Source organism: Janthinobacterium sp. P210005, from assembly GCF_036231865.1.
Classification (GTDB): domain Bacteria; phylum Pseudomonadota; class Gammaproteobacteria; order Burkholderiales; family Burkholderiaceae_D; genus Janthinobacterium; species Janthinobacterium kumbetense.
The window spans coordinates 230,687-288,357 of sequence record NZ_JAZARC010000005.1; the positions used below are offsets into that span (position 1 = coordinate 230,687).

Annotated in this window: 47 protein-coding genes and 2 tRNA genes (2 of these 49 running past the window's edge); 14 read left to right on the forward strand and 35 right to left on the reverse strand. The window is 62.6% G+C overall.

Translation table 11 applies throughout. From position 1 onward, the window contains the following. The 7 genes from VPH40_RS20270 to xsc (VPH40_RS20300) form a co-directional block, all read right to left on the reverse strand. Nucleotides 1-812 carry the 5' portion of an amino acid permease gene (locus VPH40_RS20270; RefSeq protein ID WP_099664790.1) on the reverse strand. The gene continues 622 nt to the left of window position 1, outside the view, so 812 of the gene's 1,434 nt are visible here — the first part of the coding sequence; its start codon is at nt 810-812; its stop codon lies beyond the left edge, outside the window. A 280-nt stretch (nt 813-1,092) separates the two neighbouring features. Next, nucleotides 1,093-1,887: an ABC transporter permease subunit gene (locus VPH40_RS20275; protein ID WP_058049276.1), complete on the reverse strand. Its 795-nt coding sequence runs from the start codon at nt 1,885-1,887 to the stop codon at nt 1,093-1,095. Between the two features lie 79 nt (nt 1,888-1,966). Beyond that, nucleotides 1,967-2,782 (reverse strand): taurine ABC transporter ATP-binding protein, encoded by an 816-nt coding sequence (locus VPH40_RS20280; protein ID WP_071324509.1) that lies wholly within the window; start codon nt 2,780-2,782, stop codon nt 1,967-1,969. A gap of 84 nt (nt 2,783-2,866) precedes the next feature. Next, nucleotides 2,867-3,919, reverse strand: a complete 1,053-nt coding sequence (gene tauA, locus VPH40_RS20285; protein WP_442906669.1) for a taurine ABC transporter substrate-binding protein — start codon at nt 3,917-3,919, stop codon at nt 2,867-2,869. A 121-nt stretch (nt 3,920-4,040) separates the two neighbouring features. Next, nucleotides 4,041-5,480 carry an NAD(P)/FAD-dependent oxidoreductase gene (locus tag VPH40_RS20290; protein WP_251352006.1) on the reverse strand — a complete coding sequence of 480 codons (1,440 nt, stop codon included), beginning with the start codon at nt 5,478-5,480 and terminating at the stop codon, nt 4,041-4,043. A gap of 25 nt (nt 5,481-5,505) precedes the next feature. Then, nucleotides 5,506-5,913, reverse strand: coding sequence for a nuclear transport factor 2 family protein (locus tag VPH40_RS20295; protein ID WP_034788413.1), 408 nt, complete (start codon nt 5,911-5,913; stop codon nt 5,506-5,508). A gap of 198 nt (nt 5,914-6,111) precedes the next feature. After that, nucleotides 6,112-7,920 (reverse strand): sulfoacetaldehyde acetyltransferase, encoded by a 1,809-nt coding sequence (xsc, locus tag VPH40_RS20300; protein ID WP_328574490.1) that lies wholly within the window; start codon nt 7,918-7,920, stop codon nt 6,112-6,114. A 224-nt stretch (nt 7,921-8,144) separates the two neighbouring features. Here xsc (VPH40_RS20300) and VPH40_RS20305 point away from each other — a divergent pair, with 224 nt between their 5' ends. From VPH40_RS20305 to VPH40_RS20315, 3 genes are read left to right on the forward strand one after another with little or no spacing between them, the layout of a single operon-like run. Next, nucleotides 8,145-8,981, forward strand: coding sequence for an IclR family transcriptional regulator (locus VPH40_RS20305; protein WP_369811606.1), 837 nt, complete (start codon nt 8,145-8,147; stop codon nt 8,979-8,981). Between the two features lie 39 nt (nt 8,982-9,020). Then, the gene (locus VPH40_RS20310) at nt 9,021-9,995 is read left to right on the forward strand and encodes an AAA family ATPase (protein ID WP_328574343.1); all 975 of its coding nucleotides are present in this window, start codon (nt 9,021-9,023) and stop codon (nt 9,993-9,995) included. Beyond that, nucleotides 9,992-11,734: a cobaltochelatase CobT-related protein gene (locus VPH40_RS20315; protein WP_328574344.1), complete on the forward strand. Its 1,743-nt coding sequence runs from the start codon at nt 9,992-9,994 to the stop codon at nt 11,732-11,734. The genes VPH40_RS20310 and VPH40_RS20315 overlap by 4 nt, the downstream gene beginning before the upstream one ends. On the opposite strand, the gene VPH40_RS20320 is transcribed toward VPH40_RS20315, so the two are convergent. Next, a complete protein-coding gene (locus VPH40_RS20320) occupies nt 11,727-12,866 on the reverse strand; it encodes an AAA family ATPase (RefSeq protein ID WP_328574345.1) in 1,140 nt (379 codons plus the stop codon). The genes VPH40_RS20315 and VPH40_RS20320 overlap by 8 nt on opposite strands. Continuing rightward, nucleotides 12,863-13,750 carry an RNA ligase family protein gene (locus VPH40_RS20325; protein ID WP_305061349.1) on the reverse strand — a complete coding sequence of 296 codons (888 nt, stop codon included), beginning with the start codon at nt 13,748-13,750 and terminating at the stop codon, nt 12,863-12,865. Before VPH40_RS20325 ends, VPH40_RS20320 begins: the two co-directional genes overlap by 4 nt. A 446-nt stretch (nt 13,751-14,196) precedes the next feature. On the opposite strand from VPH40_RS20325, the gene VPH40_RS20330 reads away from it, so the two are divergent. After that, nucleotides 14,197-15,594 carry an RtcB family protein gene (locus VPH40_RS20330; RefSeq protein WP_328574346.1) on the forward strand — a complete coding sequence of 466 codons (1,398 nt, stop codon included), beginning with the start codon at nt 14,197-14,199 and terminating at the stop codon, nt 15,592-15,594. On the opposite strand, the gene VPH40_RS20335 is transcribed toward VPH40_RS20330, so the two are convergent. The 10 genes from VPH40_RS20335 to hisC form a co-directional block, all read right to left on the reverse strand. Then, entirely contained in the window at nt 15,584-16,348 is a 765-nt protein-coding gene (locus tag VPH40_RS20335; protein ID WP_289899185.1) for a sulfite exporter TauE/SafE family protein, read from the reverse strand. The genes VPH40_RS20330 and VPH40_RS20335 overlap by 11 nt on opposite strands. Nucleotide 16,349: 1 nt before the next feature. Continuing rightward, nucleotides 16,350-17,351 (reverse strand): phosphate acetyltransferase, encoded by a 1,002-nt coding sequence (gene pta, locus VPH40_RS20340; protein ID WP_099664801.1) that lies wholly within the window; start codon nt 17,349-17,351, stop codon nt 16,350-16,352. Between the two features lie 125 nt (nt 17,352-17,476). Beyond that, a complete protein-coding gene (gene xsc / locus VPH40_RS20345; RefSeq protein ID WP_328574347.1) occupies nt 17,477-19,294 on the reverse strand; it encodes a sulfoacetaldehyde acetyltransferase in 1,818 nt (605 codons plus the stop codon). Between the two features lie 225 nt (nt 19,295-19,519). Next, a complete protein-coding gene (locus tag VPH40_RS20350; protein ID WP_328574348.1) occupies nt 19,520-20,530 on the reverse strand; it encodes a porin in 1,011 nt (336 codons plus the stop codon). An 82-nt stretch (nt 20,531-20,612) separates the two neighbouring features. After that, complete coding sequence (locus VPH40_RS20355; protein ID WP_099664803.1) at nt 20,613-21,428, reverse strand: thiazole synthase; 816 nt, start codon at nt 21,426-21,428, stop codon at nt 20,613-20,615. Next, nucleotides 21,425-22,729 (reverse strand): D-amino acid dehydrogenase, encoded by a 1,305-nt coding sequence (locus VPH40_RS20360; protein WP_328574349.1) that lies wholly within the window; start codon nt 22,727-22,729, stop codon nt 21,425-21,427. The genes VPH40_RS20355 and VPH40_RS20360 overlap by 4 nt, the downstream gene beginning before the upstream one ends. Nucleotides 22,730-22,745: 16 nt before the next feature. Next, the gene (locus VPH40_RS20365; protein ID WP_251352042.1) at nt 22,746-23,810 is read right to left on the reverse strand and encodes a YeiH family protein; all 1,065 of its coding nucleotides are present in this window, start codon (nt 23,808-23,810) and stop codon (nt 22,746-22,748) included. A 206-nt stretch (nt 23,811-24,016) separates the two neighbouring features. Continuing rightward, nucleotides 24,017-24,886 carry an NAD(P)-dependent oxidoreductase gene (locus VPH40_RS20370; RefSeq protein WP_099664806.1) on the reverse strand — a complete coding sequence of 290 codons (870 nt, stop codon included), beginning with the start codon at nt 24,884-24,886 and terminating at the stop codon, nt 24,017-24,019. A gap of 63 nt (nt 24,887-24,949) precedes the next feature. Then, complete coding sequence (locus VPH40_RS20375) at nt 24,950-25,387, reverse strand: GNAT family N-acetyltransferase (RefSeq protein WP_328574350.1); 438 nt, start codon at nt 25,385-25,387, stop codon at nt 24,950-24,952. A 4-nt stretch (nt 25,388-25,391) separates the two neighbouring features. After that, nucleotides 25,392-26,447, reverse strand: coding sequence for a histidinol-phosphate transaminase (gene hisC / locus VPH40_RS20380; RefSeq protein ID WP_328574351.1), 1,056 nt, complete (start codon nt 26,445-26,447; stop codon nt 25,392-25,394). A 125-nt stretch (nt 26,448-26,572) separates the two neighbouring features. Between hisC and VPH40_RS20385 the strand changes: the two genes are divergently transcribed. Continuing rightward, a complete protein-coding gene (locus tag VPH40_RS20385; protein WP_305053439.1) occupies nt 26,573-27,235 on the forward strand; it encodes a hypothetical protein in 663 nt (220 codons plus the stop codon). A 163-nt stretch (nt 27,236-27,398) separates the two neighbouring features. Here the strand turns inward: VPH40_RS20385 and VPH40_RS20390 are convergent. From VPH40_RS20390 to VPH40_RS20410, 5 genes are all read right to left on the reverse strand, one after another. Beyond that, nucleotides 27,399-27,488 (reverse strand) — tRNA-Ser (locus tag VPH40_RS20390). 347 nt (nt 27,489-27,835) lie between these two features. Beyond that, nucleotides 27,836-27,925 (reverse strand) — tRNA-Ser (locus VPH40_RS20395). Nucleotides 27,926-28,034: 109 nt separating this feature from the next. Then, the gene (gene serS / locus VPH40_RS20400) at nt 28,035-29,324 is read right to left on the reverse strand and encodes a serine--tRNA ligase (protein ID WP_328574352.1); all 1,290 of its coding nucleotides are present in this window, start codon (nt 29,322-29,324) and stop codon (nt 28,035-28,037) included. A 146-nt stretch (nt 29,325-29,470) separates the two neighbouring features. After that, nucleotides 29,471-29,668, reverse strand: coding sequence for a hypothetical protein (locus tag VPH40_RS20405; protein ID WP_328574353.1), 198 nt, complete (start codon nt 29,666-29,668; stop codon nt 29,471-29,473). Nucleotides 29,669-29,944: 276 nt separating this feature from the next. Beyond that, the gene (locus tag VPH40_RS20410) at nt 29,945-31,366 is read right to left on the reverse strand and encodes an aminotransferase-like domain-containing protein (RefSeq protein ID WP_099664812.1); all 1,422 of its coding nucleotides are present in this window, start codon (nt 31,364-31,366) and stop codon (nt 29,945-29,947) included. Nucleotides 31,367-31,546: 180 nt separating this feature from the next. Here VPH40_RS20410 and VPH40_RS20415 point away from each other — a divergent pair, with 180 nt between their 5' ends. Next, complete coding sequence (locus VPH40_RS20415) at nt 31,547-31,837, forward strand: DUF2917 domain-containing protein (protein WP_328574354.1); 291 nt, start codon at nt 31,547-31,549, stop codon at nt 31,835-31,837. Then, nucleotides 31,834-32,574 (forward strand): NAD-dependent epimerase/dehydratase family protein, encoded by a 741-nt coding sequence (locus VPH40_RS20420; protein WP_328574355.1) that lies wholly within the window; start codon nt 31,834-31,836, stop codon nt 32,572-32,574. Before VPH40_RS20415 ends, VPH40_RS20420 begins: the two co-directional genes overlap by 4 nt. Before the next feature lie 3 nt (nt 32,575-32,577). On the opposite strand, the gene VPH40_RS20425 is transcribed toward VPH40_RS20420, so the two are convergent. The 3 genes from VPH40_RS20425 to VPH40_RS20435 all read right to left on the reverse strand — a co-directional run bounded on the left by VPH40_RS20425 (nt 32,578) and on the right by VPH40_RS20435 (nt 36,979). Next, on the reverse strand, nt 32,578-33,885 hold the full coding sequence (locus tag VPH40_RS20425; protein WP_328574356.1) for a replication-associated recombination protein A: 1,308 nt from the start codon (nt 33,883-33,885) through the stop codon (nt 32,578-32,580). Between the two features lie 73 nt (nt 33,886-33,958). Continuing rightward, nucleotides 33,959-34,615, reverse strand: a complete 657-nt coding sequence (gene lolA / locus VPH40_RS20430) for an outer membrane lipoprotein chaperone LolA (RefSeq protein WP_133992709.1) — start codon at nt 34,613-34,615, stop codon at nt 33,959-33,961. A 3-nt stretch (nt 34,616-34,618) separates the two neighbouring features. Then, nucleotides 34,619-36,979 (reverse strand): DNA translocase FtsK, encoded by a 2,361-nt coding sequence (locus VPH40_RS20435; protein WP_099664816.1) that lies wholly within the window; start codon nt 36,977-36,979, stop codon nt 34,619-34,621. Between the two features lie 216 nt (nt 36,980-37,195). On the opposite strand from VPH40_RS20435, the gene trxB reads away from it, so the two are divergent. The 3 genes from trxB to VPH40_RS20450 all read left to right on the forward strand — a co-directional run bounded on the left by trxB (nt 37,196) and on the right by VPH40_RS20450 (nt 39,584). Next, entirely contained in the window at nt 37,196-38,149 is a 954-nt protein-coding gene (gene trxB / locus VPH40_RS20440) for a thioredoxin-disulfide reductase (RefSeq protein ID WP_034786153.1), read from the forward strand. A 7-nt stretch (nt 38,150-38,156) separates the two neighbouring features. Beyond that, nucleotides 38,157-38,831, forward strand: a complete 675-nt coding sequence (locus VPH40_RS20445) for a Smr/MutS family protein (protein WP_328574357.1) — start codon at nt 38,157-38,159, stop codon at nt 38,829-38,831. A 123-nt stretch (nt 38,832-38,954) separates the two neighbouring features. Then, nucleotides 38,955-39,584, forward strand: coding sequence for a trimeric intracellular cation channel family protein (locus VPH40_RS20450; RefSeq protein WP_034786156.1), 630 nt, complete (start codon nt 38,955-38,957; stop codon nt 39,582-39,584). Nucleotides 39,585-39,610: 26 nt separating this feature from the next. Here VPH40_RS20450 and VPH40_RS20455 read toward each other — a convergent pair whose 3' ends face one another. Together VPH40_RS20455 and VPH40_RS20460 are read right to left on the reverse strand one after the other, a co-directional pair. After that, a complete protein-coding gene (locus tag VPH40_RS20455; RefSeq protein WP_034758685.1) occupies nt 39,611-39,949 on the reverse strand; it encodes a P-II family nitrogen regulator in 339 nt (112 codons plus the stop codon). Between the two features lie 41 nt (nt 39,950-39,990). Then, nucleotides 39,991-41,607, reverse strand: a complete 1,617-nt coding sequence (locus tag VPH40_RS20460) for an NAD+ synthase (protein WP_328574358.1) — start codon at nt 41,605-41,607, stop codon at nt 39,991-39,993. A 90-nt stretch (nt 41,608-41,697) separates the two neighbouring features. On the opposite strand from VPH40_RS20460, the gene VPH40_RS20465 reads away from it, so the two are divergent. Beyond that, nucleotides 41,698-42,831, forward strand: coding sequence for a GNAT family N-acetyltransferase (locus tag VPH40_RS20465; RefSeq protein ID WP_328574491.1), 1,134 nt, complete (start codon nt 41,698-41,700; stop codon nt 42,829-42,831). A 52-nt stretch (nt 42,832-42,883) separates the two neighbouring features. Here VPH40_RS20465 and ppa read toward each other — a convergent pair whose 3' ends face one another. Further along, nucleotides 42,884-43,426 carry an inorganic diphosphatase gene (gene ppa, locus VPH40_RS20470; RefSeq protein WP_034786159.1) on the reverse strand — a complete coding sequence of 181 codons (543 nt, stop codon included), beginning with the start codon at nt 43,424-43,426 and terminating at the stop codon, nt 42,884-42,886. 624 nt (nt 43,427-44,050) lie between these two features. On the opposite strand from ppa, the gene VPH40_RS20475 reads away from it, so the two are divergent. Further along, nucleotides 44,051-46,480 carry a membrane-bound PQQ-dependent dehydrogenase, glucose/quinate/shikimate family gene (locus VPH40_RS20475; RefSeq protein ID WP_328574359.1) on the forward strand — a complete coding sequence of 810 codons (2,430 nt, stop codon included), beginning with the start codon at nt 44,051-44,053 and terminating at the stop codon, nt 46,478-46,480. 108 nt (nt 46,481-46,588) lie between these two features. Here the strand turns inward: VPH40_RS20475 and VPH40_RS20480 are convergent, their stop codons facing one another. From VPH40_RS20480 to hemC, 4 genes are read right to left on the reverse strand one after another with little or no spacing between them, the layout of a single operon-like run. Beyond that, complete coding sequence (locus tag VPH40_RS20480) at nt 46,589-47,785, reverse strand: heme biosynthesis protein HemY (protein WP_071653290.1); 1,197 nt, start codon at nt 47,783-47,785, stop codon at nt 46,589-46,591. A 4-nt stretch (nt 47,786-47,789) separates the two neighbouring features. Beyond that, nucleotides 47,790-48,938, reverse strand: coding sequence for a uroporphyrinogen-III C-methyltransferase (locus VPH40_RS20485; RefSeq protein WP_077401782.1), 1,149 nt, complete (start codon nt 48,936-48,938; stop codon nt 47,790-47,792). Continuing rightward, the gene (locus tag VPH40_RS20490; RefSeq protein ID WP_251351840.1) at nt 48,935-49,717 is read right to left on the reverse strand and encodes a uroporphyrinogen-III synthase; all 783 of its coding nucleotides are present in this window, start codon (nt 49,715-49,717) and stop codon (nt 48,935-48,937) included. The genes VPH40_RS20485 and VPH40_RS20490 overlap by 4 nt, the downstream gene beginning before the upstream one ends. After that, on the reverse strand, nt 49,710-50,714 hold the full coding sequence (gene hemC / locus VPH40_RS20495) for a hydroxymethylbilane synthase (RefSeq protein WP_328574360.1): 1,005 nt from the start codon (nt 50,712-50,714) through the stop codon (nt 49,710-49,712). Before hemC ends, VPH40_RS20490 begins: the two co-directional genes overlap by 8 nt. A 243-nt stretch (nt 50,715-50,957) precedes the next feature. On the opposite strand from hemC, the gene ppc reads away from it, so the two are divergent. Continuing rightward, nucleotides 50,958-53,798, forward strand: coding sequence for a phosphoenolpyruvate carboxylase (ppc, locus tag VPH40_RS20500; RefSeq protein WP_328574361.1), 2,841 nt, complete (start codon nt 50,958-50,960; stop codon nt 53,796-53,798). A gap of 176 nt (nt 53,799-53,974) precedes the next feature. Then, the gene (locus VPH40_RS20505; protein ID WP_328574362.1) at nt 53,975-55,732 is read left to right on the forward strand and encodes a PAS domain-containing sensor histidine kinase; all 1,758 of its coding nucleotides are present in this window, start codon (nt 53,975-53,977) and stop codon (nt 55,730-55,732) included. A 59-nt stretch (nt 55,733-55,791) separates the two neighbouring features. Here the strand turns inward: VPH40_RS20505 and rpoD are convergent, their stop codons facing one another. After that, on the reverse strand, nt 55,792-57,671 hold the 3' portion of the coding sequence (rpoD, locus tag VPH40_RS20510) for an RNA polymerase sigma factor RpoD (RefSeq protein ID WP_328574363.1). The gene runs 667 nt beyond the window's last position; 1,880 of the gene's 2,547 nt are visible here — the last part of the coding sequence; the start codon falls outside the window, past its right edge — the gene reads right to left on this strand; it ends in the stop codon at nt 55,792-55,794.

Genomic DNA, 57,671 nt, shown 5'->3' on the forward strand with positions numbered 1-57,671 from the left:
GGCGAATCCCAGGGCACGATGCAAACGACGACAAACATGGAACCCACATAGAACATCAGCACGCGCGTGATGACGGAATTGGTGGCGCGGGCGATGGCCTTGGCCGGGTCCGACGTTTCGGCGGCGGCGATGGTGACGATTTCGGCGCCCGAATAAAAGGCCGTGGCGGCGACGGCGCCGCTGAGCACGGGGCCCCAGCCATGCGGCATGAAGCCGCCGTTGCTGGTTAAAAAGCCCAGGGTCGGGATGCTGTTAGGCAAGCTTCCCGTGATGAACAAGGCGCCGACGAACAGGAAGACGATGATGGCGACCACCTTGATCGAGGCGAACCAGAACTCGAATTCGCCAAACGCCTTCACGGAGAACAGGTTCAGGATGGTCATCGACACGAGCAGCACCAGGCTGATCGACCACGACGGCACGTCGGGCAGCCAGAAGTTGACCAATTTCGCACCGGCAATGGCTTCCAGGGCCACGACGACGACCCAGAAATACCAGTACATCCAGCCGCTCATGAAGCCGAGGAATTTCGACACTTTCGGCTTGTCGTCGAAAGCCAGGCGCGCATATTCGTAAAAGGAGCCGACCACGGGCAGGGACGAGGCCAGCTCGCCCAGCATGCGCATGATCAGGACGACGAGGCCGCCCGTGAGCAGGAAGGAAAGGATGGCGGCCGGGCCGGCAGCCTTGGCGATGACGCCGCTGCCGACAAAGAGGCCGGCGCCGATCACGCCGCCGATGGCGATCATGCTCATGTGGCGTTGCTTGAGCGAGTGCTGCAAGCCGGTACTGTTATGCGATTCGCTAATCATGTTTTGTCTCCTGAAAATCTCTGAAGCTCGGTGCGCCCTGCCTGCTGCGGCTTGTTCTTGCCGCGCGGCTTTGTTTTATTTAGGCAACACCGTCAAGCAGCATCGATACATCGTGTGAATCAGTCTGGTTGGCCGCATTCCATAAGTCAATCTGGAAATGCAGCGGCCCGGCGCGGCGCCCGAGGGGCAAGCGCGCTGGAGGGTAAGTACGGCTTATTGCGGATTAAAAAAAGGGAGCGGCGGCAACACTTGTGGCGTGCGCGCCACTCCCGGGAACGTCTTACACCTTGCCCTTCCATGGCACGAGGGTACGTTCGAGGTAACGCATCATCAAATCAAACAGGAAAGCGAAGAAGCCGATCACGATAATGCCCATGATCACCACGTCGCTGGCCAGGAACTCGGAAGCGCTGAGCACCATGTAGCCGAGGCCGCGCGTGGCCGCCACCATTTCGCCCGCCACCAGGGTGGTCCAGCCCACGCCGATGCCGATGCGCATGCCGGTGAGGATTTCCGGTATCGCCGCGCGCAAAATCACGTGCACGATCACCTGGAAACGGGTAGCGCCCATCGAGTAAGCCGCATGGATTTGCTCCAGTGAAACAGAGCTGACGCCGGCGCGGGCCGCGATCGCCATCGGCGCGAAGATGGCCAGGAAGATCAGGTAGACCTTCGAGAATTCGCCGATGCCGAACCAGATGATGACCAGTGGCAAGTAAGCAAGCGGCGGCAATGGACGGTAGAACTCGATCAAGGGATCGAAAATGCCGCGCGCCACGCGGTTGACGCCCATCATCACGCCGACGGGAATGGCAAACAGGCAAGCCAGGCCAAAGGCGCCGAACACGCGCACCAGGCTGGCGACCGTGTGTTCCCACAGGGTGGCGCCGCCGAAACCGGTGGTGGCCGCCATGATGAATTTTTCATACACGGCTTGCGGCGAAGGTAAAAACAAGGGTTTCACCATGCCGCTGGCCGTCACGCCAAACCACAGCAAGAGCACGGCGATGACGGTGACGGTGGCGATGCGGCTGGAATTGCCCTGCCCCGGCGCGCCGAACGCTTCGCCGGGCATGGCGCAGCGGGGGGCGAACAGGCGGCCAAAAAAACCGGCGCGCTTGGCGGTGGTGGGAGGAAATCCCACGACGGATGGGCTATGCATGGGACACCTCCAGCTCTTTATTGACGGCGCGCTCGTCGCCATAAATGATGTTGAGCACCGTTTCGCGCATCTTGATGAAGTCAGGGCTCGATTTCACGGCACGCGCATCGCGGCACTCGAGGAAGCGCTTGTTGAAATCGAGTTCATACGTGTGCGTGATGCGGCCCGGACGGGGCGACATGACGATCAGCCGGTTCGCCAGGAACAGCGCCTCGTCGACGCTGTGGGTAATGAAGAAGAACATGGTGCTGGATTTGGCCCAGATATCGAGCAGCAACTCCTGGATGGTTTCGCGCGTGAGCGCATCGAGCGCCGCCATCGGTTCATCCATCAGCAGCATGGCGGGATTGCTGGTCAGGGCGCGGGCGATGCCCACCCTTTGCTGCATGCCGCCCGACAATTGATAAATCATATTGTCGTGAAAGTCCTTCAAGCCGACGAGCGCCAGGTTTTTTGCCGCCTGTTCGCGCCGCACGGCTTTCGGCACGCCTTGCAGCTTCAAGCCGAATTCCACGTTTTCCATCACGTTCAGCCACGGCAGCAAGGCATGTTTCTGGAATACGACGCCACGGTCGGCGCCCGGCCCTTCCACCTTGTTGCTGCCCAACATGATCTCTCCCTTGGACGGAGCGATAAAGCCCGCCATCAGGCTCAGCAAAGTGGTCTTGCCGCAGCCCGAGGCGCCTAGCGCGACGACGAAGTCGCCGCTATTGATGGTGAGATTGATATTATTTAAGGCATGTACGCGTTCACCGGCCGTCTTGCCCGGATAAATCACGCTGACATCCTTGACGTAGAGATTTTCCATCGTGTGCCCCGCATAGGTGTAGTCACTTCAGTTCAACGCATTCTGTTCAGTCAGCGCGCCCGCAAGCGCGCCATCGCACAACGTTTACTTCAGCAGGCCGGCGGCCTGTGCATACTTGGGTGTCACATATTTGGCGTAATCGCTTGCCAGGGTGTCGATCTTGCCTTCGCCCTTCAAAAATTGCGCCGTGGCCAGCAAGGCTTGCGCCACGCCGCCCTTCGCGCCGCCACCGAGCCAGGTGGGCGACGCCTGTTCCTGCAGCGATGGGTAGGCGTACAGGGCCACGGAAGCGGCCACGTCCTTGGCGGCCGCGCCCGAATGCTTGACGTTGGCCTTTACTTGCGGGGAATCGATGGTCCACGCCTTCGGATTGGCGCGGTAGTCGGCGTCGGCAGCGGCCATCACCTTGACGAACTTGGCCATGAAGTCCGCGTTCGCTTCGCCCCAGGCGCGCTCGACGGCCATGCCGTCAAACGTGGCCTTGCCCTTCTTGCTCAGTTCGCCGGAGGTGACGAGCACCTTGCCGTTTTGCTTGAGTTTGCTCAAGGCCGGGTCCCACACGAAGGCCGCGTCGATGTCGCCCCGCTCCCAGGCGGCGGCGATCTGGTTCGGCTGCATGTTCAGCAATTTCACTTCCGTGGGCTTGATGCCCCACGTTTCCAGCGCGAACATGGTGTGGAAGTGCGTGGTGGAAACAAATGGCACGGCAATCTTCTTGCCGCGCAAATCCGTGGGCTTGCTGATGCCGGCGCCGTTGCGCGCCACCATCGCTTCGGCTTCGTTGATGTCGTCGATGATCCAGAACAGCTGCAAGTCGACGCCGCGGCTGACGGCCGCCGTCAATGGGCTGGAACCGATGACGCCGATCTGCACGTCGCCGGACGCCATGCCGGTGGCCACCTTGGCGCCCGAATCGAATTTACGCCAGTTGATTTTATAGCCGGTGGTTTTTTCCACTTCGCCGCTGGCGATGGCCACCAGGAAGGGACCGTTGATTTCCTGGTAGGCAATCGTCACTTCCTTGCCTTGCGCGAAGGCCGTGCCGCTGGAGGCGGCCACGACACCCAGCACCAGTGTGCCGAGGACGGCGCGGCGCATCGCTGAAAATACCGTGTTTTTGCTCGTGTATGTGTTCATGTCTCACTCCAAGTTATTGTTATGTGTGAACGTGCGGGCAATCTCATCCCTTGCGGGAGGCGCCGTTGGTTGCTCTATGTCAACTCATACGGCGGCTTAGTACGGCTACTGCCATTACTATTTAAAACACTTCATCCTTCAAGTGATACCAGCGGTACAGGAAGCGCTGGCCCAGGCGGCGGAACGGGGCGAACGCTTGCGATTCGACCAGTTCCATCATGTTCGGATACGGCAATTTCGAATTGAAGATCGGCAAGCCCGTGTCGCTGGCCTTGCCGGCGATGCGCTCGGCCATGCGCCGGCCAGCCTGCGCCGAGTACATGACGCCGTTGCCGCCGTAACCGAGCGAATAGAAGATCGATTGCTTCGGGTCCGGCTGCACGATGCGCGGCATCATGTCGTGGCTGACGTCGACCCAGCCCCACCACGAGTAATCGATGCCGATACCCGTCAGCGCGGGGAACTTGCGGTGCAGATCGTTGATCAAAAACTGTTTGTATTTGTCGTCCGGCGCGTCGGCGCCCGTGATGGCGCTGCGGCTGCCGATCTGCACGCGGTTGTCCGGCATCAAGCGGTAGTAGTGGCGCAAGATGCGCGTATCCGTGATCACCTGATGGGTGCGGAAGTTGCACGCCTCGATTTCCGCCGGGGTCAACGGGCGCGTGACGAGCGAGTTCGACAGAATCGGCAGCAGACGGTTCTTCACTTGCGGATGCAGGTGGGGCGAGGTGTAGCCGCCCGTGGCCACGGCCACGGAACGGGCACGCACCACGCCGCCCGGCGTTTGCAGATAATGCACGCCATTGCGCGTTTCCCAGCCCATTACGGGGCTGGACGGATGCACCTTGGCGCCCAGCGCGCGCGCCTTGCGCAGGTAGCCGAAGGCCAGCTTGCCCGCATGGATGCCGATGCCTTCCGGCTCGTGCAGCGCGCCGGCCGCTTCCTTGTCGTCGACGTACTCGCGCTTGACGGTGTCGGCGTCGAGGATGCGGGCGTCGTACTTGAAGATCTCGCGCATCACCTTGGCTTCTTTTTCCAGCGCGGGCATGGCTTTCGCCTTGTGGGCGATGTACAGGTGGCCGCCCGGCTGCGGGTCGCAATCGATGTCGGCCGTGATCTTCTTGAACGTTTCCATCGCGTCGCACACTTCCGCGTGCAGTTTCAGGGCCGTGTCCAGCCCATAACGGTCTATCCACTGCGAGCGCTTCAGGCGGCCCGTCGTGCACTGGGCCTGGCCGCCATTGCGCGTGCTGCAGCCCCAGCTGACCCGGTTCGCTTCCAGCACGGTGGCCTTGATGCCATGTTCCTGGGCCAAAAAGATGGCGCAGGACAGGCCCGTAAAACCCGAGCCGATGATGGCCACGTCGACGTCGATGTCATGCGTGATGGGGCCGTCGTCGGCGGGCGGCTCGCCGGCCGTGCCGATCCAGTAAGTGGGCGCGTAGGCATTGCCGTGGCCGGGGCGCTGGGCCACCAGCGGATCGAAGGCGGGATCGTAGGGCGTGCGGGCGGCGGTGCTGTTGCCCATTACGCCAGGCGGGGTGTCGACAGGTTTGTTCATGGTCATTCCTGGTGAACGTGCTGGCTCAGACTGTGACGACGGGTGGGCGATCCTTGCGGAAAGCATTCTTGACTGCGATCTTGCCGTCGCGGAAGGTGAAGATATCGACCATGCGCGCTTCGATGCGCGTGCCGTCCGCCTTGGTGCCGGCAAAGGTCGACTCCGTCACGCCGCGTTCGCCGCTGACGAAATGCACGGGGTTGAGCCAGGCGGCATCAGGGAAGGTTTGCCAGGCCAGCTCGAAGCCGGCGCGCACGGCGTCGCGGCCGATGAAGCTCTTGCCCAGAAGTTCCGGACCGGCGACGGCGTGGAATTCGCAATCGTCGGCCATGGCGGCCATCAGGGCCTCGATATCGTGGCGGTTCCAGGCATCGCCGAACGCTTGCAGGAAGTCCGTGGTGACGGCGTCAGTGTGCGGTACAGGGTGGTTCATGGTTGTCTCCGTAAATCGTTTTTGATACGCTACGTTCCGTTTTTTGTCTTTTATTGAATTTAAGCCTTAAGCATGGCCTTGTCAAATCAAATAATTCAAAAAACGGGACGCCTTGTATTCTTTAATGAAATTATGATGTTTTCGTGACAATCTGTGAGAATTTGGTCACAGCCCATTCCCACAGGCTGGCTCACTTAATTAAACATAGTCCTTGTACTTGTCCAGGTGGCGGATCGGCTTGCTCAGCGCATCGCGGCGGAACGGGTCGCCCAGCTCGCGTGTGCACATGATTTCGATGATGGTCGTCTTGCCCTCATTCATCTGCATGTCGATGGCCTTTTTCAGGGCCGGGCCCACGTCTTCCAGCTTGTCGACCGTGATGCCTTCGGCGCCCATGGCCCGCGCAATTTCCGCAAAGCTCTGGTTGTCGAGTTCCCCGGCGACGAAGCGGCGGTTGTAGAAATCCACCTGGTTTTTCTTTTCCGCGCCCCATTGGCGGTTGTGGAACACCACGGCCGTCACGGGAATGTTGTGGCGCACGCACGTCATCGTTTCCATCAAGCTCATGCCCCAGGCGCCGTCGCCCGCATACGACACGGCCGGGCGGTGCGGTGCAGCCACTTTCGCGCCGATGATGGTCGGGAAGGCATAGCCGCAATTGCCAAAGCTCATCGCCGCAAAGAAGCTGCGCGGCTTTTCGAAGCGCAAGTAACTATTGGCCACCGAGTTGATGTTGCCGATGTCGGTCGACACCATCACGTCTTCCGGCATGGCTTTTTCCAGCTCGCGCAAGACCTGGCGCGGGTGCAGATAATTGCCCGGCTCCTTCTTCTGTTCCTCGATCATGTCCAGGCTGTACGCATCCTTTTCATGGGTCCAGTTCGTCAATTCCTCTTCCCACGCGGCCTTTTCCGCTTGCACGGTGGCATAGCGTGCGTCGCGCGTGGCGTCGCAATCGAGCGTCTTGCCATCCAGGCGGGCAATAATCGCCTTGGCGGCCGCCTTGGCGTCGCCGCAGATGCCCACCGAGATTTTCTTGACCAGCCCCAGCATCTTGTTGTCCGCGTCGATCTGGATGATCTTGGCGTTTTTCGGCCAGTAATCCATGCCGTGCTGCGGCAAGGTGCCGAACGGTCCCAGGCGCGAACCGAGGGCCACGACAACGTCGGCCTGGGCGATCAGTTTCATGGCCGCCTTGGAACCCTGGTAGCCGAGCGGGCCGCACCACAGCGGATGGCTGGCGGGGAAGGAATCGTTGTGCAGGTAACTGTTGACGACGGGCGCGCCCAGGCGCTCGGCCAGGGCCTTGCACTCTTCGATGGCTTCGCCCATGACGACGCCGCCGCCCGAGATGATCACGGGGAACTTGGCCTTCGCCAGCAATGCGGCCGCATCGTTCAGGCTTTGCTCGCCGCCGGCGCCACGGTCCAGGCGGTTCGGTTTCGGGATTTCCGCCTTGATTTCGCCATAGAAATAGTCGCGTGGGATATTCAATTGCGTCGGGCCCATTTCCGACATGGCGCGGTCAAAGCAGCGGCCCGTGAATTCCGCCATGCGGGCGGGATTGGTGACGTGGCCTTGATATTTCGTAAATTCCTCGAACATCGGCAACTGGTTCGCTTCCTGGAAGCCGCCCAGGCCCATGCTCATGGTGCCCGTCTCCGGCGTGATGATCACGACGGGCGTGTGCGCCCAGTAGGCGGCGGCGATGGCGGTCACGCAATTGCTGATGCCGGGGCCGTTCTGGCCGATGACCACGCCATGGCGGCCCGAAACGCGCGCATAGCCGTCGGCCATGTGGCCGGCGCCCTGCTCGTGCACGACGGGGATCAGGCGGATGCCGGCGGGCGCGAAGATATCCATCGGGTCCATGAAGGCCGAGCCCATGATGCCGAACATGTCGGTCACGCCATTGGCGGCCAGGGTTTCCACGAACGCTTCGGAAGGCGTCATCTTTTGCGGGCCGGTGGGGATGGCCGCTGCGGCGGCGGCTTTTTGCTCGGTCATGTCATTCATGGGTGTCTCCTGGTCTGTGGTGATGAAGTGCAGCGAATTATCAATTAATTTATCAAAAATCGGTATATTTTGTTCCGAAATTTGATATACAATTCAATTTAAGCGTTCGGCAATCAAAAGTCAAACAGATTTTCAAGGAAACGGTACAATTTGAGTTCGAAAATGAAATAAGCTGACGTCACACTCAGAGCTACCCAACCGAGGCCACCATGGACATGATTTCATCCCCAAAACTTGAGCCGGAAAAACTGGAAGGCGACACGCCCACGATGCGTTTGTTTGCCTTGCTGGAAGTGATTGCCGAAAAAGACCAGTTGCTGTCGCTGCAAGCGCTGGTGGAAGAAACGGGCTTGCCGAAGCCCACCCTGCACCGCATGCTGCAACAGCTGGAAAGCGTGGGCGTGCTGCAGCGCGAAAGCGATGGCCGCCACTACAGCACGGGCGTGCGCCTGCGCCGCCTCGCATCGAACCTACTGATTAACAACACTTTCCATGGCGCCCGCCGCATGGTCTTGCGCCAGCTGGTCGAGGAGGTGGGCGAAAGCTGCAACCTGACGGCCTTCAGCGGCAGCGAAGTCGTGTACCTGGACCGGGTGGAAACGGCGGCCCCGCTGCGCTTCTACCTGCATCCCGGTTCGCGGGTGCCGGCCCACTGCTCGTCCAGCGGCAAGCTGTTCCTGGCGCAAATGACGCCCGTGCAACGGCGCCGCCTGCTGGGCCACATGGAATTGACGCGCTTTACGGACAAGACGGAAACGGACCCCGTCAAGCTGGAACGCGAACTGGAACTGGTGCGCCGCAACGGCTATGCGCTGGACGACGAGGAATTCCTGCCCGGCCTGCTGTGCGTGGCCGTGCTGGTGCCGAACCCGAACGGCCGCTCGAACTTGGCCGTGGCCATCCAGGCGCCCATCATCCGTTTGACGCACGACAAGGCTTTACATTTCTTGCCAGCATTGCAACGCGCGGCGCAAGCCCTGGCCGCCATCGAATCGGAAACCATGCCGACGACGGGCGGGGACGACGACGCATTGCAGGCAGGTAATTCTTAACCCCGTAGCGCCCCCGCTGCGGTTTCACAGGAGAACAAGGTGCCAGATTCACGCCAACATCCCCCCGCCGCAGCGGCGCAAACCTTGCAGTCCGTGCGCAGCCTGTTCCATATCGACAGCGACCTGCTCGTGCCCGTCTTCACGGAACGCGACCCGCACGTGCCCGACATCGACCCCGCCTACCGCTTCAACAAGGATGTCACCCTGGCGATCCTGGCCGGCTTCACCCACAACCGCCGCGTGATGGTGCAAGGCTTGCACGGCACAGGCAAGTCCACGCATATCGAACAAGTGGCGGCGCGCCTGAACTGGCCTTGCGTGCGCGTCAACCTCGACGGCCACATCAGCCGCCTGGACCTGGTCGGCAAGGACGCCATCGTGCTGCGCGAACAGCAGCAAGTGACGGAATTCCAGGAAGGCATCGTGCCCTGGTCGCTGCAGCGCCCCGTGGCCCTGATCTTCGACGAGTACGACGCGGGCCGTCCCGACGTGATGTTCGTCATCCAGCGCATCCTCGAGCGCGACGGCAAGTTCACCCTGCTCGATCAGAACCGGGTCATCACGCCGCATCCCCACTTCCGCCTGTTCGCCACGTCGAATACGGTGGGCCTCGGCAACTTGAACGGCATGTACCACGGCACGCAAGTGCTGAATCACGCGCAGATCGACCGCTGGAACATCGTTGCCACCCTGAACTATTTGCCGCAGGCGGAAGAAGCGGCAATTGTGCTGGCCAGGGTCCCTTCCATGAACGACGAGGCGGGCCGCCGGCTGGCAGCCGCCATGGTGGCCGTGGCCAGCCTGACGCGCCACGGTTATGCGGCGGGCGACCTGGCGTGCCTGATGTCGCCGCGCACGGTGATTACCTGGGCGGAAAATTGCCAGATCTTCCGCGACCCGGCGCTGGCCTTCCGCCTGTCCTTCCTCAACAAATGCGACGAGGCCGAGCGCCCCATGGTGGCCGAGTATTACCAGCGCTGTTTCAATGAGGAATTGCTGGCGAGCCAGGCATGAGTACGGAAGCGACCGCGCCTGCCGCCTACACGCGCGAGCAGCAGGAAACGGACGAGTTGTGCGCGGGCGCCATCCGCGCGCTGAGCGGCGTTGCCTCCATCCGCTACCGGGGCCGGCGCCTGCACGACGGCCACCGCCCGCTGCCCATCCACTCCGCCCATCTGCAGCCCAATGCCGCGCTGCAGGATTTGCCCTCGCTGCGCGGCGCGGCCGACAGCGTGGCCCTGCGCCTGCTGCACACGGATGCCGCCTTGCACAAGTCCTTGTGTCCGGTGGAACCCGTGGCGCGCCTCGTCTTCGAATTGCTGGAACAGCTCAGGGTGGAAACGCTTGCGCCAGATCAACATGCGGGCGTGGCGCACAACCTGCGCCACCGTTTCACGGCCTGGTCGCATGCGTTCTACGATTCCGGCCTGGCCGAAGGCGCGTCGGGCTTGCTGTTGTACACGGTGTTCCAGATGTGCTGGTCGCGCCTGACGGCCAGGCCCGTGCTGGAAAAGACGGAAGATTTCATCGAGGCCACGCGCTGGTCCGTGTCTTCGCAACTGAGCGGCGACCTGGCGGGCTTGCGCCGCCACCGAACGGACCAGGCGGCCTTTGCGCGCCACGCTCAGGCCATCGCCCACGCCGTCGACGCCATGCTGCAAGAGGCACAGGCGAAGCGCGAAGGCGACCAGGACGAGGCGGGCGACGCCAGGGCGCAGGCGGCCTTCAAGCTGCTGCTCGATTTCGACAGCGACAACGACCACGTGCCCGATGCCGCGCCGCTGGGCGACAGCCGCACCTTCAGCGATGGCCAAGGCGCCTACAAGGCGTACTCCACGGCATATGACCGCGAAGAAAAAGCGGGCGAACTGGTGCGCCGCGCCCTGCTGCTCGAGTACCGCGAACGCATGGATGCGCGCATCGCCAGCCTGGGCATCAACACGGCCCGCCTGGCGCGGCGTTTCACGCAACTGCTGGCCGTGCCGCAACGCGACGGCTGGTCGTTCGGCGAGGAAGAGGGTTATATCGACGGGCGCCGCCTGGCTCAGCTGATCAGTTCCCCGTCCGAACGCCGGCTGTTCCGCAAGGAACAATTCCTGCCGCAAGCCGATTGCCTCGTCACCTTCCTCGTCGATTGCTCCGGCTCCATGAAGACGCATGCGGAATCCGTGGCCGTGCTGCTCGACATTCTGCTGCGCGCGCTGGACCAGGCGGGCATCGCCACGGAGTTGCTGGGTTTTACGACGGGCGCGTGGAACGGGGGACGTGTCAAGCGCGACTGGATGCGCGCCCGCTCGCCCGCCCAGCCGGGCCGCTTGAACGAACTGGTGCACATGGTTTTCAAGGATGGCGACACGAGCTGGCGCCGCGCGCGGCCCGACATCGCGGCCCTGCTGAAAGCGGACCTGTACCGCGAAGGCGTCGATGGCGAAGCCGTGGATTGGGCGTGCACGCGCATGCTGGCGCGCCCGGAACGGCGGCGCATCTTGCTCGTCGTATCCGACGGTTGCCCGATGGATACAGCCACCAACCTGGCCAACGACGAGTTTTATCTGGCGCAACATTTAAAGCAAGTGGTGGCGCGCCGCGAAGCGCAGGGCGCCGTGGAAATCTGCGGATTGGGACTGGGGCTGGAATTGGGCGCCTACTACAGCCGCAGCCTGGCCACCACCCTGCCCGCCTCGCTGAACAATGAGCTGTTCAGCGAGATCGCGCAGTTGCTCGGTGGATGCAAACGCCAATCACTCAAGTAACTTCGTAACGCACGGCATGCGCTTCCATCGGCAGCGGGATTTCCCAGTTCCACAGCATCGACTGCAACTTCTTGTTGCTGAGCGACGTGTCGCGCTGGCCGTTGCGCCGCAGTAATTCCTTGCGCGGCTGCTCCAGGTACACGAGTTCCACCTGCGCATGGTATTTGTACAGCAGGTTGAGCGTCTTTTCGCGCATCAGTTTGGACAGATGCGTGGCGTTCCACACGAACGGTTCGCCCTTGCGCAGCAGCTCGCGCGCCCGCTCTTCCGCATAGTCGCCCACCTGCCCTTCGTTCTTGCCGTGCTTCAATCCCAGGGCGATGCGCGCATCGTCGAAGGAGACGACGGGCAGGCGCGGATGGTGCTTCTCCACCCACGTATTCTTGCCCGACGCGGGCAAGCCCGACATGACGATCACGCGCGAGCCCGGCTCCTGGAACAGGGAGTAATCGGGGTGCGCCTCGGCGCCACGAAAGTATTTGACGCGCGTGTGATCGTCGACAAACACCCGGCGCTGGCCATAGCAGCCTTCCTCGCGCGCCAGTTCGCGGAACAGCTCGATGGCATCTAAAATGCGCTGCGGATCGGGACAGATCCTGCCGCGGATATCGGCCTCGGCCAGCATGGCCAGCAAATGGATATCGACTTGCCACGACAGTTCGCGCACGGTGAACTCGGGCGTCACGCCGCGCCGCGAGGTTTCCAGCGCGAAAAACGGCACTTGATGTACATTAATCAGGCGGCAGATTTCCTCGCGCACGGCAAACGGCACGTCCACGTCCCACAGGGCGATGCGCGCATCGAGGGCGCCCTTGCGCGAGTGGCCGGGCTGGCCGATGGCGCCCGTGACGGGGTCGATCACGGTGGTGCTGCACTTGGCCACGTCGTGCAGCAAGGCGGCCAGGAACACGATTTCCTGCTGTGCCCGCGTGGCTTGCTGGTAATCGGGCATGGCCAGCAGGGATTCCACCACCATCATCGTATGCGTCCACACATCGCCTTCCGCGTGGTACACGGGGTTTTGCGGCGTCGTCTTCGCCAGTTCCAGCTGCGGGAAGGCGGCCAGGCAGGCGTTGAAATCGGGCGACTGGCCCGCCGACGGCACCAGTTGTTGTAACTGTTTCCAGTTCATCTAGTACTCCTTGAAAATATTGCCAGTTCGTCCAGCGACTGGCAAGTGTGCAAGCCCAGGCTCTCCCACGTGACGAGCGGCTGCGGCGCGTACAGGTCCACGCCCTCGGCCAGCAGATTCGGAATCAATGGACGCGTGCTGTGGTGCGAGCCGCTGTCGAGGATGGTTTGCGTAAAGTCATGCCGCACCAGCTTGTAGCGGGCCAGCACCTGCTCGTCGTCTTCCACTTTCAGGTACAGCCCTTCCGCGTGGTCGGACTTGTCCGTCTGCTTCCAGCACAGGTCCAGCGGCAGGCGTTCGCGCGCCACCACGCCTTCGAAAGCGTCGCGCCACAGGCGGGACTTGGCCAGCGAATGGCGCAGCAGCTGCCACAGCTGTTTCGGCGAAGTCGGCATCAATCCCGCATACAGCACGGGCACGGACAGCACGGGCGAGCCGGCCAGCATGGCGTGGCGGCGCGCCGTCGACAAAAACATCTGCGTGCGGCGGCAATACACGTCGAACTCGTTGAAATAATGGGGCAGCCGGTCGTAAAACACGGAATGCTTGCTGTAAGACCATTCGCCAAACAGCACAAATTGATCTTCCAGCAAGTGCAGCAAGGCGTGTTCATGCGCATGCGCCCACGGTTTGAGCAGGTTGAACTGGCGTTCGCTGCCGCCGCCCGCCAGGTAGTGGCCGCGCGACTGCAGCAGCACCTCGCCCGCGTCGCTGAACGACACGGCGGAGTTCGCGCCATCGATTTTTTCCTCGATGACGACATACTGGCCGGCCAGCTTTTTCAGGGGCATCTGGTCGGAACCGTCATCGCCATCCTGCAGGCGCGAGCCTTCCAGGTGCGGCGTGCGCGGGTATTTGAATAAGGGCAAAGATTGTAAAAACATAGCGTCCCACGCCGCGTTCACCGGGGCGTGTCCATACAGGGTCAGGGGTGCTGACGACGTGTTCGGGCGTGGACGATCAGGACGGTGGTCCTGGATACGTGTGCGGAGGGAGCAAAAACAGTGCCGCAGCAATCGGGGGCGTCAACGCGCCGAACGATGCTGCAGAGAGCATTTCGTCAGCGTTAGCAGGTGATGGCGAAGAAGCGAGGCACTTTTGGCTCCAATAAAGAAGAGGTTCGAGAAAGAACCGCGAATATAAAGGCTGTTTGATTATTTTGCAAGTGGCGCTGCGTATCGTGCGCCCTCTTGTGCGCACTGCCGGGGCCGGCGGCTTTGCAATCCGCACAAAGTTTGCTAAGCTGGCGGCACTTCCTGTCGCTGCTGCGTGGAAAACAAACATGGCCCTTGCAAAAAGGCCGTGCATTCGTTATTTCCGGAGCAGAATCGTGTTTCCCCTATCCAGATTACAAAAAGCCCTGCGCCGCCAGGGCATCGCTGTCGCCTATGCCGACGGCATTTATACACTCAGCAATCCGCACGCCCAGGCGTCCGTGCTGCTGCCCCACAACTTTCCCCTCGAGGAAAAAGCCGTGCGCCAGCTGATGGAGTTTGCCGCCGTCGCCGTGCCGGGTCAGGATGGCCATGTCTGCAAGGCCTGCGCCACGCCCGACTTCCACCCGGGCAGCATCGCGCCCGTGGGCAGCATCGTTGCCACCAGTCCCGACATGGTGATTCCCGCCATCCCCGGCACGGACATCGCCTGCGGCATGCGCCTGATCACGACGGGCTTGAGCCTGGCGCAGTTCGAGGCGCGCAAGCCGCAGCTGCTCGCCAAGCTCAAACATGTGCTGCTGGAAGACGGCCGCAACGTGCCGCTGCGCTCGAAAGCGTTTGCCGCCCTGTTCGACGTGGGGCCGGAAGCGTTCATCGACAGCCTGCACAATGATGGCTTGTGGCCACGCGTCGACAAGCAGCGCTTGCTGCGCGAGCTCGACGATTGCATCGCCTTGCGCGAACTGGGCGGCGGCTTGCGCCATGCGCCCGAAGCGCTGGTGGGCACGCGCGAAGTGATACGCGACCCCAGCCTGGGCACCACGGGATCGGGCAACCACTTCGTGGAAATCCAGCTGGTCGATGCCGTCATGGACCGCCATGCCGCGTACCGGCACGGACTGGTGCCCGGCGAAGTGGTCGTCATGATCCACAGCGGCAGCCGCGACGTGGGCTTTTTTGTCGGTAGCCGCTGGATGGACCGCGCCAAAGAGGCGTGGCCGGCAGGCGTGCGCCATCCGAAGTCCGGCCTGTACGGCTTGACGGGCGAACTGGCCGGCGAATACATGGACGCCATGGGCGTGGCGTCGCGCTATGCCTGGGTCAACCGCATGGTATTGGCCGAGCTGGTGCGCGACAGCCTGGCGCAGGTGTTTGCGCAGGATCAATCCCGCCTTGTGGTGGACGTGCCGCACAATGTCATCCTGCGCGAGCACGGCATGAACATCCACCGCAAGGGCGCCACGCCCGCGCGCGAAGGCGACCTGGCGCTGATCCCCGGTTCCATGGGCGATTATTCCTATGTGGCAACGGGGACGGGCAATCCCGACTGGCTGTGGTCGTGCTCGCACGGCGCGGGGCGCAGCATCCGCCGCCAGGCCATGCGCGCCATGCGGCCCACGGTGGGCGGCGACGAAATGGCGTTCCAGTGCGTGACTTTGCGCGAAGAGCGCCGCGTCGAAGAAGCGCCGATGGCGTATAAAAAGATCGGTCCCGTCATCGCCGCGCAGGAGGAAGCGGGCTTGCTGCAATCGGTGGCCCGCCTGAAACCTTTACTGACGTTCAAGGCCTGAGCAATTGCGGCACGGCCGCCGCCATCAGCGAAATGCCGATGGCGGTCAGCACGGCAAACGCGATGCGGCGCATGCCGCGCTGGGCGATCGGCGGCGGATAGCGCTTGCCGGCCATCGTGGCCAGCACGCCGACGGGCAAGGCCAGCGTGCACAGCAGCAATACTTTCGCATCGAGCTGGCCCTGGCTGCCCGCCATCAGCGAGCGCCCGCCCGCGCTGATGGCGAACAGGAAGATCAGACTGTAGCGGATGGTGGTCAGACTCATTTCCTGGCGATAAAACTGGTACACGAGCGGCGGTCCCGCCAGCGAAAACAGGCCCGAAAACAGGCCGCCGCACACGCCGCTGATGAAGAAGCTGCGCTTGTCGGCCGCGCCCGGTCCCGGCGGCGCCTGCAGCAGGATGCTGACGCCGCCATACACGATGGCCGCGCCCAGCAAGAGTCTCAGGATGGGCGCATACGCCTGGTCCAGGTATCCCAATAGCAAGACACCGGCCGCCATGGCCGGCAGCAAGCCGATGCTGGCGGCGCGGATGGCGCGCCAGTCCAGGTGGTGCAAGGCGCCCGGCAAGGCCACGAGGCAATTGGCCAGGGACAACAAACTGACGAGGGCCGCCAGCGCGGGCACGGACGCCAGGCCCAGGCCGCTGGCCACGCCCATGACGATCATGCCCAGTCCGAAACCCGTGACGGTCTGGAAATACGTGCCCGCCGCCACCACGCCCAGCAGCGCCAGCACGGGCAAGCTGAACAACTCAGCGCCCACCCTGGGCCTGCACGGACGTGACGGCAATCACGTTATACACGTCGTCGGCGCAGCAACCGCGCGACAGATCGTTGGCCGGTTTGTTCAAGCCTTGCAGCAAGGGGCCGATGGCGACGGCGCCGCCCATGCGTTCGGCCAATTTATAGCCGATATTGCCCGCGTCCAGGTTGGGAAACACCAGCACGTTCGCGCGGCCGTTGACGACGGAATCCTTGACTTTTCTTTGCGAAATCTCGGCCACGATGGCCGCATCGAGCTGCACGTCGCCATCGATGGCCAGCAGCGGACGCTGGGCCTTAACCCGGTCCGTGGCCGCATGCACCTTGTCGACGGCCGCGTGGTGGGCGCTGCCGCTGGTGGAAAACGACAGCATGGCCACGCGCGGCTCTTCCATCAGCAGGGCTTGCGCGCTGTCGGCGGCGGCCATGGCGATGTCGGCCAATTCCTCCGCCTTCGGGTCGACGACGAGGGCGCAGTCGGAAAAGATGAAACCGCCCTTCAGGCTGTGAAACGGCTCGCACAGCATCATCAGGAAAAAGCTCGACACGAGCTTGAAGGCCGGGTCGACGCCGATGATCTGGATGGCGCTGCGCACCACGTCGGCCGTCGTGTGCACGGCGCCCGCCACGCAACCGTCCGCGTCGCCCAGGCGCACCATCAGGTTGGCATAGCACAAGGGGTCTTGCACGGCGATCCTCGCCTGCTCCACCGTCATGCCCTTGGCTTGACGCAGCACAAACAATTGCTGGGCATAGTGTTCCGACTCGTCGGACGTTTCCGGGTCGACCAGGCGCACGGCATCCAGGTCCAGCGCCTGTTCGCGCGCCAGGGCCAGGATGGCGGCCGGCTTGCCCACGATGGTGATGTGCGCCAGGCCGTCGCTGGCCGCACGCGCGGCCGCCTGCAGCACGCGCACGTCGCCGCCCTCGCACAAGACGATGTTTTTCGGCACGGCGCGGGCTTGCGCGATGATGCGGTGCAGGGCTTTCATGGCGACTCCAATTCGGTAAAAAAATGCCGGAACCACGCAAGCATGAAGCATGAGACATGAAACATGATTCCGGCACATAAAACCCGGCGCGATTGCCGGGGTCATACAAGGATCGGGCAGACTGATTACACGTAGTCTTTGTACTTGTCCAGGTGGCGGATCGGCTTGCTCAGCGCATCGCGGCGGAACGGGTCGCCCAGCTCGCGCGTGCACATGATTTCGATGATGGTGGTCTTGCCTTCATTCATCTGCATGTCGATGGCCTTCTTCAGGGCCGGGCCCACGTCTTCCAGCTTGTCGACCGTGATGCCTTCGGCGCCCATGGCGCGCGCAATCTCGGCAAAGCTCTGGTTGTCCAGCTCACCGGCGACGAAGCGGCGGTTGTAGAAATCCACCTGGTTTTTCTTTTCCGCGCCCCACTGGCGGTTGTGGAACACCACGGCCGTCACGGGAATGTTGTGGCGCACGCACGTCATCGTTTCCATCAAGCTCATGCCCCAGGCGCCGTCGCCCGCATACGACACGGCCGGACGGTGCGGCGCGGCAACCTTGGCGCCGATGATGGTCGGGAAGGCATAACCGCAATTGCCAAAGCTCATCGCCGCAAAGAAGCTGCGCGGCTTTTCGAAGCGCAGGTAACTATTGGCCACCGAGTTGATGTTGCCGATGTCGGTCGACACCATCACGTCTTCCGGCATGGCTTTTTCCAGCTCGCGCAAGACCTGGCGCGGGTGCAGATAATTGCCCGGCTCCTTCTTCTGTTCCTCGATCATGTCCAGGCTGTACGCATCCTTTTCATGGGTCCAGTTCGTCAATTCCTCTTCCCACGCGGCCTTTTCCGCTTGCACGGTGGCATAGCGTGCGTCGCGCGTGGCGTCGCAATCGAGCTTCTTGCCATCCAGGCGGGCAATAATCGCCTTGGCGGCCGCCTTGGCGTCGCCGCAGATGCCCACCGAAATCTTTTTCACCAAACCGAGCATCTTGTTGTCCGCGTCGATCTGGATGATCTTGGCGTTTTTCGGCCAGTAATCCATGCCGTGCTGCGGCAAGGTGCCGAACGGTCCCAGGCGCGAACCGAGGGCCACGACAACGTCGGCCTGGGCGATCAGTTTCATGGCCGCCTTGGAACCCTGGTAGCCGAGCGGGCCGCACCACAGCGGATGGCTGGCGGGGAAGGAATCGTTGTGCAGGTAACTGTTGACGACGGGCGCGCCCAGGCGCTCGGCCAGGGCCTTGCACTCTTCGATGGCTTCGCCCATGACGACGCCGCCGCCCGAGATGATCACGGGGAACTTGGCCTTCGCCAGCAATGCGGCCGCATCGTTCAGGCTTTGCTCGCCGCCGGCGCCACGGTCCAGGCGGTTCGGTTTCGGGATTTCCGCCTTGATTTCGCCATAGAAATAGTCACGGGGAATATTCAATTGCGTCGGACCCATTTCCGACATGGCGCGGTCAAAGCAGCGGCCCGTGAATTCCGCCATGCGGGCGGGATTCGTCACGTGGCCCTGGTATTTCGTAAATTCCTCGAACATCGGCAACTGGTTCGCTTCCTGGAAGCCGCCCAGGCCCATGCTCATCGTGCCCGTCTCGGGAGTAATGATGACCACCGGCGTGTGCGCCCAGTAGGCGGCGGCGATGGCGGTCACGCAATTGCTGATGCCGGGGCCGTTCTGGCCGATGACGACGCCATGGCGGCCCGAGACGCGGGCATAGCCGTCGGCCATGTGGCCGGCGCCTTGCTCGTGCACGACGGGGATCAGGCGGATGCCGGCGGGGGCGAAAATATCCATCGGATCCATGAAGGCCGAGCCCATGATGCCGAACATGTCGGTCACGCCATTGGCGGCCAGGGTTTCCACGAACGCTTCGGAAGGCGTCATCTTTTGCGGGCCGGTGGGGATGGCCGCTGCGGCGGCGGCTTTTTGGTCGGACAGATCGGTCATGGCTCAGTCTCCTTACGGTTTTATGAAAAATCGGTATATTTTGTTCCGATATTTGAAATGCGTATTCAATTTAACGGTTGCGAAATGCGCTGTCAATGAAATTTCATGAAAAATCGGACTGTTTCATTCCTGAATCCGGAATCCGTGACTTTGCCCCACTCCTGAAACAACAATGGCGGCTTATCCGCAACAGACAAGCCGCCATCCCTCGCCGCGCCGTCGCGCTTAGAACTTCAGGCGCATGCCGGCCGTAAAGGCGCTCGAGTTATGCCCTGGCAAGGGCACGCTGCCGCCGCTCGATGCATCGCCGACGAAATTGGTACCCGCGCCATCGTTGCTGATGCGGCCGTACGAGGTGTACAGATTCGTGCGCTTGGACAAGGCATACGTGTAGCCGATGGCCAGCTGGCGCCCGCCGCGGCGCGCATTCGTGCGGTCATCCTTGCGGATGTACGAAGCCATCACGCTGCCCGCCGCGCCCACGGGGGCCGATGCGCCCAGCATGTAGTTGCGGAAATCCATGCCCGCATCGTCCTTGTCCGTCTCATACGCGGCGTGCAGCTTGGCGGGGCCGAAGTCGTAGGTGCCGCCCAGCAAGGTGACTTTCGCCGTGTTCAGCGGCGTATCCTTGCGGTTGTCGTGGGCCAGGGTCAGCACCAGCGGGCCGTTGGCGTAGTCGATGGAAAAATCGATGGTGCGGCCCAGGGTGTTGCTGTCCGGCTTTTCGCCCAAGCCATACATGATGGCGGCCGACAAGCCGTTCACCTTCGGCGTTTCATACATGATGGAATTTTTCGTGCGCAGGCTGGCCACGCTCATCAGGTTGATCGAAGCGCCCGTCATGCCCGTCTCGAAGGGGTCGATATTGTCCAGCGCGGTAAACAGCGGGTTGTGCTGCAAACCCAGGTTCACGGCGCCGAAGCCGCCCGACAGGCCCACGTAAGCCTTGCGCCCGAACAAGGCGCCCTGGCGGTTGGCGCCCGTATCCACGTCGAGGCCGTTTTCCAGCAAGAAGTTGGCCTTTAAATTATTGCCCAGGTCTTCCGTGCCTTTGAAGCCGATGCGGCTGCCCGACTGCACGCCGGTGGCCAGTTTGGTGACGGAACCGTCCGCGCCGCCGTGTTCGGACGTCAGGCCCGCGTCGAGCAAGCCGTACACGGTGACGGACGATTGGGCGCTGGCGTTGCCGGCAAGAAAGGAAGCCAGGATGGCTGCCGCTACGAGTGTGTGTTTCATGTCATCTCCAGGTATTGTGGTTTTTATAAACGCTTGAAACGATAATCGACTACGGTGCTGCAAATGCTGCAAATGCGGCCGCTCAGGCGATCAGCCCGGCCATCGGCGACGAGGGCGAAGCGCTCATGGCGTCCGCTCTCCGGGGCATGCGTCCGGCCAGGTAAGCCTCGCGTCCGCCCTGCACTGCCAGTTTCATGGCGCGCGCCATGCGTATCGGTTCGCGCGCCGCCGCGATGGCGGTATTCATCAGGATGCCGTCGCAACCGAGTTCCATGGCGATGGCCGCGTCCGACGCCGTGCCCACGCCCGCGTCGACCAGCACGGGCACGCGGGCTTGCTCGATGATCAGCGACAAGTTCCACGGATTCAAAATGCCCATGCCCGAGCCGATCAGGGAGGCCAGCGGCATGACGGCGATGCAGCCGAGGTCTTCCAGCATGCGCGCCTGGATGGGGTCGTCGCTGCAATACACCATCACCTGGAAGCCGTCGCGCACCAGCTCCCCGGCCGCCTTGAGGGTTTCCGGCATGTTCGGGAACAAGGTCTTTTCATCGCCCAGCACTTCCAGCTTGCACAGCGGGTGGCCGCCCAGCAACTCGCGCGCCAGTTGCAAGGTGTAGACGGCGTCGCGCGCGTTGTAGCAGCCGCCCGTGTTAGGCAGAATCGTGTATTTCGATGGCGGAATGAAGTCGAGCAAGTTCGGCTCGCCCTTTTCCTGGCCGATATTCACGCGGCGTATCGTCACCGTGACGATGTCGGCGCCGCTCTCTTCGATGGCCAGGCGCGTTTCCTCGAAATCCTTGTATTTACCTGTACCCACCAGCAGGCGCGACTGGTAGGTAGTGCCGGCCAGGGTCAGGCCGCCGGGTGGCTGGCTGGGGGTGGCGTCGTCTCTCATCGTGGTGCTCTCCTTAGTTGAACCAAAGCGGTCTCTTGCCGGGGCGGCTCGCCGCAAAACGCAAAATCGACTTCCGGCCGGCGTCCCGACACGAGGTCGGCCAACGCCCTGCCCGCGCCGCAGCCCATGGTCCAGCCCAGAGTGCCGTGGCCCGTGTTGAGGAACAGCTGGCGGTAGCGCGTGGCGCCGATGTAGGGCACGTTCGACGGCGTCAGGGGGCGCAAGCCGGCCCAGTAGACGGGATCGCTGTAATCGCAGGCGTGGGGAAACAGCGCCTGCACGCGGCGCGTGATGGCGGCGCAGCGCACGGGATTGAGTTCCCGCGTGTAGCCGTTCAACTCGCACGTGCCCGCCACGCGCAGGCGTTCGCCCAGGCGCGAAAACACCAATTTGTGGCCGTCGTCCGTCAGCGAGACGGTCGGCGCGGCGGACGGGTCAAGGATCGGATAGGTGGCGGAGTAACCCTTGCCCGGATACAGCATCAAGCGCATGCCCAGCGGCTGCAGCAGGGGCGCGGAAAAGCTGCCCATGGCCACCACCACGGCGTCCGCGTATTCCAGGCGGTGGCGCCCGTGCGCATCGATGCATTCCACGCCCGCGATACGTTCGCCATCGGCCAGCAGGCGCGTCACGGCGGTGCCGTACTGGAAATCCACGCCGGCAGCGGCGGCGCGCGCGGCCAGCGCCGTGGTAAACAGATGCACGTCGCCCGACTCGTCGCTGGCCGTGAAATCGCCGCCGACGATGTGCCGGCGGGCGTGGGCCAGGGCCGGTTCCAGCCGGATTACCTCGTCCGCGCTGACGGTGTTGCGCGGGCAGCCCAGTTCGCGCAACAGCGCGGCGCCCGCTTGCGATTTGTCAAACTCCTGCTGGTCCGTATAAAAATGCAGGATGCCCCGCTCCAGGTGGTCATACGCGATGCCCGTCTCGCGCCGCAAGGCTTGCAGGCTCTGCCGGCTGTACTCGGCCAGGGCAACGATCTGGCGCATGTTGCGCGCCACCCGCGACGGCAAACATTCGCGCAGGTAGTGCAAGGCCCACTGCCATTGCAGCGCATCCAGGCGGGGACGGAACAGCAGCGGCGCGTCGTCCTTGCCCAACCAGCGCACGACCTTGCGCAGGGTGGCGGGATTCGCCCACGGTTCCGCATGCGAGACGGAAATCTGTCCGCCGTTGCCGAAGCTGGTTTCCTGCGCGGCGCCCGCCTGGCGCTCGAGCACGCGTACGTCGTGGCCCGCCTGGCGCAAATACCAGGCCGATGCCGTGCCGACCACGCCGGCGCCGAGGACGAGGATCTTCATGGCGGGCCCGCTTCGCTCAGCGCGTCAGCAGGACGGCGATGGCGACGAAGGCGGCGATCCACACCGTTTCCATCACCAGCATGATCACGGGACGCCAGCCCAGCGAGGCCAGCGACTGGAACGACGTTTTCACGCCCAGCGCGGCGATGGCGATGACGAGACAGGCACGCGAGGCATTGTTGATCCAGCCATTCACTTCCTGCGGAATCAGGCCCAGGCTGTTCGTGATGACGAGCCAGACAAAGCCGATCAGGAAGAACGGCACGAGCGGCGGCGCATCGACTTCGCTCTTGCCATCCTTGCGCTTGAACATGATCGACAGGCCCAGCACGACGGGCACGAGGCACGCGACGCGCGTCAGTTTCACGAAGGTGGCCACGTCGCCCGTGTGGTTGCTGACCAGGTAGCCGGCGCCCACCACTTGCGCTACATCATGGATGGTGCCGCCGATGAATACGCCCGCCTCCGTCGGGTCAAAGCCCAGCAGCTTGACCAGCAGCGGGTAGACGATCATGGCCAGGGTGGACAGCGACGTCACGCCCACCACCGTCAGCAGCGTAAATTTTTCGTTTTCCTTGGTTTGCGGCAGCACGGCCGAGATGGCCAGCGCGGCCGAGGCGCCGCAGATGGCCACGGAACCACCGGACAGGATGCCTTCCGTGATGGGACGCTTCAGCCACCTGGCCAGCATATAGCCGAAACCCAGGGTGGCCACCAGCCCGCCGACGACGATCAACAACGGCGTCACGCCCACGGAAGCGATCTGGTTGAAGGTGATGCGCGCGCCCAGCAGGGCCACGCCCGTGCGCAGCAGCACCTTGCTGCAAAACTCGATGCCGGGCTTGCAGGTGGGGTCGGATGCGAGGAAGTGGAAGGCCAGGCCGAAGAACAGCGCGTACAGCAGCTGGGGGCCGCCGTAATTGCTGGAAATAAAGGTGGCCGACAGGGCGATCACCAGCGCGATGGCCACGCCGGGCCAGCTGCGCAGCACGGCGCGGGGGCGCCAGATGGCGACGGCGGAAGACAGGTAGGGAATGTTCTTGTCGACAACGCGTGTTATCGCTGAGGAGTTGGTTTTCATGCGGGTCCGCTCATAATGTTTTAAAAATTGGGACATTTCATCTCGTTTTTTAATAATACACGATGAGCTAGCGAAGTCCATGCTTTTCCATGAAAATCGAAACCGGATGTTCCGGAAACTGACGTTTCAAGGTTAATGCTGGCGTAAACGACAAGCGGCGCGGCCCTTTGCAGGGACGCGCCGCTCTCTACCGAGGAGTTAAAAACTTACTTTTTGTTCAGGCGGGTAATCAGGCTGGACGTATCGTAGCGGTTGCCGCCCGCCTGCTGCACTTCGCCATAGAACTGGTCCGTCAAGGTCGTCACGGGCAAGTCGCTGCCGTTGCGCTTGGCTTCGGCGAGGCAGATGCCCAGGTCCTTGCGCATCAGGTCGACGGCGAAGCCGAAGTCGAACTTACGTTCGATCATGGTCTTGCCCCGGTTTTCCAGCTGCCACGACTGCGCCGCGCCCTTGGAAATCACGTCGACGACGAGGGCCGCGTCCAGGCCCGCGTTTTCCGCAAAGGCGATGCCTTCGCTCAAGGCTTGCACGAGGCCCGCGATGCAGATCTGGTTGACCATTTTTGTGAGCTGGCCGGAACCGGAAGCACCCATGTAGGTGACGGCGCGCGAGAACAGCGCGATGACGGGCTCGGCCCTTGCATACGCTTCCGCATCGCCGCCCACCATCACCGTCAGCTTGCCGTTTTCCGCGCCCGCCTGGCCGCCGGACACGGGCGCGTCGAGGAAGAACACGCCCTGCTCTTTCGCCGCAGCATGGATGGTGCGCGCCGCTTCGGCGGAAGCCGTTGTATGGTCGATCAGGATGCTGCCCGGCGCCATGGCGGACAGCAAGCCGCCCTCTTCCAGGATGACTTGATACAGATCATTATCGTTGCCGATGCATGTAAACACGAACTCGGCGCCTGCAGCGGCGGCGGCCGGCGTGGCGGCGCTGCTGCCCTTGTGCTGTTCCAGCCAGGCGGCCGCGCGGGCCGGGTTGCGGTTGTACACGGTGACGTCGTGCCCGCCCGCCGCCAGGTGACCTGCCATGGGGAAACCCATGACGCCCAAACCGATGAATGCCACTTTTGCCATATTGTCCGTCCTGTCGATGAATGAATCCGATTATTGTTGCACAAACAGTCGCCGCCGGCAGCCTCAAGGCGCGGGGGCGCGCCGATAATACAGGTCGAACTCTTCCTCGCCATCGGGCACGAAGCCGTGACGCACATAGAAGCGGTTCGCCTCGCTGTCGCGCAAGGCGCCCACACGCACGCTCTGGCGGGCCGCATCGGCCTCGGCAAACACGCGCGCCAGCACGGCCGCGCCCATCCCTTGCCGCTGGTAGCCGGGTGCCAGGTAGAGGTGGTCGAGCAACAGATAGTCCGCTTGCGGCCGCAACACATAGAAGCCGGCCAGCGTGTCGTCATGGCGCAACTGCCAGGTACGGGCTGGATCAAAAGTGGCCAGGAAACGATCGCGCGCCCGCTGCGGATCATAGCGGCCGATGCGCTCCAGGCTTGCGCGCATGGCAGCCACGCGCAGGCTGGCCAGCGCCTCGCCATCGGCCAGGCTGGCAGGCAAGAAGGTCAGCATGGCGTCACAGCAGGTCGCGCAGCGCCGCCACCAGGGCTGCGCATTCGGCTGGGTTGCCGATGCTGATGCGCAAATACTGGCTGATGCGCGGCGCGTTGAAATGGCGCACGATCACGGAGCGGGCGCGCAAGCCGGCGGCCAGTTGCGCCGCGTCATGCTGCGGGTGGCGGGCAAAGACGAAATTGGCCACCGAGGGCAGCACCTCGAAGCCCAGCGCCGCCAGGTCCGCCGTCAGCTGTTCGCGGCTGGCGATCACGGCCTGGCGCGTCTGCTGGAAATACGCTTCGTCGTGCAGCGACGCGACGGCACCGGCCAGCGCCAGCCGGTCCAGCGGATACGAATTGAAACTGTTCTTCACTCTTTCCAGCGCCTCGATCAGGTCAGGATGCCCGAAGGCACTGCCCACGCGCAAGCCGGCCAAGGAGCGCGACTTCGAGAATGTCTGCACCACCAGCAAGTTCGGATAACGCTCGACCAGGGACACGGCGCTCTCGCCGCCAAAATCCACATACGCTTCATCGACCACCACGACGGCGTCGGGATGGTCGCGCAGCATGGTTTCCACGCCGGCCAGCGGCAAGTCCACGCCTGTCGGCGCGTTGGGATTGGGAAAGATGATGGCGCCGCACGGCCCCTGGTAATCTTGCGGACGGATGCGCATGGCATCGTCGAGCGCTACCGTGCGGTAGTCGATGCCGTACAGCTTGCAATACACGGGGTAGAAGCTGTAGCTGATATCCGGGAACAGCAGCGGCGCATCGTGCTTGAGCAAGGCCATGAAGGCCAGCGCCAGCACTTCGTCGGAACCGTTGCCGACGAACACTTGCGCGCTGCTCAGGCCGTGGTAGTCGGCCAGAGTTTGCTTCAGTTCGCTCGCCGTGGGATCGGGGTACAGGCGCAGGCTGTCGTTGGCCGCTGCGCGCAGCGCGGCCAGCACCTGAGGCGACGGGCCGTAGGGGTTTTCGTTGGTATTGAGTTTGACCAGGTCGGGCAGTTTCGGTTGCTCGCCCGGGATGTAGGGGGTCAGCTCGCTGACGATGGTGCTCCAGAATCGGCTCATTGGTTTTATTGGTGGGGGCAGGATGGGGATACGGTAGATTACCATAGGGTGAGCGGGGTCAAGGCGGACACCATCGGCGAGGAGTAGCGTGGGCGGCATCGGCCCCAACGTGAAGAGGACGCAGCATGAACAGCATGCACAAGCTGAGCGATACGCAGGTGCGGCATGGCGCGCTGACGCAACAGTCACGCCAGCGCAAGATCGATGCGTGGCTGCAGGTCGCAGCCAGTCTCAGCGAGCAGATCACCGTGGAATTGCAGACTGCCACGGAGCAGCTACAGGGCGAAGGAATGGCCGACTTGCAGCGCGTGACGGCGCTGGCGCAACGCCTGGCAAGCAATAGCAAAGCCATGCGCGATACCCTCGGGACACTGTTTGACAGCGGTGAAAAAAGCGAGGAGCATGCAGTGACAAGCACGGAGGATTGCGCCATGGACGAGCAAGTCAACGCACTGGCAAAAGACATGGCCAGTGTGAAACTGGACGTAAAGGATGTAAAGGTCGATGTGGCTGACATCAAGGTGGATGTTGCTGGTCTGAAAACGGATGTCACTGGCCTCAAGGTGGATGTTGCTGGTCTGAAAACGGATGTCGCTGCTCTCAAAACCGATGTCGGCGTTCTCAAGACGGATGTCAGTGGCTTGAAACTGGACCTCGCTGTGGTGCGCTCCAATTATGCGACCAAGTCAGATGTGGCTGAGGCGAAGTCGGCTGTCATCCTGTCGTGCGTGGGGACGATCATTGCCATGTCGGGCGTCGCGTTTGCGGTGGCCAAGCTCGTGCACTAGCTTGCGGTAGTGGGGACGCTGGCTTTCAAAGTCTGAATGGAGGAAAAAACGCCTTGCGCTGCGCGCTTTGGGCGGTTTTTTCTACCTGGCCTGATACGCTGGTGGCTGGCATCTGTTGTGGGCATAAAAAAAGCTCCCTTGCGGGAGCTTCTCTTATGTATTCTGGCGGAGAGGGTGGGATTCGAACCCACGGTACGATTTAACGTACGCTTGATTTCGAGTCAAGTACATTCGACCACTCTGCCACCTCTCCGTTTACTGCGGTCTATTCGTTCAAACTGACGTGCCTGTTTGAACGAGGCGCTATTTTAGCATGGGGATTGTTGGGTTGGGTAGGGGTTTTATTGGCGATTTGCAACTGAGGGCTGGTAGCCAAACCAAAAAACCAATCGGGCGATTCGGGGAGCCTCGTACAAGGCGCGGCTCGCCTTTGTAGACGCCACCTTGGCGCACGCGTGAAAACCAATTTAACGATTCGGGGAGCCTCGCGCGAGTACGCGCTCGTCTTCGAATCCCACGCGCAAGGCGCGCAGGCGCCTTGCTCCTCTTCGCCGCCACAAATAAAAAAAGCTCCCTTGCGGGAGCTTTCTCTATTTGTTCTGGCGGAGAGGGTGGGATTCGAACCCACGGTACGATTTAACGTACGCTTGATTTCGAGTCAAGTACATTCGACCACTCTGCCACCTCTCCATTTGCTGCGGTCTCTCCCGCATTGCTGCGAGAAGGCAAGATTATAGCAGCCGCTTGAAAAAATGGAAGGACTATTTTTCGCCTTCCATTCACCGGCTGCCCGAACCTTTTAAGCCTTCAGATGCGTCAGGCCACCCATGTATGGGCGCAGCACTGGCGGGATCTCGACGCTGCCGTCTGCTTGCTGGTAGTTTTCCAGCACGGCGACCAGGGTGCGGCCCACTGCCAGGCCGGAGCCGTTCAGGGTGTGCGCCAGTTCCGGCTTGCCGGCCGCGTTGCGGAAACGCGCCTGCATGCGGCGGGCCTGGAAGGCTTCGCAGTTCGACAGGGACGAAATCTCGCGGTAGGTGTTTTGCGCCGGCAGCCATACTTCCAGGTCGAAGGTCTTGGTAGCGCCGAACCCCATGTCGCCCGTGCACAGCGACATCACGCGGTATGGCAGGCCCAAGCGTTGCAAGATGCTTTCCGCATGACCGACCATTTCTTCCAGCACTTGGTACGACATGTCCGGGTGCACTACTTGCACCATTTCCACCTTGTCGAACTGGTGCTGGCGGATCATGCCCCGCGTGTCGCGGCCGTAGCTGCCCGCTTCCGAGCGGAAGCATGGCGTGTGGGCCGTCATTTTCAGGGGCAGTTGATCGAGCGCAAGGATTTCATCGCGGGCGATGTTGGTCAGCGACACTTCCGACGTGGGGATCAGGTAGAAGGTTTCGCCCTCGCCTTCCGCGCCGCCTTTTTTCACCGAGAACAGATCGGCTTCGAATTTCGGCAGCTGGCCCGTGCCGCGCAAGGAATCGGCATTGACCATGTACGGCGTATAGCATTCCGTGTAGCCGTGCTCGTCCACATGGGTGTTGAGCATGAATTGCGCCAGCGCGCGGTGCAAACGGGCGATGCCGCCCTTCATGACGGAGAAGCGCGAACCGGTCAGCTTGGTAGCCACTTCGAAGTCGAGGCCCAGCGGGGCACCCACGTCGACGTGATCCTTGACCTCGAAATCGAAGGTGCGTGGCGTGCCGACCTTGCGCACTTCCACGTTGCCCGACTCGTCCGTGCCAAGGGGCGACGATTCATGCGGCAAATTCGGCACGGCCATGATGAAATCGCTCAGCTTGGCTTGCACCAGGGTCAGGGCCGCTTCATCGGCTTTCAGCTCATCGCCCAGGCCAGCCACTTGCGCCATCACGGCCGAGGTGTCTTCCCCCTTGCCTTTCAACATGCCGATTTGCTTGGACAACGCATTGCGCTTGCCCTGCAGCTCTTCGGTGCGCGTCTGGATCGCCTTGCGTTCGGCTTCGAGGGCGGTAAAGCCTGCCACGTCGAGCTGGAATTTGCGCGTCGCCAGGCGTTCTGCGACGGTGGCGATGTCTTTACGGAGAAGTTGGATATCTATCATGGGTGAATGGCGGTGCCGATGTATCGAAAGCACTCATTGTACCAAGACCCAGTTCACTTCGATGAGTTTTGCGCAAGGTCAACCATCGTCATGGCGGCCTGGCCGGGCACTCGCGCCCCCTTTACATTTTCTGCTTGGCTTATTGCTTAAATGAACGCGGCTTTTTCGGCAGCGGTCAGGCGGCGGGCGCTGACGGTAACGACAGGCATGTCTGCGGCCTGGGCGATCACGGTGCTGCTGGCGCTCACTTCCAGGGTATTCGCGCCGGCGGTGGCGAAGCTGGCGCCGATGGCGATGATGGCGGCGGCGACAAAGGTGATTTCCATGTTTTTCAGTGCGTTCATGATGTGACTCCTGGTTAGTTTGTTTCGTTGACTGCTGCTGGTATGGTGGTACTTTAGCCAACGGCCGCAAACAACGCCACCGGCTTGCGACCAGCGGCGAAAAACAGGGAGCGAACGGTGAAAATGGGGGACTGAAGGGAAAACAAGGGAATGAACAACGCCTGACAAAACCGTAGCGAGCGGCAGTGATTTGTGGCTAAGAAGCGCAACCGTGCTAGAGCACGGTGAGCATCGCAGGCCGCAAAGCGCGCCGCGCAGTAGGTTTTGACAGGCGTTCTACAAGGCGTCCTTGACGAGATGCCCCAGGCGGCCGATAGCCTGCTCGATGCGCGGCGTCCACGCATTGCCGCAATTGAGGCGCAGATAATTGCCGAACTTGCCCGAGGCCGAGAACAGCTGGCCCGGCATATACGCTACGCCGTCCGCGATGGCCTGGCCATGCAGGGCCAGCGCATCGACTTGCGGCGGCATCTGCACCCACAGCACGAAACCGCCCTGCGGCTCGGACAGCATGCAGTCCGCCGGAAAGCTGGCCGCCACGGCGTCGGACATGCGGGCGATGCGCTGCACCAGGGTGCGCCGCATCTTGCGCAGCTGCTGATCGTAGCTGCTGCCTTCCAAAAAGTCGGCCAGCACGGCCTGAAAGAAATGGCTGGTGGCGCCGCTCGACACGGTTTTCAGCAGGGCCACTTCCTGCGCGAAACGCCCGGCCAGCACGTAGCCCACGCGCGACGCGGGCGTAATCGCCTTGGAAAACGAGGAGCACAACAGCACATTGCCGCTCGTGTCGTAAGCCTTCACGGGCCACGGACGCTGCGGCGCAAAGCACAGGTCGCCATATACGTCGTCTTCCACCAGCGGGATATTGAATTCCGACAGCAGCCCCGCCAGCCGCTTCTTGTTTGCTTCCGGCATGACGCAGCCCAAAGGATTATTTGCGTTCGGCACGAACAGGCACGCTTGCACGAGGCCGGCGCGCAAGGCCAGTTCCAGCGCGTCGAGCGACGGCCCCGTCTTCGGGTCGGTGGGAATTTCCAGCGCCTTCATGCCCAGGCTTTCGATCATTTGCAGCAGCACGAAATACGTGGCCGACTCGATGGCGATGGTGTCGCCCGGCTTGGCGACGGCGCGCAGGCACAGGCTGATCGCTTCCGTGCAGGAATTCGTCACGACGATCTCGTGCGGATCGAGCTTGCCCCAGTCCAGCGCGCGGCGCGCCACCTGGCGCAGGAAATTGCCTTCGCTGATGTCGTAGCAGCTGACTTTACTCAGCAGGACGGGATCGCGCCGCGCCACCGCGCTGATGGTGCGCTGCATGCGCTTGATCGGCAGGATCTCGTCGGGCGGCCAGGCCGTGCCCAGCTGCACGATATTCGCCGTCTCGTTGTCCTTCAGCACGCGCATCAACAGATTGTTGATGCCGACAAAGGCCGGCTCCTTCAGGTGCTGGGCGTCGGCGCTGCAGGGCCGGCGTGGCGCCCGGTGGCGCACGAAATAGCCGGACTGGGGCCGCGCATCGACTTGCCCCCGGTCTTCCATCAGGCGCAAGGCTTGCATCACGGTACTGATGGAAATACGCTTTTGCTGCGCCAGGTGGCGTATCGACGGCAGGCGGTCGCCGGGCGCGAACACGCGCGAGTCGATCAGCGCACCCAGCTCGTTGGCCAGGTGCTCGTACAGATTCAAATGCGCGCTCATGTTCATCCCTTCAGTATGCGGCGGCCGCGCGGGGCCGGCACAGATACAGTTGCCCCTTTTTTTGATAAGCACAGTCTACGGCGAAGTGTACTGTATTCATCACAATTTCGATTTCCTGCATCTGTCATGGTTCACGGCAAGGGCCTAAGCTGTTCCTGTCAGCACAACAGGAGCGACGCCATGCATACCGACCACGAATTACGCAGCGAACAGCCCTTGCGCCTGGAAAAAGGGTGCGCCAAGGTCATCGAATGCCTGTCCGGCACGGCGTGGATCACGGCCTACGCCCAGTTCGAGGATTGCGTGCTGCGCAGCGGCGAACGCTACACGATACCGAATGACGGCCTGGTGCTGGTCGAAGCCGTGGGTAGCGGACACATCCGCGTCCATGGCACGGCCGCACCGCGCCCCGCCCTGCTGCGCTGGCTGAACCTGGCACTGCCTCACACCTTGAATATTAGGAATACATGACTCAAGCACCACCACTGCGCGTCCTCGTCACGGGCGCCGCCGGCGTCATCGGCACCGTTTTCTGGAAGAGCCGGCACGGGGAATTTTCCCTGCGCCTGGCCGACCTGCACACAGGCAAGCTGGCCGAAGCGCCCTGCCCGTTCATTCAGCTCGACGTGAGCGACTACGCCGCCTGCCTGGCCGCCTGCGCCGGCATCGACGTTGTGCTGCACCTGGCCGGCGTGCCGCACGCCAGCGCCGATTTCGATGCGCAACTGCTGCAACCGAACATCATCGGCACGCACAACATCTTCCGCGCGGCGCAGGCGCAAGGCGTGAAAAGAGTCGTGTTCGCCAGCAGCGCGCAAGCCATCGAAGGCTATCCGCTCGACGTACAGGTGCATGAGCACATGCCGGCGCGCCCGGCGAACATGTATGGCGCCAGCAAGGCCTTCGGCGAAGGCGTGGCCTCCGCATTCGCCCACCAGCATGGCATGACGGCGATCGCCGTGCGCATCGCCAACGTGGCGCAGTTTGAGAAAGGTCAACAACACAGCGCGCGCGACGTCGCCGCCTTCATCAGCGAGCGCGACGTGGTGCAATTGCTGGCCCGCTGCATCGCCGCCGACGTGCCGCCCGGCTACCACGTCGTGCATGGGGTGTCGGACAACCGCTATAAACGCTTGTCGATCGCAGCGACGCGCCAGCTGGTGGGCTACGCGCCGCAGGATGACGGTTTTACTTTGCTGGGCCTGTAAGCCTCAGCCCTTCCCTGCCTTCCTGTCCAGCTCGCGCAGCCACGCCAGCTTGTCGGCAATCTTGCTTTCCAGGCCGCGGGGCACGGGTTGGTACCAGCCCGGCTCCGCCATGCCATCCGGAAAATACGTTTCACCGGCCGCATACGCATCGGGCTCATCGTGCGCATAACGGTAGGCGTGGCCGTAGCCCAGCTCCTTCATCAGCTTCGTCGGCGCATTGCGCAAGTGCACGGGCACTTCCTTCGATTTATCTTTCTTGACGAAGGCCATGGCCGTGTTGAACGCGTTATAGCCGGCATTGCTTTTCGCGGCAATCGCCAGGTAGATGACGGCCTGGCCCAGCGCCAGCTCGCCTTCAGGCGAACCGAGCCGTTCATATGTTTCCGCCGCATCATTGACCATGGTCAAGGCGCGGGGGTCGGCCAGGCCGATGTCTTCCCAGGCCATGCGCACGATGCGCCGCGACAAATAACGGGGGTCGGCGCCGCCATCGATCATGCGGCAAAACCAGTACAGGGCCGCGTCCGGGTTGGAACCGCGCACGGACTTGTGCAGGGCGGAAATCTGGTCATAGAAATTGTCGCCGCCCTTGTCGAAGCGGCGCGAATTCAAGGTCAGCGCATTGTCGACGAAGGCCGCGTCAATCTTCGTTGTGCCCGTCGAGCTGGCAGCCGTCTCGGCCTGCTCCAGCAAATTCAGGAAGCGGCGCGCATCGCCGTCCGCGTAGCCGATCAGGGTATCGGCCGCCGCCTCGTCGAAGGTCAGGTGCGTCAGCGCCGTGCTTTGCGCCTTGGCCAGCAACTGCTTCATCTCGTCTTCGTTGAGCGATTTCAACACATACACTTGCGCGCGCGACAGCAGCGCCGAATTGACTTCGAAGCTGGGGTTTTCCGTCGTCGCGCCGATGAACGTCACCAGGCCCGATTCAACGAAGGGCAGCAAGGCGTCTTGTTGCGATTTATTAAACCTGTGGATTTCATCGACGAACAATAAGGTGTGCTTGCCGAACTGGTCCAGGCTGTGGCGGGCCTGGTCCATGGCTGCGCGGATATCTTTCACGCCAGCAAACACGGCCGACAAGGCGATGAATTCACTGTCGAAGGCATTCGCCATCAGGCGCGCCAGGGTGGTCTTGCCCACGCCGGGCGGCCCCCACAAAATCATCGAATGGGCCTTGCCCGCCTCGAACGCGAGGCGCAGCGGCTTGCCAGCGCCCAGCAGGTGCGTCTGGCCGATGACTTCGTTCAGGGTGGCTGGCCGCAAGGCTTCGGCCAGCGGCTGGCGCGGTGCGGTGGAAAAGAGATCCGCCATAATGAGTTACCTAATAAGAATGCAAAAGCCCCGCATTGCTGCGAGGCCGGCTCATACGCAAGGCGCAACAGTCTTAATTATTAATGACGTCGGCGCCCTTGGGCATGACAAATTTAAAGTGATTGGCCGAAAGCGCCGGATTCTTCTGGAAGTTCTTGAACGCCAGCACCGAGGTCTGACCGAACGAATCGCGCAATTCCATCGCTTCCGGCACGCCATTGCGCAGGCCGATGGTGATTTCATCAAACGTCGTATCCTTGGCTTTCGGTGTCGCTTTCAGCCATTCCAGGCCATCGCGCGTGCCCGCTTCGGCCAGGGTGAAATTCTTTTCCAGGTCGTTGCTGCCGAACAAGATGGCCGCCGGCGAGGAACCGAGCGCGTCGCCCAGTTTCTTCACCGTCACCTGGCTCAAGTCCTTGTCGTAGATATACAGCTTGTCGCCATCGGCTTGCAGCAACTGCTCGTACGGCTTCAGGTAGGTCCAGATGAACTTGCCTGGGCGGGCGAACTCGAACGTGCCGCTGGCGGGCGTCGACACTTTCGCCTTGCCGCTGGCGTCCGCCTTCTTGACTTGGCGCTGCACGAACTCGCCCTTGGCCGACTTGGTGCCGGCCGCAAAGCTCTTGAATTGCTCGAGCGCGCTGGCCGAGGCGCTGGCCGCGAACAGCAGGCTGCAGGCAACGCTGGCCGCGCCGATCATCATTTTTGTTGCGAAAGTATTGCTTTTCATTCTTTACCCTTGTTCGGCACTTGCCGCCGGCACCAGGATTTCCCGGTTGCCATTGGATTGCATGGTTGATACCACCCCGCTCTGCTCCATCTGCTCGAGCAGACGGGCGGCGCGGTTGTAGCCGATGCGCAAATGGCGCTGCACCAGCGAAATCGAGGCGCGGCGGTTTTTCAGCACCACCGCCACCGCCTGGTCGTACAGGGCATCGGCCTCGCCGCCGCCCTCGCCCGGCGCGCCGCCTTCGGCGCCGTCGCCTTCCAGGGTGCCGCCTTCGAGGATGCCCTCGATGTAATTCGGTTCGCCCTGCAGCTTCAAATGGCTGACGACGCGGTGGACTTCTTCATCGGACACGAACGCGCCGTGCACGCGCATCGGCAAACCGGTGCCGGGCGGCATGTACAGCATGTCACCCATGCCCAGCAGGGTTTCCGCGCCCATCTGGTCGAGAATGGTGCGCGAGTCGATCTTCGACGACACCTGGAAGGCGATACGCGTGGGAATGTTGGCCTTGATCAAACCCGTGATCACGTCTACAGATGGGCGCTGCGTGGCCAGAATCAAGTGCAGGCCGGCGGCGCGCGCCTTTTGCGCGATACGCGCGATCAATTCCTCGACTTTTTTGCCCACCACCATCATCAGATCGGCCAGCTCGTCGATGATGATGACGATGGTCGGCAGTTTTTCCAGCGGCTCCGGCGAATCCGGCGTCAGGCTGAACGGATTCGGGATGTGTTCTTCGCGCTTCTTCGCGTCGGCAATCTTCGCGTTGTAGCCGGCCAGGTTACGCACACCCATCTTGCTCATCAGCTTGTAGCGGCGCTCCATCTCGTTCACGGCCCAGTTCAGCGCATGGCCAGCCTGGCGCATGTCCGTCACCACGGGCGCCAGCAAGTGCGGGATGCCTTCGTAGACGGACATTTCCAGCATCTTCGGGTCGATCAGGATCAAACGCACGTCGAGCGGGTCGGATTTGTACAGCAGCGACAGTATCGTCGCATTGATGCCGACCGACTTACCGGAACCGGTGGTGCCGGCCACCAGCAAGTGCGGCATTTTCGCCAGGTCGGCCACGACGGGCTTGCCGGCGATATCCTTGCCCAGCGCAATCGTCAGGCTGGATACGCCATCGTTGTAGACCTTGGAGCCGAGGATTTCCGTCAGGCGCACGATCTGGCGCTTGCTGTTCGGCAATTCCAAGGCCATGTAATTCTTGCCGGGAATGGTTTCCACGACACGGATCGACGTCAGCGACAGCGAACGGGCCAGGTCGCGCGCCAGGCCCACGATCTGGCTGCCCTTGACGCCCGTGGCCGGCTCGATTTCATAGCGCGTGACCACAGGGCCGGGGTAAGCGGCCACTACCTTGGCATCCACGCCAAAGTCAGACAATTTCTTTTCGATCAGGCGGCTCGTGAATTCCAGGGTTTCCACGGAAACCGTTTCCACCACGGGTGGCGCCTCGTCGAGCAGCGACAGCGGCGGCAGCTTGCCATCGCCCAGGTTCTCGAACAGATGGGCCTGGCGTTCCTTTTCCACGCGCTCGGATTTCACCACCGTCACAACCTGCGGCTCGATCTTCACGGGCGGCGCGGCCACGTGCTTTTCCACGTGCTTGGCCCGCTCGATGACCACCACTTCGTCGCGGCGCACGGCGGCCACTTCGCCTTGCCGGCGGTCTTCGCGGTCCTGGTAGCGCAGCACGAACCAGTTGAAAGCGTCTTCGATGGCGCCGCCGATGCGCTCGGCCACTTGCAGCCAGGACACATGGAAGAACAGGCTGAAACCGAGGCCAAACAGCAGCAACAGCAATAAAGTGGCTCCCGTGAAACCGAAGGCCACGTGGGCCGAGTGCCCCACCAGCTGGCCCAGCACGCCGCCCGGATCGCGCGGCAGCTGCACGTGCAGGCTTTTCGCCATGCGCAGGTATTCGAGGCCCATGCTGCCGATCAGCATGATGGAGAAGCCGACGATGCGGATCAGCATCTCGACATGGTGCTCGCGCTCCACCTCTTCCTCTTCCAGCAGGAAGCGCTTACTCAGGCGGCGATAGCCATGCCACACCGTGCGCAGCAGCCACACGCACCACCACCAGGCGGAAAAACCGAAGATATACAGCAACAGATCGGAGAAGGTGGCACCGAGCTTGCCGCCCAGGTTGGCGACCTTGTCGACGTTGGTGGCATGCGACCAGCCCGGGTCGAGCTTGTTGAAGCTGGCCAGGATCAGCACGAAATACAAGGCGAACGCGGCCAGCGCGAACCAGCGCGCCTCGGACAACAGCCGCACCAGCCGGTTGGGCAGGGGCCGGCGTTCGACCGGTTTTCGGGTGTAGCTATTTTGATTGGCCTGGGCTGGTTTAGTCATTCTGGGAAGCGCTGCAAGGTGAAAAATGTTTCTGAAAGGGAATTTCCCATAATAAGGAAGTATTCTAAGCCATATATGCCCCGGACGGCCCCACGATTCGTCGCTACAGGCGGCTTGGTCTATAATCGTGGATTGCTTGCGCAAGCGCAATACGCCCTTGTTCTTCGCGCGTATGCCCCCAATTCGGATAGACCCCACTCATAGAGAAGCCTCATTATGACCACTACCAAACACGCCCGCGTTTTGATCCTCGGCTCCGGCCCAGCCGGCTACAGCGCCGCCGTCTACGCCGCCCGCGCCAACCTGAACCCGATGCTGGTCACCGGCGTGGAACAAGGCGGTCAGCTGATGACCACCACCGACGTGGAAAACTGGCCAGGCGACCCGATGGGCGTGCAAGGTCCGGACCTGATGCAGCGCCTGCTGCAGCACGCCGAGCGTTTCAATACGGAAATCGTGTTTGACCACATCCACACCACTTTCCTGAATGAAAAACCGATCCGCCTGAAGGGCGACAGCCACGAATACACGTGCGACACGCTGATCATTGCCACGGGCGCATCCGCGCAATACCTGGGCCTGCCATCGGAAGCGGAATTCATGGGCAAGGGCGTGTCCGCCTGCGCCACCTGCGATGGCTTCTTCTACCGCAACCAGGAAGTGGCCGTCGTCGGCGGCGGCAACACGGCCGTCGAAGAAGCGCTGTACCTGTCGAACATCGCCAATAAAGTCACCCTGATCCACCGCCGCGACAAGTTCCGCGCGGAAGCGATTTTGATCGACCGCCTGAACGCCAAGGTTGCCGAAGGCAAGATTGTGTTGAAATATAACCACACCCTGGACGAAGTGACGGGCAACGAAGGCGGCGTGACGGGCTTGAACATCAAGTCGACCATCGACGGCAAGGTTGAAGCATTGAGCGTGCATGGCGTGTTCATCGCCATCGGCCACAAGCCGAACACGGGCATCTTCGAAGGCCAGCTGGAAATGCACAACGGCTACATCAAGACCAAGACGGGCCTGGAAGGCATGGCCACCGCCACCAGCGCGCCGGGCGTGTTTGCCGCCGGCGACGTGCAAGACCATATCTACCGCCAGGCCATCACCAGCGCCGGCACGGGTTGCATGGCAGCACTGGACGCCCAGCGCTACCTGGAAGGCCAGGAGTAAGCGTCGCATGGCGTCGATGAAAGACTTTGCTGACCTGAAAGCGGTCAGCAAGCAGCTCAAGGAGCAGGCGGACGCGCGCGCGCAAGCTGCGGCGGAGCGCGTCCAGCAAGCCAAGGTGCAGGCCGTGGAAAGCAATCTGTTCAAGGCCAGCATCGGCGGCGTCAAGCGCCTGCCCAAGTCGGACCGCTACGTGCCCAGCCTGCCCAAGGCGGGCGCCATGGCGGCCCAGCAGCCGGCCCGCAAGCTGTCTCCGGAAGAGGACGATGCGGCCGTGCTGCGCGAATCGCTGTCGGACTTGTTCGAAGTCGACCATTACCTGGAAAACGATCCCGCCCTGAACTACGCCCGCCCCGGCGTGGGACCGGACGTCGTGAAAAAGATGCGCAAGGGCCACTGGCCCGTGCAGGATGAGCTGGACTTGCACGGCTTGCGCCGCGACGAGGCGCGCGATGGCATCGGCGCCTTTTTGAACCAGGCCACGCGGCGCAAGCTGCGCTGCGTGCGCGTGATCCACGGCAAGGGTTTCGGCTCGAAAGGCCAGGAACCGGTCTTGAAATCGATGGTGCACAGCTGGCTCGTGCAAAAGGATGAAGTCATCGCCTTTTGCCAGGCGCGCCGCTCCGAAGGGGGCGATGGCGCGCTGGTGGTATTGCTTTCTTCCGCACTGCAGCCCATCCGCTAGGCTTGACAGCAAGCAATTACAATTCAGTCACCAGTTCCGCACTGCACACGGCCCCGTTTGTCACCATTCGGGGCCGTGTCATGTTAACCTGTGACAATTATTTCCTGCTCAAGCGCTCCACCCATGATGCCACCCCAATTGCCGCCTGGCTCGCTGATCAAGATCATTGAGGTCATCGCCATCCTGGTGGGCGCGTTTTCCGGCTTCATCGAAGCGCGCCGCAAGCGCATGGACCTGGTCGGCGTGTTCGTCGTGGCGTTCATCACGGCATTCGGCGGCGGCACCCTGCGCGACATCCTGCTCGACAAGCGGCCCCTGTTCTGGGTGTCGCACCAGGAATACGCGATTTTGATCTTCGTGCTGGCCCTGACGGCCGCGCCCCTGATCCAGCATTTGCGCCAGATCGTCTCGGAACGCCTGATCGTCATCGCCGACGCCATCGGCCTGGGCATGTTTGCCATCGCGGGTGTGGCCGAAGCGATGCGCGCCGGCATGCCGATCTTTATTGCCTCGATGATGGGGGTGATTACGGGGATTTTCGGCGGCGTGATGCGCGACATCGTCTGTAACGAAGTGCCGATGGTGTTTCGCGACGGCAAACCCTACGCCATCTGCGCGTTTTTCGGCTGCTGGGCTTATTTATTGCAGATGCACTTCGGCGCCGAGCACGACTTTGCGCTGTGGACCAGCGCCAGCGGCATCACGATTCTGCGCCTGATATGCTGGAAATTCGACATGCGCTTGGGGCGCTGAAGGTCAGCGGCCCAAGCTGAAACACTTTACACGGCGTCTGGACCCGTTTCACCGGTGCGGATGCGGATGACCTGCTCCACGTCGCGCACGAAGATCTTGCCATCGCCAATCTTGCCCGTGCGGGCCGCCTTGATGATGGCGTCGACCACCAGTTCCGACACGCTGTCGTCCACCACCACTTCGACTTTGACTTTCGGCAAGAAGTCGACCACATACTCGGCGCCACGGTACAGCTCGGTATGGCCTTTCTGGCGGCCAAAGCCCTTCACTTCCGTCACGGTCAAGCCCGTCACGTTCACATCGGCCAGGGCCTCGCGTACTTCGTCGAGCTTGAATGGTTTGATGATGGCGGTAATCTGTTTCATGGCTACTCCTTAAAATTGTTGGATTGTGGACAGATGGCTGCTTATTCGTAAAACTTCGACGTAATGGGGTAACGCCAGTCGCGGCCGAAGCCACGGTGCGTGACGCGGATGCCCACCGGCGACTGGCGCCGCTTGTATTCATTGATCTTGATCAGGCGCGTGATTTTCGCCACGTCGGCCGGCGGGTAGCCAGCCTCGATAATGTCGGCGATCGGCCGATTTTCTTCCATGTACAACTGCATGATGCCGTCGAGTATTTCATACGGCGGCAAGGAATCCTGGTCCAGCTGGTCGGCGCGCAGTTCGGCCGACGGTCCGCGCGTCAGGATGCGCTCGGGAATCACGTCCGACACGCTGTTGCGGTACGCGCACAAGCGGTAGACGAGGGTCTTGGCGATATCCTTGATCACGGCAAAGCCGCCCGCCATGTCGCCATACAGGGTGCAATAGCCGACGGCCATCTCGCTCTTGTTGCCCGTCGTCAAGACGATGCTGCCATGCTTGTTCGACAGGGCCATCAGCAAGGTGCCGCGGATGCGCGCCTGGATATTCTCTTCCGTCGCGTCTTCCGCCAGTCCCGCGAACTCCTCGGCCAGGGTGGCGCGGAAGGCGTCGAAAGTTTGCTTGATCGGAATTTCATCGTAGCGCACATCGAGGCGTTTTACCATGTCGCGCGAGTCGATCCACGAGATATCGGCCGTAAATTGCGACGGCATCATGACGGCGCGCACCTTGTCGGCGCCCAGCGCATCGACGGCGATGGCCAGGGTCAGCGCGGAATCGACGCCGCCCGACATGCCGATCAGCACGCCAGGGAAGCCGTTCTTGCCTATATAGTCGCGCACGCCCAGCACCAGCGCCTGGTACACCTGCGCTTCGGTGGTCAACGGTGCGGCCAACGGCTGCGATACGGGGGTGGCGCCGTCGAAATCGACGAGCTGCAAGTCGTCCCCGAAATGGCGCAGCTGGGCGCAGATCGTGCCGGCCGCATCCATGACGAACGAGTCGCCGTCGAAAATCAGCTCATCCTGGCCACCGACCAGGTTGGCGTACACGAGGGCCATGCCTTGCGCGCTGACGTTCCTGCGCATGGTGTCATAGCGCAGATGCTGCTTGTTCATGTGGTAGGGCGAGCCGTTCGGCACCAGCAGCACTTGCGCGCCGGCCGCGCGGGCGCGCATCGGCGCATGCTCGAACCACGTGTCTTCGCAGATATTGATGCCGAAACGCACGCCTTTCACGCCAAACACGAAAGCCTGGTCGGATGACGTAAAGTAACGTTTTTCATCGAACACGGCCGTATTCGGCAAGTCGTGCTTGCGGTAGGTGCCCAGCACTTCGCCGTTCAGCAACACGGAGGCGGCATTGTGGCGCACGCCCTTCTCGTCTTGCAAGGGCAAGCCCACCACCACGTGCAAATCCTTGAACTGGGCCAGGTCGGCAGCCAGTCCCGCAAACGCTTCCTGCGTTTTTGCGTAGAATGCATTGCGCAGCAACAGGTCCTCGGGTGGATAGCCGACCAGCGACAGTTCCGGCGTGAGCACGATATCGGCGCCCGCCTCGAACGCGCGGCGGGAAAGGTCGAAGATCTTGGCACGGTTGCCGGCCAGATCGCCGACCGTACTATTCATTTGAGCAATTGCGACTTTGACTGTCATGATGATGATGGATATTTCGTTCTATTAAACAAGACAGGGGCGCGCAGGCCGATGGCGGCGCCCCGAGAGTGATGAATGCACACTACAACAATGAATTATCGCACGGCTATCGTCACTACCCTGGCTGAAATTGGCGAAGCGGCCTGGTCTGAACTGCTGGCAAGCCAGGCGGACGCCACTCCCTTCCTTTCCTACGCCTTTTTGCACGCGCTGCACGAGTCCGGCTGCGCCAGCGCGGACACGGGCTGGCAACCGAATTACCTGGTGCTGTGGCAAGGCGAGGTGCTGGCCGCCGCCCTGCCCCTGTACCTGAAGATGCACTCGTATGGCGAATACGTGTTCGACTGGGCCTGGGCCGATGCATATCAGCAACATGGTCTCGAATATTACCCGAAACTGCTGTCCGCGATACCGTTTACGCCCGTCAGCGGCACGCGCTTGCTGGCCCGCGATGGCGAGGCGCGCGCGGCCCTGCTGGCCTTCCTGCAGGCGCAGCAGCAAGCCAGCGAGGTATCGTCCTGCCACATCCTGTTCCCGCCGGAAAGCGAAGCGCGCCAGCTGGAGGAAGCCGGCTACCTGATGCGTAGTGGCGTGCAGTTTCACTGGCTCAATCCGGGCTACACGGATTTCGAGCAATTCCTCGCCACCCTGGAACACAAGAAGCGCAAGAATATCCGCGCCGAGCGGCGCAAGGTGCGGGAAGCGGGCGTCACCCTGCGCCAGGTGCGCGGGGTGGACGCTCTTGATGCCGACTGGAAACTGTTCCACCGCTGCTACAGCAATACCTATGCGGAACACCGCTCCTCGCCTTACCTGAGCCTGGACTTCTTCCGGCGCATAGCCTTCAGCATGCCGCAGAACATACTCCTGGTGATCGCCGAGCGCGACGGCCGGGCCATTGCCGCCTCGCTGGTGATCCACACGGCCGACACCCTGTATGGCCGCTACTGGGGCGCGCTCGAACACGTGCCTTGCCTGCATTTCGAGACGGCGTATTACCAGCCGCTGGAGTTTTGCATCGCCAACGGCATCGCCACCTTCGAAGGGGGCGCCCAGGGCGAGCACAAGATGGCGCGCGGCTTCCTACCGCAAAAGACCTGGTCCGCCCACTGGCTGGCGCACCCGGCCTTTGCGGACGCCGTGCAGCGCTTCCTCGAGCGCGAACGGGGCGGCATCGACGCCTACCTCGATGAATTGAACGAGCACAGCCCGTTTCGCGCATAAAAAAACGCTCCCGGCCATCGCAGGCGGGGAGCGTTTTTCTTACCGGGTGTTCTTAGGCTTTGGCGGCGTCGGTCTTGAAGGCGGCAACGCCGTTCAGGATTTCTTCCTTGGCCACTTCAGGACCATACCAGCCGTCAATCTTGACCCATTTGCCTTTTTCCAGATCCTTGTAGTGCTCAAAGAAATGCTGGATCTGGCGCAGGCGCAGTTCGTTCAGGTCTTCCGGCTTTTGCCAGTGGCTGTAGATCGACAGGACCTTGTCGACTGGCACGGCCAGCACTTTCGCGTCTTCGCCCGACTCGTCGGTCATTTTCAGCACGCCGATAGGACGGCAGCGCACGACCACGCCCGGGATCAGCGGGAACGGGGTGATGACCAGCACGTCGACCGGGTCGCCGTCCGGCGACAGGGTGTTCGGCACGTAGCCGTAGTTGCACGGGTAATGCATGGCGGTACCCATGAAGCGATCGACGAAAATCGCGCCGCTTTCCTTGTCGACTTCGTACTTGATCGGATCGGCATTCATCGGGATTTCGATGACGACGTTGAAATCGTTCGGCAGATCGCGGCCGGAAGAGACGTTATTCAAACTCATGGGGTTCCTCATTAGCGGATTGTGTTTTAACCGCGCAATTATAGCGAAGTACAGGCAGCTTGTGCGATGCAGCAGCGGCCCGCCGGCGTTTTGCGCGTCCAGCCAGCAACAGTGGCGCGCCTGGCCCGCCGGCGCGCGCAGCCGGCCATCGAGAGAATAAACAAACCATCGGCAATAATAAGTATAAACACCTAAGCAATACTACCGACGCCTTGAATTAATGCCGATGGAATATCTGCGTATTTTCATTTGAATATCGCCACACACCAGGCATGGTTATTATAATCCGCATTGCATTTTTTGCAGCCACTTATAACAACAGTTTTATTCTCATTCATTCCGCAGCGCCCCTGCATTATTGCGCGACACCCCGCCCTCTCCCCTCCAGGCGGCCTTCCAGCCCCGCAACACCCTTATCCAGCATAATATTTGTTCTTATTTGAAGTGTTTATTTGATTCAAATAAGAGCCCCGCCAAAAAATGGCGCTACCGGAAGACAATCATCAATTCTGATAAACTGTCACATTCTGGTGATTCCAAACTTTGTATATTCTGCAATCGACGCCTTCCCTGAATTCAATATGGCGCATCACGCGCCACCGATAAATCCTTGCAAAAAGGAATATGATGATTCCCTCTTTCCGGCCCGGTCCTTTATTAAAGGTCACCGGCGTTATTTTCATTCTGTTTGGCCTCGCCCTGCTGGGCGGCGGCATCTGGCTGGCCACGCTCGGCGGCTCCTGGTACTACTTGCTGGCCGGCATAGGCATGCTGATCGCCGGCGCGCTGGTATTCCAGGGCAAGCGCAGCGCGCAACCGTGCATGGCGCTGCTGCTGCTCGCCACCCTCATCTGGTCCCTCATTGAAGTGAAATTCGACTGGTGGCAATTGCTGCCGCGCCTGGACATCTGGTTTGCCGCCGCCGTCTGGCTGCTGCTGCCCTTCGTCAGCCGCCGCCTGGCCCCACCCGCCGACGCAGCGAAACAGCCGCAAGCGGGCAAGACGGCCCTCTCCGCCGCCGTGGCCCTGACCGTCATCGCCGGCGTCATCGCCCTGTTCCAGGATTACCATGACCTGCATGGCGACGTGCCGGCCGAAAACATGGCCGCCACGGCCTCCGGCGATTTCGCGCCCGGCGTCGAGCACAACGACTGGTCCGCGTATGGCCGCTCCGGCTATGGCGACCGCTATGCCCCGGCCGCACAGATTACGCCCGCGAATATTTCCGGCCTGAAAGAAGCCTGGACCTACCACACGGGCGACTTCAAGGGTCCCAACGACCCGGGCGAGATCGCCAACGAAGTCACGCCGCTGAAGGTCAATGACATGCTGTACCTGTGCACGCCGCACAATATCGTCATCGCCCTGAACCCGGACACGGGCAAGGAAATCTGGCGCCACGATCCGAAGATCAACCGCGACGCGGCCAGCTACCAGCACATGATCTGCCGTGGCGTGGCCTACTGGGACGTCAACGCGGGCCGCGCGAAGAACAATCCGGCCCCCGAAGCTGCCAGCATGGAATGCCCGCGCCGCATCCTGGCGCCGACCATGGATGGCACCATGATCGCCGTCAATGCCGATACGGGCGAGTCGTGCAAGAGCTTTGGCAACAACGGCGTCGTCAACCTGTATAAAAACATGGCCATGATCAAGCGCGGTTTCCTGATGCCAACGTCGCCGCCGGCCGTCTCGCAGAAAATGGCCGTGATCGCCGCCAGCGTGACGGACAACCATTCGACGGAAGAGCCATCGGGCGTGATCCGCGGCTACGATCCCGTCACCGGCAAGCTGATGTGGAACTGGGACCCGGCCACGCCAGAAGACACGGCGCCTTTCCCTGAAGGCAAGAACTACACCAACAACTCGCCCAACTCGTGGGGCGTGGCCAGCATCGATGAAAAGCTGGGAATGGTTTACATTCCGATGGGCAATGAAACCCCCGACACCTGGGGTGGCAACCGCAACAAGAATGGCGAGAAATTCAACAGCGCCATCGTCGCGCTGGACCTGGCGACGGGTAAAGTACGCTGGGTCTACCAGACCGTGCACCACGATATCTGGGACATGGACATCGGCGGCCAGCCGAGCCTGGTCGACATCGACACGCCGAAAGGTAAAGTGCCCTCTGTTGTTGCCACGACGAAACGCGGCGACATCTACGTGATCGACCGCCGCGACGGCAGCCTGGTCGTGCCGGCGCCGGAAAAACCCGTGCCGACGAGCAATCCTGCCGCCGGCGACACCCTGTCGCCCACGCAGCCGTTCTCGGCCCTGACTTTCTTGCCAGAACGCAATATCAGCGAAGCGGACATGTGGGGCACCACGCCGTTCGACCAGCTCGCTTGCCGCATCATCTTCAAGGAACGCCGCTATGAAGGCCCGTTCACGCCGCAAACGGCCGGCAAGGGCGCCGTCATCTCGCCGGGCCCACTGGGCATCTTCGAATGGGGTGGCGCGGCCATCGACCCCGTGCGCCAGTTGTTGATCGTCAACCCAGACTACATGGGCTTCCTGGAAAAACTCGTGCCGCGCGCGGAAACGACGGCCAAGGGCGGCACGGGTGGCGAAATGGGCTTGCAGCCGCAGACGGGCGTACCGTTCGCCGTGGAAATCAAGGCCTTCCTGTCGCCACTGGGCTTCCCATGCCAGGCACCGCCGTGGGGCTATGTGGCCGCCGTCGACCTGCGTACCATGAAGAAAGTGTGGATGCACAAGAACGGCACCACGCGCGACAGCGGTCCCGTGCCGATTCCCTTGCCGCTGGGCGTACCCAGCTTGGGCGGCATGGTCACCACGGGCGGCGGCGTGACCTTCCTCAGCAGCACGCTCGACTACTACATCCGCGGCTACGATGTCAGCAACGGCAAAGTGATCTGGAAAGCCCGCTTGCCAGCCGGCGGCCAGGCTACGCCGATGAGCTATGTGTCGAACAAGTCGGGACGCCAGTTCGTCGTCGTCATGGCCGGCGGCCACGGTTCGCTGGGCACGAAGATGAGCGACACCCTGGTCGCGTATGCCTTGCCGGAAGGCACTGCGGTAACGAAGAAGTAAGTTAGCCAGGTAGCAGCGCACTCCGCCATGGGGTGCGCACAAAGAAAAAGCCGTTCAGTCTGCACTGAACGGCTTTTTTACGTCTGGACAATTGGCTTACAAAACGGCTTACAGGATAGTAGCCAGTGCACACTGCCGGTAATGCGCGGCAGCCTGTTCCGTCTGCTGCAAGGCGTCGTGCATCTGCGCCAGCTTCAGGTGGGCGTCGCGCACCATTTGCGGCTCGTTCGCATCCGACAAGGCCTGCTCCAGGTGGCGCTGGGCCTTGCCCCACAGTTTTTGCTTCAGGCACAAGGTGCCCAGGGTCAGCGCCAGTTCCGCATCCAGCGGACGCTGCTTCATCCATTGCTCGCAATGCTCGATCTGCAGCAGCAGGGCCGGCGTGCCGCTTGGCGCCGCCGCTTCGCGGTAGGCGCGCACGACGCGCTCGTCCCAGTCGGCGGCCAGCGATTCTTCGCACACGAGGCGCGCTTCATCGTGCAGGCCGCGCGCATTCAGGGCCGTGGCGGCGCGGCAGGCGATGTACGGCTTGACCCGGTCGGCGCTTGGCACGGTGGACCACACGCGCATCAGCGACTCGGCGTCATGCGAGGGGTCGGACAGCAGATGGTCGTAGGCCAGTTCGCGCAGGCGCGACGACAGGGCCGGATGCAGGGCGCGGTGCTTGTCGAGCGAACGCACGAGGCGCAGCACTTCCGGCCAGTTCTTCGCCTGCTGCTCGGCTTTCAGCGACCATTGCAGCGCGTGGATGTGGCGCGTGCCGCTGGCATTGAGTTCGCGCACGGCGGCCAGGGCCGCTTCCGGCTGGTGGTCGTCGACCAGCAATTCCGTCACCGTCATCAAGCGGGCCGTCTTCAGGCTGGCATCGCCTTCGACGCGCGACAGCCAGCTGTCGCGGCGTTCGGACTGGCGCATGCGGTGCGCGGCGCGCGCGCCGATCAGCGCGGCCAGGCCGGCGTTCTCTTCCAGCTCGGCGGCGCGCAAGGCGGCCTTCTCGGCATGGCCGAAACGGCCTTCGAACAGGGCTTTCAAGGCTTCGCGCAAGCCCTTGTTGCCGTCGCGCTCACGCTTGCGCTGGCGGTAGGCCGCCACTTGCGCCGGCATGCGCACGGTGGCGCGCACGGCGCGCACCAGCAGGTACAGCAGCACGAACAGCACGACCTGCAGCAACAGGAAGAAATTCAGCGACAAATCGATGCGGTATGGCGGATAGAACAGTACCACGTTGCCGGGGTTAAAACGGGCCGTCACGGCGATACCGATCGCCGCGGCCATCAGGGCGAGTAACCAGAGAAATAGACGCATGGGCTCAGGACTTCGCTTTGTAGTTGCGCACAGCCGTCAGGCTGTCGGACAAGGTTGGCATTTCGATGGCCAGGTTGCTGCCCTGCACCTGGCGCAGCAGGGCTTGTGCCGTCTGCGTGCTCTTGGCGCGGGTGTCGAAATACTTGGCCAGCGCATCCTGTGCGGCGATCAAATCGTTGCGGAAAGCCGTTTCATTGCGCGACAACAAGGCCATGCGGGCATTGAGCAGGCGCAACTTGACGTTTTCACGCAAGAAATACGATTGCGTCGGCGACAGCATCAGCGCTTCCGGCGTATCGACGCGGCGGATGCGTATCAATTGACGCACGTCGGCCCACATGTCGCCGCTCCAGGTATTGAAGCCGTCGCGCACTTTCTGCAGCAGCGGTTCCGGCGCAGGCGGCCCCATCAGCTTGCCGCTCGCATCGCGCACGGGCTTGGCCTTGCCCGGTTTTTCCGGTGCGGCCGGCAAGGCCGGGGTTTCGTCGGACAGCATCGGCAGCGAATCGACCTGGGCGATCACGGCGTCGAGGCGCAGGGCCACGCCCGTCGAATCGACGCTGGGCAGGGCTTTCAATTTTTCCATGTCGCGCCCGATGGCGCGGCGGATGGTGATGAATTGCGGCTTGTCGGAACGCGACAGGCTGCGGTCCGCGTTTTGCAGGGCGATCAGCGCGCCGGGCACGTTGCCGGCCAGTTGCAGCTGCTGGCTGGCCGTCGACAGCACTTGCTCGATTTCCGTCAGCGCCCACTCGTCGCGGTTCTTCGACAAGTCGTTGTACAGTTGTTCCAGCGCAAGCTGCTGGCTTTGCGTTTCGCTCTGGCGGTTTTCCAGCGCGCCCACCTTGATTTGCAGCTCTTTCGTGCCTTCTTGCACGTTGCGCGCCAGCACGCCCGTTTCGGCGTTGCTGACATCGCCTTTTTGCAGGCGCTTGGCCACTTCTTCGCGCAGGTTGCGGATCTGCTTGCTGGTCGACCAGCTTTGCGCAGCCAGCAGCACGGCGAGCACGATGACGGCGATGCTCATGGGCTTTTGCAGCTGTTCCAGCAGGGTCGGCGCGCGGCCGGCAGGTTGGTCGGCCGCCTGCGGCGCCGTCTTCACGGCGCTGCCAGGCGTTGCATTCGGTTCGGAGAGTGTAGGCATTTCGTTCATGGTCGTGATTGTAACGCGGCGAGCACTCCTGCGTCGCCTGATCCTGTCAAGGTGACTCGGGCAAAACCCAGGGCCGCCGCCGTTTGTGCAATGCGGGCGTGCGGCACGATCAGATGCTGCTGTTGCATTTTCACAACAGCTGCCTTTTCAGCATCCATTTCGCCCAGCAGCGCCAGCAAGCCGCGCAGCGCTTCCGAGCTGGTGATGATCCAGTCATTATTATGCTGCAACAGGTTTTCCAGGGTCGCCCGCAAGGCGGGCGTCAGCCTTGGCACCTTGCGGCGGTAGGCCGTAACGAACTCGACAGTGGCTCCCGCAGCGCGCAAGCCGTCGGCCAGGTAATCGCGTCCGCCATCGCCGCGCACGATCAGCACGCGCTTGCCGCGCAGGGCCGGCAAGTCCAGCGCCAATAATAGATGTTCGGAATCGCTGCGCGCCGTGTCCAGCGGACTCGTGATGGTCGCGTTGGCGTCCGTGACGCCATGCGCGCCCAGGGCCATCCTGCTGCCCTCGCCCACCACGGCCAGCGGCAGGCCGGCAGGCCAGGCGGGCAGATGCGCAAAGACGCAATCGATGGCGTTGGGCGAGACGAACGCCACCAGGTCGTAATCGCTCAGGCGGGCCAGCACGGCTTGCAGCCGCGCGCATTCCTCTGCGCCGTCAAGCGCGTGGATTTCCAGCAGCGGCAGCAGGGTCACGGGCCAGCCCAGCGCCGCGATACGGGCGGCCAGCGGCCCCGCTTGCGCCGCGGGCCGCGTGATCACCACGGTGTCAGGCATGCGGCGCCAGGCCTTCATGGTTGTCGGGCGTGACGGCGCACGAGGCGAGGATGCCGGCGGCATCTTGCCCGCGCAGCAATTCGGCCACTTGCTCGCCCAGCTGTTCCGGCGCGCCGGCAGCACCTTCAAGCTCGGCGCTGGCCATGCGCGCGCCGTCCGGCGTGGCGACCATGGCGCGCAAGCGCATCTGCCCGCCCTCGACGGTGGCGAACGCGGCCAGCGGAATCTGGCAGCTGCCGCCGAAGATCTTCGACACCTTGCGCTCGGCCGTGACGGCTTGCGCCGTGGCCGTGTGGTTCAGCGGCGCCAGCAGGCGCACCAGGTCGGCGCCGTCCGCGCGCCCGCTGCGGATCTCGATCGCCATGGCGCCCTGGCCGGCGGCCGGCAGGCTGTCTTCCGGCGCCAGCACGGCGCGGATGCGCGACGCCAGGCCCAGGCGTTTCAAGCCGGCGGCGGCCAGGATGATGGCCGCGTAGTCGCCACGGTCCAGCTTGCCCAAACGCGTATCGAGGTTGCCGCGCAGGGGCAGAATCGTCAGGTGCGGATAGCGCGCGGCGATCAGCGACTGGCGGCGCAGGCTGCTGGTGCCGACGACGGCGCCGTGCGGCAGCTCGGCCAGGCTGGCGTAATCGTTCGAGACGAACGCGTCGCGCGGGTCTTCGCGCTCGAGGATGGCGGCCAGGGCAAAGCCTTCCGGCAACTCCATCGGCACGTCTTTCAGCGAATGCACGGCCAGGTCGGCGCGGCCTTCTTCCATCGCCACTTCCAGCTCCTTGACGAACAGGCCCTTGCCGCCTACCTTGGACAAGGCGCGGTCCAGAATCTGGTCGCCGCGTGTGGTCATGCCGAGAATTTCGACGCTACACTGCGGATACAGGGCGGCCAGGCGGGCGCGCACGTGTTCAGCTTGCCACATGGCAAGACGGCTCTCGCGCGTGGCGATCACCAGGCGGGCAGGAATATTCAATTCGTTCGGGGTCAATTCGGATGCTTTCAAAACAAGTTCTTTCGCTGTGGCTGTCGTTGTCATTATCGTTGCCATTTCGCCCGTCTGATATCAATTTTGTATCGGGTGGCGCCTGGCGTCGCTATAATCGTTATCGCTTAGCCTAGAAGGCCAAGTCAGGCTAGCGTCCATGTTGAAGACCACAAATTTTATCATGCGCCCCCTCCCCTCTGCGGCCAAACGCCCGGTGCGATCCACATTCCCTTGCTTTTACACTTACTTTGGTTCTTTATTATGCTCAATGACGCAGTAGCACCAGAAATAGTTCCAGCGGCCGGCTCCGACAAGGATGCGCCGCTGAAAGAAGACATCCGCCTGCTGGGCCGCCTGCTGGGCGACGTGCTGCGCGAACAGGAAGGCGACGCCGTCTTCAATGTGGTGGAAACCATACGCCAGACGTCCGTGCGCTTCCGCCGCGAAGCGGACGCGGGTGCCGCGCTGGAACTCGACGCCATGCTCAAGGAACTGAGCCGCGAGCAGACGATTTCCGTCGTGCGCGCCTTTTCCTACTTTTCGCACCTGGCCAACATTGCGGAAGATCAACACCACATCCGCCGCCGCCGCGCCCACCTGCTGGCCGGCTCGCCGGCGCAAAAGGGCAGCGTCAGCTTCGCGCTGAGAAAACTGCGCCTGGCCGGCGTGCCGCGCAAGACGGTCGACACCTTCTTCCAGGACGCCCTGATCGCCCCCGTGCTGACGGCCCACCCGACGGAAGTGCAGCGCAAGAGCATCCTCGACGCCGAGCACGACATTGCCCGCCTGCTGGCCGAGCGCGACTTGCCGCAGACGCCGAAAGAGCGGCACGCCAACATGCAGCTGCTGCGCTCGCGCGTGGCCACCCTGTGGCAGACGCGCATGCTGCGCTACTCGAAGCTGACGGTGGCCGACGAGATCGAAAACGCCCTGTCCTACTACCGCATCACCTTCCTGCGCGAACTGCCGGGCCTGTACGACGACATCGAGGACGATATCGCCGCCGAATACCCGAACGGCGACGGCACGATCGAGCCCATCAACGCCGCCTACGTGCAGATGGGCAGCTGGATCGGCGGCGACCGCGACGGCAACCCGAACGTCAACGCGGGCACCATGCAGCACGCGCTGGCGCGCCACGCCACCACCATCCTCGACTTTTACCTCGACGAAGCGCATGCGCTGGGCGCGGAATTGTCCGTCTCGACCCTGATGGTGGGCGTGAGCGCCGAACTGCAGGCGCTGGCCGACCAGTCGCCCGACGCCTCGCCGCACCGCAGCGACGAGCCGTACCGCCGCGCCCTGATCGGCATCTATGCGCGCCTGGCCGCCACGGCCCGCGCCCTGGGCGCCACCAACATCCTGCGCAAGGAAGTGGGCGCCGCGGCCGCCTACCCGGACGCGGCCGCCTTTGTGGCCGACCTGCGCACCATCGTCGCCTCGCTCGAGTCGCACCACGGCGCCGCCCTCGTGCGCCCGCGCCTGGCCACCCTGGCGCGCGCAGCCGACATCTTCGGCTTCCACCTGGCGTCGCTGGACATGCGCCAGACCTCGGACGTGCACGAGCGCGTGCTGGCCGACCTGTTCGCGAAAAGCGGCGTGGCCGCCGATTACACGGCCCTGTCCGAGGAAGATAAGCAGGCGCTGCTGCTGAACGAACTGGCCCAGCCGCGCCTGCTGTACTCGCCCTACATCGCCTACGCCGCGGAAACGGATTCCGAACTGGCGATCCTGCGCGCAGCGCGCGACATCCGCCAGCGCTACGGCGCGCGGGCCATCCGCAACTACATCATCTCGCACACGGAAACCGTGTCCGACTTGCTGGAAGTATTGCTGCTGCAAAAGGAAACAGGCTTGCTGCGCACCGACTGGCAGACTGGCGACAGCATCTGCGAGCTGATGGTCATCCCCCTGTTCGAGACGATACCCGACCTGCAGCGCGCGGCAGGCATCATGAGCCAGGTCATGGCCTTGCCTTTGGTCAAACAACTGATCGCCAAGCAGGGCCAGTTGCAGGAAGTCATGCTCGGTTATTCCGATTCGAACAAGGATGGCGGCTTCCTCACGTCCAACTGGGAACTGTACAAGGCGGAACTGGCGCTGGTCGCCGACTTCCAGAAGGCCGGCGTCAAGCTGCGCCTGTTCCATGGCCGCGGCGGCACGGTGGGCCGTGGCGGCGGACCCAGCTACGAAGCCATCCTGGCCCAGCCGCCGGGCACCGTCAACGGCCAGATCCGCCTGACGGAGCAAGGCGAGATCATCGCCTCGAAGTTTTCCAACGCGGAAATCGGCCGGCGCAACCTGGAATTGCTGGTGGCCGCCACCCTGGAAGCGAGCCTGGCGCCGCAGGAAGCCAATCCGGCCCGCAACGGCCAGCTGGCGCAGTTCGAAGCCGTGATGGCGCAACTGTCGGACCTCGCCTATCACGCCTACCGCCACCTCGTGTATGAAACGCCGGGTTTTACGGAATATTTCTTCTCGGCTACGCCGATCGCGGAAATCGCCGAGCTGAACCTCGGTTCGCGCCCCGCCTCGCGCAAGGCCAACCAGCGCATCGAAGACTTGCGCGCCATTCCCTGGGGCTTTTCCTGGGGCCAGTGCCGCTTGCTGCTGCCGGGCTGGTTCGGCTTCGGCAGCGCCATCGAAGCGTGGATCAATCAAGCCGACGGCGCCGCGAAAGATGACAAGATCGCCACCCTGCGCGCCATGTACGCCGAATGGCCATTCTTCGCCACCCTGCTGTCGAACATGGACATGGTGCTGGCCAAGACGGACCTGGCGATCGCCTCGCGCTATGCGGAACTGGTGGCGGACCAGGGCTTGCGCGAACGCATCTACAAGCGCATCACTGACGAGCACGGCAACACCCTGCGCTGCCTGGAGCTGATCACCGGCAACACGGAACGCCTAGCGGGCAATCCCCTGCTGGCCCGTTCGATCCAGAACCGCTTCGCCTATCTCGACCCGCTGAACCACTTGCAGGTGGAGTTGATCAAACGCAACCGCGCCCTGTCGGCGGAAAGCCGGATCGACGAAAGGGTGCACCGCGGCATCCAGCTGTCGATCAATGGCGTGGCGGCCGGCCTGCGCAACACGGGCTGATCGCACCGCCTTGCCATCGGCAAACAGGGCCGGCACCGCAAGGGCCGGCCCTTTTGCTTGCCCAATGGAAAAATATTCTCAAGAAAACAACAATTGGTATTACACTAGCGTCGGATACCTTCCCCTCTCCGGCGCCAGGCGCACGGCAGCGGCCAACCACGACGCCAGGGACGCGGATGAGCAAATGGTCGATTGAAACCCTGAGTGGCGCTTGCGGCGCCCTCATCCTGATCATGCTGGGCTGGTTCGCCGGCGCAGCCTGGCAAGAACTCGATTTCTGGCAGCATGTCTGGCTGGCCCTGCTGCTGCTGGCCGCCGCCGTCGCCGTCCTCTGGCTGATGCGCAAGCTGCGCAGCCACCTGGCCCTGACGCGCGCACAGCTCGACGATAGCCTGATGCGCTACCAGCACCTGAGCGAAACGGCGCAGGACGGCATGTGGCAAACGGATGCGCACGGCCGCATCCTGCACGTCAACCAGCGCCTGTGCGACATGCTGGGCGTTCCCGCGGAACAGTTGCTGGACCACTCGATGGACGAATTCCACGACGAAGCCACCTTGTTGCGCCTGTGTCCGCTGCGCCAGACGGCGACGGATAGTTGCATGGGAGAACTGCATTACCAGCATGGCGACGGCTCGGAACGCTGGGCCATGCTCAGCGGACGCCGCCTGTACGACCAGCGCGGCACCCTGACGGGAGCGCTGGTCATGGCCAGCGACATTACGGAACACAAGCGGGCCGAACACGCGCTGACCGTCGCCCATGCGGAACTGGAAAGCCGCGTGGCCCTGCGCACGGCCCAGTTGCTCGACGTCAATCTCCAGCTCTCCGCGGAAATCGCCATGCGCGCGCAAACGGAAGCGGCCCTGGCGCGCAGCGAAGAGCGGCTGCAGGACATCATTTCCATGATGCCCCTGTCGCTGTTCCTGAAAGACGCCGATTCGCGCATGCTGCTGATGAACCAGGCCTGCGAGCAGCAATGGGGCGTGCTGTTCCAGGATATCGCCGAGGGACGCGACGTGCAGCACTTCCCCTCGGACCAGACCCAGGGATTCCACGCGGCGGACCAGGAAGCGTTTGCCAGCCGCCAGGTGGTGATCCGCGAAGAACTCGTGTGGAATGCGCGGCTGCAGGAAAACCGCCTGCTGCAGACGCATAAAAAACCCATCTTCGATGCGCAAGGCCGGCCGCAGATGATCATCGCCATGGGCATCGACATCACGGAAAGCAAGCGCAACGAGGAGAACCTGCAGCGCACCCTGGCCCAGCTGCGTGAACTGACCGACCACCAGCAGACCATCAAGGAAGAGGAAAGGCGCCGCATCGCGCTCGACATTCATGACGACCTGGGCCAGAACCTGATGGTGCTGCGCATCGACGTGTCGCTGCTGCACGCGCGCACGGCCAGGACCCACCCGCGCCTGCACCGCCACGCCCAGCGCGTGCTCGACACCATCGACGCCACCATCCGCTCGGTGCGCACCATCATCAATGACTTGCATCCCAGCACCCTGGAGCTGGGCCTGGGCCCGGCAGCCGAATGGCTGATATGCCAGATGGAAAGCCGCGGCGCCATCCGCTACCAGCTCTCGCTCGACAGCGAGGCGCCCGACCTGGGCCTGGACCAGCGCCAGACGTCGGCCATCTTCCGCGTGCTGCAGGAATCGCTGTCGAACATCGTGCGCCACGCCCAGGCCAGCGAGGTGGAAGTGGCGCTGGCGCAAGATACGGATGCCATCGTGCTGCGCATCAGCGACAACGGCATCGGCATGCAGCCGGACGCCCACGGCAAGAAGGCCGCCTTCGGCCTGAAGAGCATACGCGAACGTGTCCACGCGCTGGGCGGCGAACTGCGCATCGACAGCCAGGAGGGCCAGGGCACGGCGCTGGCCATCCGCCTGCCTATCGCCAAAAGCCAGGCCGTCGAAGCCTAGGACAATTCCAGGGCGAAAAAAAAGAGGCTTGCGCCTCTTTTTTATTGCCTGCTGACTACTTAATTTTGCGTCAAGAAGGTTTTCAGCTTGTCCGAACGCGAAGGCTGGCGCAGCTTGCTCATGGCTTTCGCTTCGATCTGGCGGATGCGCTCGCGTGTCACGTCGAACTGCTTGCCCACTTCTTCCAGCGTGTGGTCGTTCGACATTTCCACGCCGTAACGCATGCGCAGCACTTTCGCTTCGCGCGGCGTCAGGGAGTCCAGCACTTCCTTGATCACGTTGCGCATCGACGCGTGCAGCGCGGCGTCCAGCGGCGCCAGGGTCGTGTTGTCTTCGATGAAGTCGCCCAGTTGCGAATCGCCATCTTCGCCCATCGGCGTTTCCATGGAAATCGGCTCTTTCGCGATCTTCATGATCTCGCGCACCTTGTTTTCCGGCATTTCCATCTTGACGGCCAGGGTCGCCAGGTCCGGCTCGCTGCCCGTTTCCTGCATGATCTGGCGCGAGATGCGGTTCATCTTGTTGATCGTTTCGATCATGTGCACCGGCACGCGGATGGTGCGGGCCATGTCGGCGATCGAACGCGTGATGGCCTGGCGGATCCACCACGTGGCGTAGGTCGAGAACTTGTAGCCGCGGCGGTATTCGAATTTATCGACCGCCTTCAGCAGACCGATGTTGCCTTCCTGGATCAGGTCGAGGAATTGCAAGCCGCGGTTGATGTATTTCTTGGCGATCGAAATAACCAGACGCAAGTTGGCGACCGTCATTTCGCGTTTCGCGTGACGGGCGCGCTTTTCGCCGGCAGCCATCTGCTTGTTGATCTTGCGCAAGTCTGCCAGCGGCAGGGCCACGCGGGCTTGCAAGTCGATCATCTTCTTTTGCAATTCCTTGACGGCAGGCACGTTGCGGCTGAGGATGGCGCTGTACGGATACTTGCAATCGACTTCGCGGTCGACCCATTCCAGGTCGCATTCATTGCCCGGGAACACCTTGATGAAGTGGGCGCGCGGCATGCCGCATTTGTTCACGCACAGTTCCAGCACGGCGCGCTCGATGTGGCGCACTTCTTCCATCTGGCCGCGCAGGGTGTCGCACAGCTTTTCCACGACCTTGGCCGTGAAGCGGATGCCCAGCAATTCCTGCGAAATGGCTTCCTGCGCCTTGACGTAGGCTTTCGAGTTGTAACCCTCGGGCGCCTTGCGCATCTTGTCGTACTGCGTCGAAATGACGTTGAATTTCTCCAACGCATTCTTTTTCAGCTGGGCCAACTGCTCGCTGGAGAAACCGGCCGCGCCGCCATTGGCGTCGCCGTCTTCTTCCTCGGCTTCTTCTTCCTCTTCCTCGTCGTCAGCGCTGGCGGCGGCGGGCGCGGCGGCAGCGGCAGGCGCCGGGGCATTGCTTTCGTTCAAATCGACAAAGCCGTCGACCACTTCATCGACCTTGATTTCGTCGCGCGCGATTTTTTGCGACAGCGCAACGATTTCGCCGATGGTGGTCGGGCAGGCGGAAATCGCCTGGATCATGTCCTTCAAGCCGCCTTCGATGCGCTTGGCGATCTCGATCTCGCCTTCGCGCGTCAGCAGCGCCACGGCGCCCATTTCACGCATGTACATGCGCACGGGGTCGGTGGTGCGGCCGAAGTCGGAGTCGACCGTCGACAGGGCGGTCGCGGCAGCCGCTTCCACTTCATCGTCGCTGGTGACGGTGGCGACGTTGTCAGTCAACAACAGGCTTTCCGCGTCAGGGGCGCGCTCGTAGACGGCGATGCCCATGTCGTTGAAGGTGGCGATGATGCCTTCGATCGCTTCCGGATCGATGATGTTTTCCGGCAATTGGTCATTGATCTCGGCATAGGTGAGGAAACCGCGTTCCTTGCCCATGTTGATCAAGCCCGTGATCTGCTTGCGGCGGCGTTCCAGGTCCGCTGCCGATGCTT

Excerpts from the sequence above, each read along its gene's own strand:
- VPH40_RS20275 (WP_058049276.1), bottom strand. The coding sequence starts at position 1,887 with ATGCCCGGCGAAGCGTTCGGCGCGCCGGGGCAGGGCAATTCCAGCCGC.
- VPH40_RS20280 (WP_071324509.1), bottom strand. The coding sequence starts at position 2,782 with ATGGAAAATCTCTACGTCAAGGATGTCAGCGTGATTTATCCGGGCAAG.
- tauA (WP_442906669.1), bottom strand. The coding sequence starts at position 3,919 with ATGAACACATACACGAGCAAAAACACGGTATTTTCAGCGATGCGCCGC.
- VPH40_RS20290 (WP_251352006.1), bottom strand. The coding sequence starts at position 5,480 with ATGAACAAACCTGTCGACACCCCGCCTGGCGTAATGGGCAACAGCACC.
- VPH40_RS20295 (WP_034788413.1), bottom strand. The coding sequence starts at position 5,913 with ATGAACCACCCTGTACCGCACACTGACGCCGTCACCACGGACTTCCTG.
- xsc (WP_328574490.1), bottom strand. The coding sequence starts at position 7,920 with ATGACCGAGCAAAAAGCCGCCGCCGCAGCGGCCATCCCCACCGGCCCG.
- VPH40_RS20305 (WP_369811606.1), top strand. The coding sequence starts at position 8,145 with ATGATTTCATCCCCAAAACTTGAGCCGGAAAAACTGGAAGGCGACACG.
- VPH40_RS20315 (WP_328574344.1), top strand. The coding sequence starts at position 9,992 with ATGAGTACGGAAGCGACCGCGCCTGCCGCCTACACGCGCGAGCAGCAG.
- VPH40_RS20320 (WP_328574345.1), bottom strand. The coding sequence starts at position 12,866 with ATGAACTGGAAACAGTTACAACAACTGGTGCCGTCGGCGGGCCAGTCG.
- VPH40_RS20325 (WP_305061349.1), bottom strand. The coding sequence starts at position 13,750 with ATGTTTTTACAATCTTTGCCCTTATTCAAATACCCGCGCACGCCGCAC.
- pta (WP_099664801.1), bottom strand. The coding sequence starts at position 17,351 with ATGAAAGCCCTGCACCGCATCATCGCGCAAGCCCGCGCCGTGCCGAAA.
- xsc (WP_328574347.1), bottom strand. The coding sequence starts at position 19,294 with ATGACCGATCTGTCCGACCAAAAAGCCGCCGCCGCAGCGGCCATCCCC.
- VPH40_RS20350 (WP_328574348.1), bottom strand. The coding sequence starts at position 20,530 with ATGAAACACACACTCGTAGCGGCAGCCATCCTGGCTTCCTTTCTTGCC.
- VPH40_RS20355 (WP_099664803.1), bottom strand. The coding sequence starts at position 21,428 with ATGAGAGACGACGCCACCCCCAGCCAGCCACCCGGCGGCCTGACCCTG.
- VPH40_RS20360 (WP_328574349.1), bottom strand. The coding sequence starts at position 22,729 with ATGAAGATCCTCGTCCTCGGCGCCGGCGTGGTCGGCACGGCATCGGCC.
- VPH40_RS20365 (WP_251352042.1), bottom strand. The coding sequence starts at position 23,810 with ATGAAAACCAACTCCTCAGCGATAACACGCGTTGTCGACAAGAACATT.
- VPH40_RS20370 (WP_099664806.1), bottom strand. The coding sequence starts at position 24,886 with ATGGCAAAAGTGGCATTCATCGGTTTGGGCGTCATGGGTTTCCCCATG.
- VPH40_RS20375 (WP_328574350.1), bottom strand. The coding sequence starts at position 25,387 with ATGCTGACCTTCTTGCCTGCCAGCCTGGCCGATGGCGAGGCGCTGGCC.
- hisC (WP_328574351.1), bottom strand. The coding sequence starts at position 26,447 with ATGAGCCGATTCTGGAGCACCATCGTCAGCGAGCTGACCCCCTACATC.
- VPH40_RS20385 (WP_305053439.1), top strand. The coding sequence starts at position 26,573 with ATGAACAGCATGCACAAGCTGAGCGATACGCAGGTGCGGCATGGCGCG.
- serS (WP_328574352.1), bottom strand. The coding sequence starts at position 29,324 with ATGATAGATATCCAACTTCTCCGTAAAGACATCGCCACCGTCGCAGAA.
- VPH40_RS20405 (WP_328574353.1), bottom strand. The coding sequence starts at position 29,668 with ATGAACGCACTGAAAAACATGGAAATCACCTTTGTCGCCGCCGCCATC.
- VPH40_RS20410 (WP_099664812.1), bottom strand. The coding sequence starts at position 31,366 with ATGAGCGCGCATTTGAATCTGTACGAGCACCTGGCCAACGAGCTGGGT.
- VPH40_RS20415 (WP_328574354.1), top strand. The coding sequence starts at position 31,547 with ATGCATACCGACCACGAATTACGCAGCGAACAGCCCTTGCGCCTGGAA.
- VPH40_RS20420 (WP_328574355.1), top strand. The coding sequence starts at position 31,834 with ATGACTCAAGCACCACCACTGCGCGTCCTCGTCACGGGCGCCGCCGGC.
- VPH40_RS20425 (WP_328574356.1), bottom strand. The coding sequence starts at position 33,885 with ATGGCGGATCTCTTTTCCACCGCACCGCGCCAGCCGCTGGCCGAAGCC.
- lolA (WP_133992709.1), bottom strand. The coding sequence starts at position 34,615 with ATGAAAAGCAATACTTTCGCAACAAAAATGATGATCGGCGCGGCCAGC.
- VPH40_RS20435 (WP_099664816.1), bottom strand. The coding sequence starts at position 36,979 with ATGACTAAACCAGCCCAGGCCAATCAAAATAGCTACACCCGAAAACCG.
- trxB (WP_034786153.1), top strand. The coding sequence starts at position 37,196 with ATGACCACTACCAAACACGCCCGCGTTTTGATCCTCGGCTCCGGCCCA.
- VPH40_RS20445 (WP_328574357.1), top strand. The coding sequence starts at position 38,157 with ATGGCGTCGATGAAAGACTTTGCTGACCTGAAAGCGGTCAGCAAGCAG.
- VPH40_RS20450 (WP_034786156.1), top strand. The coding sequence starts at position 38,955 with ATGATGCCACCCCAATTGCCGCCTGGCTCGCTGATCAAGATCATTGAG.
- VPH40_RS20455 (WP_034758685.1), bottom strand. The coding sequence starts at position 39,949 with ATGAAACAGATTACCGCCATCATCAAACCATTCAAGCTCGACGAAGTA.
- VPH40_RS20460 (WP_328574358.1), bottom strand. The coding sequence starts at position 41,607 with ATGACAGTCAAAGTCGCAATTGCTCAAATGAATAGTACGGTCGGCGAT.
- VPH40_RS20465 (WP_328574491.1), top strand. The coding sequence starts at position 41,698 with ATGAATTATCGCACGGCTATCGTCACTACCCTGGCTGAAATTGGCGAA.
- ppa (WP_034786159.1), bottom strand. The coding sequence starts at position 43,426 with ATGAGTTTGAATAACGTCTCTTCCGGCCGCGATCTGCCGAACGATTTC.
- VPH40_RS20475 (WP_328574359.1), top strand. The coding sequence starts at position 44,051 with ATGATGATTCCCTCTTTCCGGCCCGGTCCTTTATTAAAGGTCACCGGC.
- VPH40_RS20480 (WP_071653290.1), bottom strand. The coding sequence starts at position 47,785 with ATGCGTCTATTTCTCTGGTTACTCGCCCTGATGGCCGCGGCGATCGGT.
- VPH40_RS20485 (WP_077401782.1), bottom strand. The coding sequence starts at position 48,938 with ATGAACGAAATGCCTACACTCTCCGAACCGAATGCAACGCCTGGCAGC.
- VPH40_RS20490 (WP_251351840.1), bottom strand. The coding sequence starts at position 49,717 with ATGCCTGACACCGTGGTGATCACGCGGCCCGCGGCGCAAGCGGGGCCG.
- ppc (WP_328574361.1), top strand. The coding sequence starts at position 50,958 with ATGCTCAATGACGCAGTAGCACCAGAAATAGTTCCAGCGGCCGGCTCC.
- VPH40_RS20505 (WP_328574362.1), top strand. The coding sequence starts at position 53,975 with ATGAGCAAATGGTCGATTGAAACCCTGAGTGGCGCTTGCGGCGCCCTC.